A 57141-nucleotide genomic window follows, 5' to 3' on the forward strand; every position below is an offset into this window, starting at 1 on the left:
TATGGAACGCTAGCGCAGCTTACGAAAAGTTGCGCGACGTTTCTCCATCCGGAGCTGCGGAAAATCATCGAGATAGGGCGGTCGGGAATCTGGATTTTCTTGCTTTACCCGCGCCTAGAGGGTGCGCAATGTCCAATCGACGAGTTCTACCGTCACGCCTGCAAACGCAGCATCGAGTGCACGGACGAAATCGGGATTGCTGCCGCCGCTGATGGGCACAACCTTGCGGAAGACGTTCTGCGCCTTCACCGTGCCCGTACGATCGTTCAGGATCTTTTCCGAGATTTCCACCGTTGCCGTCTTCTGGCCGCCGGACGCATTGATCTCGAAAGCGCGGATATCGGTGACGATCTGATAGTCGATCGCAAGCCCCTGTCCCGGCACGCCGACGCCGCCGAGCTTGCCGGTATTCTCGAAGGCTTCGACCAGCTTCGATTGCACCATGCGGCTCAGCTTGTCACTCCATTGCGATTTGCCGAGATACTGGATTTCCGAAGGTGAAACGCGGATGACGATCTGGTTGCTGTCCAGCGCCTGCAGCGCCGTCGGCGGCGGAATGAGGATCTGGCGGCTCTTGACGGAGGGCCCGTTCGCCTTCACCGACCCGGAAAGATCGTAGGTATCGTTGTTGGCTGATGTTCCACAACCTCCAAGCAGGGCCGCAAGCAGCGGCAATGCGATCACGGCTTTCCACATCTGATGACGCTCACTCGACACGCAACCCACCATATTCAGCTTATCCTCCGGAGACCAGATATCGCTATTCATCAATGCCGCGCGCGGCCATCATATGTCTTGACCGTATCGCCACCGAAGATCAGTCGCTGCGGATTACGGTCGAAATTAGTGATTGTACTGTTCAGATTGTCAACCGTGCCACGCATATCGTTGATGAGGGTCTGGGCGTCGCGCAGACCGCTGCTGGAGAATCGCTGCAGATTGTCGGCGATCGGGCCGATGCGGGAATTGAGGTTGTCGGCCATCTTCTTGAAGGATTCGAGCGTGTCCTTGGCCTGGGCAAACAGCGATTGCGTGCTGTCATTGCCAAGCAGCGAATCGACCTTCGTCAGAATTCCATCGACCTTGCCGGATGCCGCATTGAGCTTGGTGGAAATGTCGCGGGCATTGGCAATCGTCTGGTCGATATCCTGCTGATGGGCAGCAACGGAATTCGCCACATCGCGGATCGAAGCCACCGCCGTGCGAGCCTGCTTCGTCACATCGGCGATGTCATCGACCGATCCCTTGATCTTCGCAGGGTCGATCTGCGCGACGATCGCGTCGACACGATCAAGCGTCTGCTGCGCCTTCTGGCCGAAAGCGTTGTAGGTGTCGGCGGTCTGCTTGAAGCTTGCCACCGTCGCCTTCAAATCGGTCGTGGCATCCGCCACATTCGCGGTGATCTTGTCCGCATTGGCGATGACGTCGTTGACCTTCTGGGCATCGACCGCCCGCACCAGCTTCTCGATCGCGTCGAGCGTCGAATCCACCCGGACCGAGACCGTCTTGAAGGTGTCGGAAAGCTGCCCGACGCTTGCCAGGAATTTGTCGATATTGTCGGAATTGTCGGCGATTGCCTTCGAGAATTTCTGCGCGTTGCGCACCGTATCGGTCAAGGGTCCGCGCGAATCCGAAACAAATCCCTGAATGTCCCCGATCGTGTCGTTGGCGCGGTTCAGGATCTTGTCCGCCGTCGTCAGCAGGTTCGTCACGCTTGACTGATCGGCGAGCAGCACCGCTCTCTTGCCGGTGTCTATGGAGCGCTTCAGGATGTTCTCGTCGCCGTTGCGCCCGCCGGAAAGCTCGATATAGGCCGCGCCCGTAAGACCCTGGATTTCAAGGATGGCCTTGGTCGAGGTATAGACCGGCGCATCCGCGCGCACCTGCGTAAAGGCCAGCGAATAGTTGGGATCATCCGCATCGATGGAGAGACTCTGGACCGATCCGACCTGGATGCCGTTGAAGCGAACCGGCGAGCCGACGCTCAGCCCGTTCGCCGATCCGGGAATACGCACGACCAGTTCGACCATCGGACCGCCCCGGCCGTACTCTGCCATCCAGTAGACGAAACCGAAGGCAGCCGCGATGACAAGCAGCGTAAAGAACCCGACGATCGTATAATTGGCTTTGGTTTCCATTGTCTCCAGTCACTTCTCGCGGCTGTGGGCGCTTGCGCCTTTGTCGTCGTTGCGTTCCATGATGTCTTCCCGCGGCACGATCGAGCGTGCGCGCTTTCCCCTGAAGTAGGATTGCACCCAGGGGTCGTCACAGACGAGCATGTCCTCAATCGTGCCTTCCACCAATACCCGCTTCTGTCCGAGAACAGCAATACGGTCACAGACGGAAAACAAGCTGTCGAGATCGTGAGTCACCATATAAACGGTCAGGCCGAGCGTGTCGCGCAGTCTGGCGATCAGCTCGTCGAACTCCGAAGCGCCGATTGGATCCAGACCCGATGTCGGCTCGTCGAGAAAAACGAGATCCGGATCGAGCGCCAGGGCTCTCGCCAGCGCCGCACGCTTGATCATGCCGCCGGAAAGCTCGGATGGATACTTGTCGGCGGCATCGGCGGCAAGACCCACCATGCGGATCTTCATCATCGCCAGCTCGTCCATCATTTCCTTGGGCAGATCCAGATATTCCCGCATCGGCACCTGGATGTTTTCCTTCACCGTCAGCGAGGAAAACAGCGCTCCCTGCTGGAAGAGCACGCCGAGGCGCATGTCCAGCCGGTTGCGTTCCTGCTCGTCAAGCTTGTCGTAATCCTCTCCGAGGATTTCGATCTTGCCGGAACGGCGCGGCAGCAGCCGCAAGACCGTGCGCAGCAGCACGGACTTGCCCGCGCCGGAAGCGCCGACGAAGCCCAGGATTTCGCCGCGATAGATATTCAGGTTCAGCTTGTCGAGGACGACTTTCGACCCGAAGGCAACCGTAACGTCCTGCGCCGACAGTACGATATCCCTGCCATGCTCGTTTTTGTCCAACGGGGTTTCCGAGTGATGCGCGCTCATCGTTGATATCCTCAGAAATCGATCGCTGCGTAGAACATGGCAAACAGCCCGTCCATCAGGATAACGACGAAAATCGATTTCACCACGGATGAGGTCACATGCTGACCCAGCGACTCGGCACTGCCCCCGACCTTCAATCCCTCGACCGCCGCGACGATACCGATGACCAGCGCCATGAACGGCGCCTTGATCATGCCCGAAATGACCGTCGAAAGGCTGATCGCCTCATGCAGGCGTGAAATGAAGGTCGCAACGGTGATTCCGGAATAGCCCCATGCGACCATCGCCGCGCCAAACAGCGAGGCAAAGTTCGCAATGACGGTCAGCAGGGGCAAGGCGACTGTCAGGGCCACGAGTCGCGGAAAAATAAGCACGCCGATCGGGTTGAGTCCCATGACCTTCAGCGCATCCACTTCCTCGCGCATCTTCATCGAGCCGATTTCCGCGGTAATCGCGCTGCCGGAGCGGCCGGCGATCATGATCGCCGTCAGCAGCACGCCGATTTCGCGCAATTGCAGGATACCGACCAGATCGACGACGAAGACCTCGGCACCGAAATAGCGCAGCTGGAAAGCACCCTGCTGCGCGATGATCGCGCCGATCAGAGACGACATCAGCAGGATGATCGGAACGGCGCGCACCGCCATATGGTCGATCTGATTAACGATCGAGGCCGGGGAAACGCCGCTGCCGCGCCCGAATTTGAGCTGAGCTCCGCGCACGGCCGAGCCCAGGATATACATGGCGGCGACAAGGTTGTCCCATAAGTCGTAGACGCTCTTGCCGATAGGCGCGAAGAGCCGCTCCGGCAAGGACTTGCCCGCCTTAGGTGCTGCGGATTGATCGTCCGGATGCGTGTCGAAAGCCGTCAGCAGTTCATCGATATGCGAATCGGACCCTTCGATCGTAACGTGGGCCTGATGCGCTTCCTGGCTTTCCTTGAGGCGGCGAATCAGCAGCGCGCCGGCGGTGTCGACGTCGGAAAGGCCGGAAAGATCGATCACCACATCGCCGCCGGAACTGCGCTTCGACAATTGCTCGATCTGCCGCAAAACGCCATGGACATTGGCGCTGCGCCAACTGCCCTCCAGCCGATAGCGATGGCCCGCGCCTTCAGGCGCATCATCGATCTTCGGTGCATCGGACTTCTGTTCGGCTGGTTTCAAACTCATGCGTCTTTCAAATCTGGCACACATATGACCGACTCGGAGAGCCCGCAGCGATCAATGCTTAATACACCGGCCGAATAGGAAATTTCCATCTCACGGCGGCGCCAACATATGTCACCGCTTTTTGATATCCAAATGAATTTGCTGGATCGCCCTAGGATACGCCGTGAGCGCCCCCGCCGATAGCCGGCCTCCCGGACCGCAACCCATAAGCGAAAACGACCATGGCAAGGCCCAGAGCGGCAATGCCGGCCATGACGTAGTAACTCGACAGGTCGAGCCAGGCATAGAGATAGCCGGATGCCAATGTCATGAGACCGAGGAACATGCCGTTATAGAAATAATAGGCGCCCTGAGCGGACGATTCCTGCGTTTCCTGGACCGATGCGACGATGCGGCGCTGGATGCCCGTATGGACGCAGGCATAGGTGCAGGAGTGAAAACACTGTAACACGAAATAGCCGATGAAACCGAAATTGACCGGGAACAGGATCCAGCGCAGGATACACATGGTCGAGCCGAAGAAGATCAGCGTCCATGCGCTGAACCGCCGGCTCAGCTTCTTCGACAAAAAGAAGACCATGACCTCGGCCGCGACACCGATGCTCCATAAGATGGCGATCTCGGCGCCGGAGAAGCCCAGCTTGCGCCAATAGATCGACGCAAACGTATAAAGCATCGCATGGCTCGACTGCTGTACCGAAACCCCGATCATGGTGATGAGCAGTTGCGGGGAACGCAAATTTCCGGTCGGCGACTGCAGGTTGATCGGCTGGTTGCGCCGCCGCGTCGGCCCGATGCGCGGCGCAAACAGGCCCATCAGCATCGTGAGAATGAAGCCTGCCACCATGACGGGCAAGACGGTGGTTCCACCCCAGATGCTGATCAGCTGACCGCCGAGAAGCGTCGACAGGATAAACGTGATCGATCCCCACACCCGCATGGAGCCATAGTCGAATCCCCAGCGGCGCACGCCCGACATGGCGATCGATTCCACCACCGGCACGTAGGGCGCATAGGTCGCGCCCTGGATGCCGTAGACCAGAAGCACCGACCAGAAGTCGCTTGTCCAGTAGAGCGCGATTGCCGTCAGAAGCGACAGGGCGCCGGACCACAGCAATACGTCGGCGCGCTCCGTCATATGATCGGCCAGCACGGCGATGACGGGCGTCACCAGAACGCGCACCACCATGGGGATGGCGATCACCAGACCGATTTCATGATCGTTGAAATTCAGCCCCGCCAGCCATACGGGAAAGAACGGCAAGGCAATGCCGTTGACGAACAACGGCGCGCAATAGGACAAGGCGGTGCGCAAGCGGAAATACGGCGGCGCACCCTCGCCCTGGAAGGACTTGATCGCGGGAATCATGACAGACCTGAAGGGGAACTGATTTGTCCCTATCACGCTATCGATAGTACGACTATGGCGAGAAATGGCCAAGACCGTAACGTTTCGGAAAAATCCGGGGCCAAGGCGGTTCCGCGACGATCAATAATTATGACATGCTATTATTAAGGCCGTGAAGCGGCGTAAAAGCTACGCCGCCTGGGCGCCCAGAGGCCGCGGCAGCCCTTCCACGGGCGAACCGGCCGGCTGCGTCTCCAGGATCGATCGCCAGGTGATGAGCTCGAAGGTGCCGTCCTGGTGCTCGGCGATCGCCGTGCAGCTTTCCACCCAGTCGCCGGTATTGATGTAGCGCACGCCGTCCAGATCTTCGATGACGGCATGGTGGATATGGCCGCAGATCACGCCGTCGGCATCGTTGCGCCTGGCCTCTTCGGCCACGACGCGCTGAAATTCGCCGATGAAATTTACGGCGTGCTTTACCTGCTGCTTCGCCCAGGCCGAGAAAGACCAGTAAGGCATGTTCAAGCGGCGGCGTATCGCCGCAAGGCCGATATTGATCAGAATGGCCATGTCGTATGCCCAGTCGCCGAGATAGGCGAGCAGGCGTGCGTTGCGGACGACCACGTCGAATTCGTCGCCATGCAGGACCAGATAGGTCTTGCCGTCTGCCGTTTCATGAATGGCCCGCTGGGCCACCTCGATACCGCCGAAGTGCATGCCGGGGAAATCCCGCAGGAATTCATCGTGGTTGCCGGGGATATAGACGATGCGCGTACCTTTGCGCGCCTTGCGCAGAAGCTTCTGCACGACGTCGTTGCAATCCTGCGGCCAGTACCAGTTTCGCTTCAGGCGCCAGCCATCGACGATATCGCCGACCAGAAAGATGGTATCGGCATCATGATAACGGAGAAAGTCGAGCAGGAAGTCTGCCTTGGCAGCTTTCGAGCCCAGGTGCACGTCAGAAATGAACAGCGTCCGAAATCGCCTGGTGTCCATGTTTTCATTCACGAACTTTATGTCCGTGCCCTATCCTACCTTGGCTATTCCAAAACCAGACTCGTGTTTCAGGAAGATGACAAATCCTGTGTCTGGCGGCTTATCGGCGGGTTCGGCCGCCTCTTGCCGCGATGCAAGGTCCGGACGGTCGCCTGCAAAACGGGCGACACCAAGGCAAAACATCGCCTGCGCCGGCTCCCCCTCATGCGCAATCCCATGCCGTCTTCGCGGCGGCCATCGGGTGATCGTTGCGGAAAAGGCAATTCAGTTATGCCACGGCAAAAACGCCTTGCGACGTCGATTGCATACTGTGAAGGCGAAGCGATTGATGTATGGAGGACTCTAGCGCAGGCAGGAATGGAGACGCGAGTTGGATACGAACGACACTTCGAAAGCAGCCAAGAATATGGCGAGCGGAAATTTCGACGAACAGGCGCTTTATTTCCATCGCTATCCTCGCCCCGGCAAGCTGGAAATTCAGGCGACAAAGCCGCTGGGCAACCAGCGCGATCTGGCGCTCGCTTACTCTCCCGGCGTCGCCGCTCCCTGCATCGCGATCCGCGACAATCCCGAAATGGCTGCGGACTACACGTCCCGCGCCAATCTCGTTGCGGTGATTTCGAACGGTTCGGCCGTGCTCGGCCTCGGCAATATCGGCCCGCTCGCCTCCAAGCCGGTCATGGAAGGCAAGGCCGTCCTCTTCAAGAAGTTTGCCGGCATCGATGTCTTCGACATCGAAGTCGCAGCGCCCACCGTCGATGAGATGGTCAACACGATTTCGGCGCTCGAGCCGACCTTCGGCGGCATCAATCTGGAAGACATCAAGGCGCCGGAATGCTTCGATGTCGAACGCCGCCTGCGCGAAAAAATGGAAATTCCGGTCTTCCACGACGATCAGCACGGCACTGCCATCATCGTCGCCGCCGCCGTCCTCAACGGGCTGGAACTGGCGGGCAAGAAAATCGAGGACGTCAAGATCGTCGCCTCCGGCGCGGGCGCGGCTGCGCTCGCCTGCCTCAATCTGCTCGTGATCCTCGGCGCCAGGCGCGAAAACATCTGGGTCCACGATATCGAAGGCCTGGTCTACAAGGACCGCAACGTCCTGATGGACGAATGGAAGTCCATCTACGCCCAGGATAGCGACAAGCGCGTGCTTGCCGAATCCATCCCGGGCGCCGATGTCTTCCTCGGCCTGTCCGCCGCCGGCGTGCTGAAACCCGAACTTCTCGCGCAGATGGCGGAAAAGCCGCTGATCATGGCGCTCGCCAACCCGACGCCGGAAATCATGCCGGACCTCGCCCGGGCCGCACGCCCCGACGCCATGATCTGTACCGGGCGCTCGGATTTTCCGAACCAGGTGAACAACGTCCTCTGCTTCCCCTATATCTTCCGCGGCGCGCTCGACTGCGGTGCAAAGACGATCAATGAGGAAATGAAGATGGCCGCCGTGCGCGCCATCGCCGCTCTCGCCCGCGAGGAGCCTTCCGATGTCGCCGCCCGCGCCTACACTGGCGAGACGCCGGTCTTCGGCCCCAACTACCTGATCCCCTCGCCCTTCGATCCGCGCCTCATCCTGCGCATTGCGCCGGCCGTGGCGAAAGCCGCCGCCGACAGCGGCGTGGCGCTGCGTCCGATCAAGGATTTCGACGCCTACATGGACGAGCTCAACCGCTTCGTCTTCCGCTCGGGCTTCATCATGAAGCCGATCTTCGCTGCCGCGAAAATCGCCGAACGCAAGCGCGTCGTCTTCTCCGAAGGCGAGGACGAACGCGTGCTGCGCGCCGCCCAGGTTCTGCTTGAGGAAGGAACCGCATCCCCGATCCTGATCGGCCGTCCCTCCGTCATCGAAAGCCGCCTGAAGCGCTACGGCCTGAAGATCCGTCCGAATACCGATTTCGCCGTCATCAACCCGGAAGACGATCCGCGCTTCCGCGAATATGTCGAGCTGTATTTCTCGCTCGTCGGCCGGGCCGGGGTAATTCCCGAGGCCGCGCGCACGATCGTCCGCACCAACGCAACGGTCATCGGCGCGCTCGCCTTGAAGCGCGGCGAAGCCGATGCCCTCATCTGCGGCCTCGAAGGCCGATATGAGCGCCATCTGCGCGTCGTTCGACAGGTCATCGGCAAGCGGCCGGACGTTCGCGATTTTTCCGCGCTCAGCCTGCTTATCTCGCAGCGCGGCGCTACCTTCTACACCGATACCTACGTGACGTTTAACCCGAGCGCCGAGGAAATTGCCGAATCGGCGGTCCTCGCGGCGCAGGAGATCAAGCGTTTCGGCATCGAGCCACGCGCGGCTCTGGTCTCGCACTCCAACTTCGGCTCCCGGGAATCCGAGAGCGCAACGAAAATGCGTGACGCGCTCGCGCTCGTGCGCGAAGCCGCGCCGGATCTGGAAGTCGATGGCGAAATGCATGGCGACAGCGCCATTTCCGAAAGCCTGCGTCGCCACGTCATGCCGGATAGCGCGCTTTCCGGCGAAGCGAACCTGCTCGTGTTCCCCAACCTCGATGCCGCCAACATCACGCTCGGCGTGGTCAAGACCATGACCGATGGCCTGCATGTCGGCCCGATCCTGCTCGGCACGGCGCTTCCAGCCCATATTCTCTCGCCTTCCGTCACGTCCCGCGGCGTGGTCAATATGGCGGCTCTGGCCGTGGTCGAGGCATCGCAGCTCGCCTGAGCGAAATCCTCGCAGCCGCCATGCGGTGGCTGCGAGCCGCGATTTCATGAAAATCCTCTCGAAATCCATGCATTTTGATGGATACGTTGTTAAGCTCGAAGATATAGGCTTCAGCGAAATCGAACCGCTTTCGAGAGCAGAACCGTGAACCGCGGCACAAAACACGTTTCCATAGCCCTGCTGTCCGTATTGACGGCCACACCGAGCCTGGCGCAGGCCGATCTTTGCAACGAGTTGCGCGGCCGCTACGTGGATATTACCCAGGTGATCGGCGCGAGCCAGGAAACACGCCAGCTGTCACGCTCCATCGTGCAACAGAATCTGGCGATCCGCCGGACGATGAGCGATCTGCGCAACCAGGGCTGCGTCGAAGACAGCAGCATGGTGATCATCGGGCAGGACAATCAAGTCGTCTGCGACGACATGAGAACCTCGCTCGACAGGATGCGGCACGACCTCACCATCCTGATGGACCAGCGCGAGCAAAGTGTCGGGCGCGTCGATGCCGTTGCCATGCAGCGCCGTCAATTGCTGGATACGATGCAGCGCAACGGCTGCAGCCTTCCGGCCTCGTCCACACCCGATATCGTCATCGACACTCGCACGAAGCTGGACGCCTATGCGCCGGAGCAGCAGTCCCTGGCGCAACCCGAAAGCTCCATTACCGTCATCGAGACATCGAAGCCGCGGGACAATGCCAGCCTGCAGCAGAAGCTGACGCCCGCAGCGAAGGCTCCCGCGGTAACGCAGGCCGAGCCGCAGCAGTTTCCGCCGGATCGCCCCTACGATCCCGCCGCCCATAAGGTTCGCCAGGTCGGACCGCAATTCCTAGCGACCGACCAGGGCAGCATCGACCTCAAGCATCCCAAGGCCGGCGGACCGCAGCCGACGCAATAGAGCCTTTCCGCTTTTCTTCAAGTCGCGAAAACGCTCTATCCCTTTGTTCTTTCGCAATTCCCGACGGAAAACCGCTGCGTACTTTTCCTGGAATTGCTTTCGACCGGCCAGACGTCCGTCATCCCGCCTGACCGCACCATCTCATTGTTTTCAGGCAGAGCCACGCTGGCGCAACAGCGACATGACGACCTCGTCACCCGCCTCTTCGGCAAGATCGCGATACGACCGCCCCGATGCATCCCGGACGGAGCGATCCGCGCCCTGCTCCAGCAGGAGGCGAACCGCGTCTGCACGCCCATTGCCGATAGCAAAGCCAAGCGGCGTCATCCAGTCGCGATCGGTGGGGTGCCCATGCGGTCGGAATTCGCCGAAACGGATGTTCATCTGCTCCGGGTGCCGATCGAGAAGATCGGCCAGCCGATCCACCAGCCCGAAGGCTGCCGCGGCGAAGATATCCAACGGGTGGGCCGCGAGAAACGCGACCATATCCTGCTTGCCATTATATTCGGCCCAGCCGATCGGCGGAGCATAGAAATAGGGATCGCGGATGGTAGTGTCGGCACCGTGCCGGATCAGCAGTCGCGCCATCTCGATATGGCCGTGAAGCGCTGCCTCATGCAGCGGCGTGCGGCTGGTCATGGCGTTGACCTCAAGCCCCAGTGCCAGCATCCGCCGAGCGGATTCCAGATCGTTTTCACCGGCGGCGTCATGGAGCATCGCGGGATGAGCCCGCTGCATCGCAGACATGATGTCACCGCCCGGCTTCATCTTCAGCAGTTCAGCGAGCGATATCTCCTTGTTCATGGCGGCGATGTAGAATTCGTCTTCCGCTTTCAGCTGAACGGCCGTGGCGCCCTTGAGCACCAGATACCCGGCCAGATCCGCGTCACCGCCAACACGCGCCCATTCGAACGGCGTTCTGCCATTGACGGCCTTGTGGACGTCGGCACCGTGCTCGACCAGCAAACGCACACGGTCCGCCATGCGATGCTCCAGCGCCCAGGCCAGTTGATAATCGAAGACGGTTTGGGAATTCGCAACGAACCCGCCATCCTCACGCACCAGCCAATTGTTGGTATCTTTCGCCGACAGGCCATATTGCAGCAATACCTTCAGGCATGTGTCGTCCGGTTCGAACATACGGTTATAAAGTGCCTGGCTGTCGTTGGCTTCGGCGCCCGCATCAAGCAGCAGACGTGCGAATTCCACGCAATCCGGATGCGACGGCTGACGCATTTTTCCCGCCTCGCCTTCGCCGAAAACGCCGGTCAGGACCGTGAACCGATATTGGCCGCCATCAAGGAAAAAGGCGTCGACATCAGCGCCGCGCCTGACGAGCTCGCGGGCAGCCGGCAGGCTCGAGCGGCCCGGCAGCCGGGCATAAGCGGCATACATCAGAGGAGACCAGTCGTATGGCCCGCCCCTGCGGTCGAGGAGTTGAGGTTGCCGATCGAGCCAGCGCCCTATGGCATCGGCATCCCCGATTGCCGCGGCAACGTGGATATTCTCGCCGGCGAGCCCCGGATTCTCGTCCAATAGCTGCCGTGCCTCGTCGAACCGTGCGGGATCGGCCGGAACGTTGCTAAAATACGAGACCGTGGCGAGCGACAGGAAGCGGTTGGCGAGTTGATCCGGCGGAACGCGCGTGCGTTCGCCGCTTTCCAGATGCGCCTTGAGCTTCGTCCAGCTGGAGAAACCGAATTCGCGGGCGAGAACCAGCTGGACGTCCTGCAATCCGACATGGGCCATATCGGCAAAATACGGCGCGACACGGCTGCGCGCCGAAGCATCGCCTGCTTGAACGGCCTTGAGGAAAGACTTGGCCTGCTTTTTCAGGGAATCGAGTGTGGCGGTGCTCGCCAGAGAGCGCGTGGTCACGATAGACCTCCTTCCATTTACGTCCGGTATCCGCGCCCACAGACTGAAAAGAGGTGTGGCAGTCTCATTCTACATGCATCAGGTGGGCCTTGCCCTTCCCGCGGATCGGATGCGCCCTGCGAACGCATCCAGATCTATAGCGCCGGTTACGCTCTGTCCAGCGGTCAGGCCGGCTCGTAACGCACATAGGCAAACGCATCGCCTTCCGGCGACCAGTTCGGCACGTTGATGCTGCCCTGGCCGCCGAAGAATTCGAACAGGGTGACAAGATTGCCGCCATCCAGATCCATCAAGCGCATCCGCACATTCAGGTCGCGCGGATGGTCGAAGACATCCGGGTCGTAGGAGATCAGCACGACCTTGTCGTTCTTCGGCGACGGATGCGCGAACCAGTTGCCGTAGTCGTCATGGGTCACTTGCTGCAGGCCGGTGCCGTCGGGATGGATGCGCCAGATCTGCATAAGGCCGGTGCGGCTCGAATTGAAATAAATCCACTGCCCGTCGGCGGAAAAATCCGGGCCGTCGTTGCGGCCCTCGCCATGGGTCAGCCGCGTCTCCTCGCCGCCGTCGATCGAGATCGTGTAGATATCGAAAACGTCATTGCGGATGCCGCAATAAGAGAAGCGCTGTCCGTCCGGTGACCAGCCATGCCAGTAGGATGGCAGATTGCTCGTAACCTGCCTCGGTGTGCCCCCCTCCGCCGGCAAGACATAGATGCAGGCCTTTCCATGCTCGGTCTTGTCGGAAATCGCAATCAGCGAGCCATCGGGCGAGATGCCGTGATCGTTGTTGCATCGCGTCGCGAAGCCGGTATCGACGCGCACAGCCTCGCCGCGACCGTCCAGAGGCAGCCGATATAGCAACCCGTCGCTATTCAGCAGCAGATAGCGCCCATCCGGCGAATAGTTCGGCGCTTCGACAAGCCGGTCGGTTTGCCAGACCACACGGTTCGCGCCCGTGCGGATATTATAGATCTCGACCGAGCTGCGCATTCGTCCTCTTCCTGCGTCGAAGGCACGATCAGCGATCGCGGAACCGATTGGTGATCGGATAGCGGCGGTCGCGACCGAAATTCTTCTTGGTGATCTTTACGCCCGGAGCAGACTGGCGGCGCTTGTACTCCGCCAGATAGAGCAGATGCTCGACGCGGTGCACCGTCGCGATGTCGTGGCCGCGCGCCACGATCTCCTCGACGGACATTTCCTTTTCCACCAGACATTCGAGAATGTCGTCGAGCACCGGATAGGGCGGCAGCGAATCCTGGTCCGTCTGGTTCGGCCTGAGTTCAGCCGAGGGCGCCTTGTCGATAATGTTATAGGGGATCACTTCTCCCGAAGGACCAAGCGCGCCCGGCGGCACATGCAGGTTGCGCCAGCGCGACAGCGCATAGACCTGCATCTTGTAGAGATCCTTGATCGGGTTGAAGCCGCCGTTCATGTCGCCGTAGAGCGTGGCATAACCAACCGACATTTCCGACTTGTTGCCGGTCGTTACCACCATCGAGCCGAACTTGTTGGAGATCGCCATCAGGATGGTGCCGCGGGCACGGCTCTGCAGGTTTTCCTCGGTGATGCCGCTTTCCGTTCCCTCGAACAGATCGGACAATGCCGAGGTGAAGCCCGTGACGGGATCCTCGATCGGCACGATATCGTAGCGGCAGCCGAGCGCCTTGGCGCAATCGGCCGCATCTTTCAGCGAATCCTGCGACGTATAGCGATAGGGCAGCATGACGGTACGCACGCGCTCCTCGCCGAGCGCGTCGACGGCGATCGCAGCGCAGATCGCGGAATCGATGCCGCCCGAAAGGCCAAGCACGACCGACTTGAAGCCGTTCTTGTTGACATAGTCGCGGAAGCCCAGCAGGCAGGCGCGGTAATCCGCCTCCTCGCCGTCCGGAATATGCGCCATCGGCCCTTCGGCGCAGTGCCAGCCATCGCCGTTCTTCTTCCAGGTGGTAACTGCCAGCACGGTTTCGAACTGGCTCATCTGGAAGGCCAGCGTCTTGTCGGCATTGAAGCCGAAGCTTGCGCCGTCGAAAACCAGCTCGTCCTGGCCGCCGACCTGCGCGGCGAAGATGAGCGGCAGGCCCGACTCGATCACCTGCCGCAGTGCGACCTGATGACGGACATCGACCTTGCCGCGATAGTAAGGAGAGCCATTCGGAACCAGAAGGATTTCCGCGCCGCTTTCGGCCAGCGTCTCGCAGATCCCGAGATCGTTCCAGATTTCCTCGCAAATCGGAATGCCGATACGAACGCCCCGGAAATTGACGGGGCCGGCGATCGTCCCCTCATCGAAAACCCGCTTCTCGTCGAACTCGCCGTAATTCGGCAGGTCGACCTTGTCCCTGATGAAGATGACCTTGCCGCCGTCCAGCACGGCTACGGAATTGTAGCGGCCCGTGTCGTCCTGCCGTGGAAAGCCGATGACAACGCCGGGGCCGCCATCGGCGGTATCCGCAGCCAGGCTCTCCACCGCCTTCCAGCAAGCACGGATGAAGGCGGGCTTCAGCACCAGATCCTCCGGCGGATAGCCGGAAATGAACAGCTCCGTCAGCAATACGAGCTGAGCGCCCTCGCGCGCGGCCTCGGCGCGTGCTTCGCGCGCCTTGGCGAGATTGCCTGAGACGTCGCCGACCGTCGGGTTAAGCTGCGCGACGGCGATGCGGATGGTGTGGGTAATCTGGCTTTGCTCTGTCATGCCATACATTTAGCGAGGGCATCTTTCTTCCGCAACCGCCTTCCTTCTGCGGCAGGCGATCAAAGAGCGCGCTACCCGCATAGGCGGTATTTTTACCCGGAAAATTACTAAGCCTGCCTTGCGGTTCATCCGCCGTTCATGACAGAAACGTGACAATTATATGAATATTTTGCAGCATTGTGGAGAAATCCTTGGTCGCATTGGTCATCGAGTCCGCCCTGGCGGGCAGGCTTGCATTTTTCCGGAAGCTCGGCGCGGCGAGAGAGAAGTCCGCCATCCTCCGCCTGCTTCTGAGCCTTGCGCTGACCCTGCTTTTCTCCCTGTCGATCGTCATCGCCGTCGAATGGATTGCACGCGGAGAGTTCACGCCGATCGTACCCTATCTGCTTTCGCCATCCCGCCCCGGCCTTGCAACGATCGGTATCGTCATGCTGGCGATGCTGATACTGGATGCATTGATCGGTCGCGCGCATTTGTCAGCTATGATCGTTGCGCCGCTGCTCGTCGTCCCGGCCTTCATTTCCAGCCAGAAGCAGCACTTCCTTTCCGATCCGCTCTATCCTTCCGACCTGCTGTTCGCGCGGCAGATCGTGGAACTGATGCCGGTCATGGTCAGGGATCGCCCGTGGACGGCGGTCGCACTCGTCGCGGGCATCGCCGTGTGCCTGGCCGCCCTGACACTGCTCTGGCGCTATATCCGGCGTCATGCCGCGGCGCTCTCGCGCAAGGAGCGCGTCGGCCGGCTTTCGGTGTGCCTGCCGCTGGCGGCACTTTTCGTCTCGCAGATGGACCCGACGCAATATTCCTTCATCCGCGAAAAGCTGGGCATCATTCCGATCGTCTGGGATCAAAAGGAAAACTATAGCCACAACGGTTTCATCATCGCCTTTTCGCTCAACCTGCCCATGGCCGACGTCAAGTCGCCGGCCGGCTACGGATCGAACGCGATCGACGCCATACCGGCGCGGAACTACGGCTATCTCTCCGGTCCGCGCCAAAAGCCCGACGTCATCATGCTGATGAGCGAATCCCTGTGGGATCCGACACGGCTTTCCAACGTCGCCTTCACGCCCGATCCGATGCCGACGATCCGCGCCAGGCAATCGGGGTATGTCTTCTCGCCGGAATTCGGCGGCATGACCGCCAATGTCGAATTCGAGGCGCTGACAGGTTTCTCCAATGCCTTCCTGCCCTATGGCAGCATTCCCTATCAGCAATATGTGCGCCGGCCGATCCCGTCGCTTGCCACCTTCTTTCGCGGCGAAGGCTATCTGGCGCGCGCCCTCCATCCCTTCAGCGGCTGGTTCTGGAACCGCAATGAAGTCTACAAGGCATTCGGTTTCGAAGAATTCCATACCCAGGAAACCCTGCCGGCCATGGACAAGCGCGGCATGTTCGCGGCCGACGACTCCCTCATGAAGGAAATCATGCGCGAAGGCGACGCGGCCGAGCGCCCGTTTTTCTTCTTCGCCGTCACCCTTCAGGGACATGGCCCCTACGAAGCCAACCGCTATGCCGAGAATACCGTCGATATCGGCGGCAATCTGAACGGCGACGACCGCGCAACGCTCGCGACCTATGCGCAGGGCGTGCGCGAAGCCGATGCCAGCCTGAAAATGCTGATGGACTGGGCCGAGAAGCGCGACCGCGAAACCATCATCGTCCTCTGGGGCGATCACCTGCCGCCCCTCGGCAACGTCTATCCGGACACCGGCTATATGCCGCAGCAGGTCGCGACCCGCAAAGCCCCGCTCGACGTCATGAAGAAGGAGCACGAGACACCGCTCGTCATCTGGTCGAGCAGGAAGGGCGTTCGCAAGGACATCGGCACCATCAGCCCGTCTCAACTGCCCTATCATCTATTGAAAACCGCCGGCTACGAGCATCCCTTCTACACGGGCTTCCTGGGCCGCGTGCAGAAGAAATACAGCATCGTCGATCGCTATCAGCTTGCGACGCGAGACAATAACGCGTTTCCGGACTGGGCGCGCAAGGAGCAGGACATCGACCCGATGGTGCGCGATTATCGCTATCTGCAGCACGACATGATGTTCGGACAGCAATATGGTCTGGAGCGCTTCTTTCCCTATCATGCGCAAATCGTCAGCCAGGAGGGCAGCTAGAGCGTTTCCGCTTTTATCTGAATCGGAAGGGATTCCGTTTTTGGCTATTTTGTGATTCAAGATTCTGGCTGGAGTGGAGGCCAGCATCGGATGGCTCGACCTATTTCAAATGATCTTCGCAAGCGTGTTGTTGATGCGATCGAGGCCGGCGAGAGCTGCCGGTCGGTGGCGGCGCGGTTCGCTATTGCGGCCTCTTCAGCGGTGAAGTGGTCTCAGCGTTATCGTTCGAGCGGATCTGTTGGGCCGGGGAAGATGGGTGGTCATCGTAAGCGTGCTCTGGAGCCGTACCGGGCGTTTATCGTGGAACGGGTCAACCAGACGCCGCATCTGTCACTGCATGCGTTGAAGGAAGAGTTGGCCGTACGAGGGGTGAAGGTATCCCACGATACCGTATGGCAGTTCCTGCGGCGCGAGGGGTTACGGTTCAAAAAAAACACTGTTCGCCCGTGAGCAGGCGCGCGCCGACATTGCGCGGCGACGACAGCGGTGGCGGTCCTGGCAGACCGGTCTCGATCCAAGGCGATTGGTCTTCATTGATGAAACCTGGATCAAGACCAACATGGCGCCGCTTCGAGGCTGGGGGCCGAAGGGCAAACGCCTACGTAGCTTCGCCCCGCATGGTCATTGGCGCACTCTGACTTTCCTTGGCGCGCTGCGCTGCGATCGGCTCGTGGCACCTTGTGTCTTCGATGGGCCGATCAACGGCCAGTGCTTCCGAGCCTATGTCGAGCAGCTACTCTTACCGATCCTCGAACCCGGAGACATCGTCGTCATGGATAACCTCGGTTCCCACAAGTCGGTCGCCATCCGTCAGATAATCCGCAACGCTGGTGCACGGCTCTGGTATCTGCCGCCCTATTCACCCGACCTCAATCCGATCGAACAGGCCTTCGCCAAAATCAAACACTGGATGCGCCTGGCACAGAAGCGAACCGTCGATGACACCTGGCGTTACATCGGCAATCTCGTCAAAACCATCGAGCCAAGCGAATGCGGCAACTACTTCGCTAATGCTGGATACGCTTCCGTTAAAACCTGAAACGCTCTAGATGCCCGGGCCATGTCCCCATGACCAGTTGGCGGGCGCTCCGAACGCGTCATGATGCAGGATCGATCCGATCCTCGGATATTCTCCTGAATGATGCAAACGACCGGATACCTCTCTCGACCGGTCTGGTCGTCCGCCCGGCGAATTCGTTGGCTGCGCGGGAGCAGTACAAGGCTTTCCGGAAATGGTCCTTGATCGCGATATCGACCTTTGTGCCCCATAGCGGCCGCAAGCGATCCGGGACACGGAGACGCCTTATCCGAACAGACGCTATTCCGAAGGTCCCGCGGTCAACAGCCCCGGCCGGCCCTGCCTGTATTGCGGCAACCCATCCGTGATTTCGTAATAGTCGCCCTTGTCGGCGCAATAGATGTGATAGGCGAGCTTCAACTCACTTGGCTGGTCGAACAGCCCGGCCATGATCGATATCTCGTCGGCGCCATCGGCCGCCCAGAATAGCGCCGAACCGCAGGTCCTGCAGAAGCCGCGGCGCGCGAATGTGCTGGCGCGATACCATGTGACCGCCTCTTCGCCTTCGATGGAGAGCTTGTCGATCGCCACATTGGTCGCAGCGTAATAGAGGCCGGTCTGCTTGCGGCACTGCGAGCAATGGCACGCGACCACCTCACGCAATTTGCCGCTGGTCTTGAAACGCACGCTGCCGCAAAGGCAGCTCCCGCTATGTTCACCCGTCATGGCCGCTCCCGTTTTGCAAGGAGACTTCCCGAGAATGGCATTGCGGTCAATTTCAAAGAAATGAACCGCTTTTCAGCGGGATTGATCTGCCCGCCGCAAAAGCAGACGGGCCGGCAGCGAGCCGACCCGTTTCGCCGTTTTCATATCCGCACCGGCTCAGCCGTGAGCACGCATGCGTTTCTCGTCGCGGCCGCCCTTCATCCGCTCGGCGAGCAGGAAGGCAAGTTCCAGCGCCTGGTCGGCGTTGAGGCGCGGGTCGCAATGCGTGTGGTAGCGGTCCTGCAGATCCTCGGCACCGACGGCGCGAGCGCCGCCCGTGCATTCGGTCACGTCCTTGCCGGTCATCTCGATATGAATGCCGCCCGGATGCGTGCCTTCGGCGCGATGAATCTGGAAGAAGCTTTCCACTTCCGACAGGATACGCTCGAACGGACGCGTCTTGTAATTGTTGAGCGTGATCGTGTTGCCGTGCATCGGATCGCAGGACCAGACGACCTTGCGGCCTTCGCGCTCGACGGCGCGAATGAGACGAGGCAGATTGTCGGCTACCTTGTCGTGGCCGAAGCGGCAGATCAACGTCAGACGGCCGGCTTCGTTCGCCGGATTGAGGATGTCGATCAGGTTGATGAGATCGTCCGCCTGTAGCGAAGGACCGCATTTCAGGCCGATCGGGTTGTTGATGCCGCGGAAATATTCCACATGGGCGTGATCCGCCTGGCGCGTGCGGTCGCCAATCCACAGCATGTGGCCCGAGGTCGCGTACCAGTCGCCGGTCGTAGAGTCGACGCGGGTGAACGCTTCTTCATAGCCGAGCAGCAGTGCCTCGTGGCTGGTGAAGAAATCGGTCTCGCGCAGGTTCGGATTGGTCTCGGCGGTGATGCCGATCGCGCGCATGAAATCCATGGTCTCGCCGATACGATCGGCAAGCTTGCGGTAGCGCTCGCCCTGCGGGCTGTCCTTGACGAAGCCGAGCATCCACTTCTGCACGTTTTCAAGGTTGGCATAACCACCCATGGCGAAGGCGCGCAGCAGGTTCAGCGTCGCGGCAGACTGGCGGTAAGCCATCATCTGACGTTCCGGATTGGGAATGCGAGCGTCTTCGGTGAAGTCGATGCCGTTGATGATGTCGCCGCGATAGCTCGGCAGCGAGAGGCCGTTCTGCGTCTCGATGTTCGAGGAGCGCGGCTTGGCGAACTGGCCGGCAATACGGCCGACCTTAACGACCGGCAGCTGCGCGCCGAACGTCAGCACGACAGCCATCTGCAAGAAGGCGCGGAAGAAGTCGCGGATCGTGTCGGCACCGTGCTCGGCGAAGCTTTCGGCGCAATCGCCGCCCTGCAGCAGAAAACCGTTGCCTTCGGCGACGTTGGCGAGGTGCGCCTTCAGACGGCGGGCTTCACCGGCAAAAACCAGCGGCGGATAGCTTGCCAGCTGCGCTTCGGTCTCTGCGAGCGCCGCCTTGTCCGGAAAGTCCGGCACCTGCTGGATCGGTTTCTGCCGCCAACTGCTCGGTGTCCAATTCTGTGCCATTTCACTCACCTGCTTGTGCGCCCGGTCTTCGCCGGGCGTCCCGTCGTCCTAAATAACGCGCGCTTATAAACCTTTGCCACTCGCTTGCAAAGGCGTGCGAACTACTATGCGAATCTTTTGTGGCGCCGATATTGCCGGCGCCAATCGGGCGCTTTACACGCGCTCGCCGTTGCGAATGCGATAGCTCGGCGAATACATCGTCACCAATTCTTCCGCAGCCGTCGGATGCACCGCCATTGTACGGTCGAAATCGTCCTTGGTGCAGCCGGCTTTCAGCGGAATGCCGAGAAGCTGCGCCATCTCGCCGGCATCGTGGCCGAGAATATGCGCGCCGATCACCTTGCGGTCGGCGGCATTGACGATCAGCTTCATGATCGTCTTCTCGCTGCGGCCGGAAAGCGTCGCCTTCATCGGCCGGAACTGCGCGCGATAGACTTCCAGCTCCGGATAGCGCTTGGCCGCCTCTTCCTCGGTCAGGCCCACCGTGCCGATCTCCGGCTGAGAGAAGACCGCCGTCGCAATGAGCTCATGATCCGGCCGCGTCGGGTTGTCTTTGTAGACCGTTTCGATGAAGCACATGGCTTCATGGATCGCGACGGGCGTCAGCTGCACCCGGTCGGTGACGTCGCCGAGCGCATAGATGTTCGGCGCGGACGTACGCGAATATTCGTCGACGACGATCGCACCCTGCTCGTTGATCGCGACACCCGCAGCTTCCAGCCCGAGGTTTTCCGTATTTGGCGCGCGGCCCAGCGCCAGCATGACGGTATCGACAGTCAACACCTTGTCGTTCTTCGTCCGGACACTGAGACCATTCGCCACTTTCTCGACGCTCGATATGATGTCGTGGCAGAGAATGCGGATACCCTTCTCCTCCATCGCCTCATGAAGACCCTTGCGCAGGTCCTGGTCGAAGCGCGACAGGATTTCGGCACCGCGGTAGATCAGCGTCGTCTCGACGCCGAGACCGTGGAAGATATTGGCGAATTCGACGGCGATGTAGCCGCCGCCGGCAATCAGGATCGATTTCGGAAGCTCCTCCAGATGGAAAGCTTCATTCGAGGAAATGCAAAGCTCATGTCCGGGCAACGCCGGATGCAGATTCGGCCTGCCGCCGGTCGCAATGACGATGGTTTCCGCCGTGACGGTCTGGCCGGTCTTCAGCAGCCTGACCGTGTGGGCATCCACCAGCTCGGCGCGCGTATCGAAGATATCTGCCTTGGCGTTGTCGAGCCCCTTGCGATACAGGCCCTCCAGCCGGGCGATTTCCTTGTCCTTCGCCTCGATCAGCTTCTTCCAGTCGAAGCTGCTTTCGCCGACCGTCCAGCCGAAGCCGGCCGCATCCTCGAAATGCTCGCTATACTGCGAGGCATAGACGAACAGCTTCTTCGGCACGCAGCCGCGGATGACGCAGGTGCCGCCATATCGATATTCTTCCGCGATGCCGACCTTCTTGCCGAGCGATGCAGCCACGCGCGCGCTGCGCACACCACCGGAGCCGCCGCCAATCACGAAAAGGTCGAAATCAAACGAGGGCATCGATGGCTCCTATAGACATGAACTTGCGCGCGAAGCGCCATTGGGGGTCGGCCTTCATATAGGGAGCCGCGTCACAAAAAGAAAAGCCCGGAATCGATCCGGGCTTCGAATTTGCAGCTGCCTGCCGCCGATAGCGAAAACCTGAAACCAGGCGTCCGGAACGACGCGGCGGCAAGCCGTCGATTACTGCTTCGGCGCAGGCTGGGCGGCGGCGTCAGGCGTAACGACCGGCTGCTTGACGACCTTCTGCAGAGCATCGTTGCTCTGGTTTGCAAGGTCGCGCGAAATGCCCTGGCTCCAGATGTCGGCAGCCTTGTAGAGCTCGCGCGTGGCAAGAGGGCCATCCTTGAGGAGCTTCTTGCCGGCCGGCGAATTGTAGAAATCGGCGATCGCCTTGAGCTCATCCGAGGAGAAGGCCTTGGCGTAGGTGATGGCGGCTTCGCGCTCGAGGTCGGCACGGCGCGGTGCAAGTGCCAGAGCGGTGGCATCGACCGTCGAGTTGATCGCATCGCCGAAGTTCGGGTTGGCCTGGATCATCGTGCTCTTCAGCTGCTCCGCCAGGTTCGGCAGGATGTTGTCGAACTGGTTGGTGATACCGAGAGCGTTGATCGCGGCGCGCGCAGCCTTGATCTGGTCCTCGGAGACTTCCTGTGCATTCACAGAGCCGAAGGCAATGCCAGAAAGAAGAACGGTTGCAGCGGCAAGACGGCCAAGACCCGCAAATTTGATCATGAGATGAGTGCTCCTATGTATTGTTCGCCTGCAACGTACGCGCACCGGCGGGGCCGGCAATAATCGCTAATGTCGCCATATGGATAAAGAGCCCGTGTTCGACAACGCCGGGAATCGAATTGAGCTCGCTCGACAGCGCCTCTGCATCAGGAATGCGGCCGAAAGATGCATCGACGATGAAATGCCCTCCATCGGTGACGAAGGCGCTATCGCCGGAGCGGCGCAAGTTGAGCGCGCCCGAAAGGCCAAGCCGCGATGCCGCCTTCTCGATGAGGATACGGGTGGAAGCCAGACCGAACGGATTGACCTCGATCGGCAACGGGAAAGCGCCGAGGGTCTCGACGACCTTGCTCTGATCGGCGATGACGATCATGCGCGCTGACGAGGCTGCAACGATCTTCTCGCGCAGCAGCGCGCCGCCACCGCCCTTGATCAGGGTCAGCGCGCCGTCCACTTCGTCGGCGCCGTCGATGGTGAGATCGAGTTCGGGAAGCTCGTCGAGAGTCCTCAGCGGCACACCGAGCTCCTTGCACAGTTTCGCCGTTCTCTCGGACGTCGGGACACCTTGAATCGAAAGCCCCGCCGAGACCTTCACGGCAAGCAGCCGAACGAACTCCTCCGCGGTACTGCCAGTGCCGATCCCGAGCCGCATGCCGCTTTCGACATGCGCCAGGGCCGCCCTTGCAGCCTCGATTTTCATCTGGCGGGCGTCCATGCGCCACCTGCTCCCATTGTTGCGTTGGTCTGCTGTTTACACGGCTCTCCAGCCAAACGAAAGCCAAAATAACGGCACGATATAGAAATCCGGCCCCCTCTTTCTCAAGGCTTCCGGGCTCCCTTGGTTGCAATTGCCCGCGTGATCTTCTAACTCCGAAAGACGCTCTCTTTTCTATGCAAAGGCCGATTCCTCGTGAAATCTCCCCTTGTCGTCTTCGATCTCGATGGCACGCTGCTGGACACGCATGCGGACCTCATCGTCAGCCTGAACTATACGATCGCCGCCCTCAAGCTTCCGCCCGTCAGCTACGACGACGTGACGCATCTCGTCGGCAGCGGCGCGCAGGTGATGATCGAGCGGGCCTGCAAGCTGCACGGCTATACGCTGACACCGGAAGAATTACCTGCCCTGCTTCAGCGCTTCATAACCCATTATTCCGAGGCGATGCCGGGCGCCACGCAACCCTATCCGGGACTGCTGGCAGCGCTCGCCACGCTTAAGAACCAGGGCTACAAGCTGGCCGTCTGCACCAACAAGATGGAATCGCTCGCGCGCACGCTGCTCGACCGGCTGAACCTGACCCATTATTTCGAGGCCATAACCGGCGGAGACACCTTCACCGTGCGCAAGCCGAATGCCGAACACCTGATCGGCACCGTCGAACGTGCCGGCGGCGACATCGCCCGCACCGTCATGATCGGCGACAGCGTCAACGATATCCTCGTTGCCCGCAACGCCGGCGTTCCCTCCATCGCGGTCCCCTTCGGCTATTCGGACGTCGGCGTGGAAACGCTCGGACCGAGCCGCATCATCTACCACTATGCCGAATTGACTCCGGAACTGGTCGAGGGACTGCTCGCCGCTTGAGACCGCTGAAATCCCGTTGGTTCAGCGGGCTGCTTGACCGTTCCTTTCTCTCACGCTCCGATGTCACCTTCGGTAGCCGTGAGTGGCGGATCGCGGCGAAGAACTGAGCGGATTGCCGGCCGACGCCGCGCGTCGTACCATACAGCCAGATACAAGTCATGACCTCCACCAAAGGTGGAGGTTTGAAACGCTGCGCTTGAACCGCTAGAGCGTTTCCGCTTTTATCTGAATCGGAAGGGATTCCGTTTTTGGCTATTTTGTGATTCAAGATTCTGGCTGGAGTGGAGGCCAGCATCGATGGCTCGACCTATTTCAAATGATCTTCGCAAGCGTGTTGTTGATGCGATCGAGGCCGGCGAGAGCTGCCGGTCGGTGGCGGCGCGGTTCGCTATTGCGGCCTCTTCAGCGGTGAAGTGGTCTCAGCGTTATCGTTCGAGCGGATCTGTTGGGCCGGGGAAGATGGGTGGTCATCGTAAGCGTGCTCTGGAGCCGTACCGGGCGTTTATCGTGGAACGGGTCAACCAGACGCCGCATCTGTCACTGCATGCGTTGAAGGAAGAGTTGGCCGTACGAGGGGTGAAGGTATCCCACGATACCGTATGGCAGTTCCTGCGGCGCGAGGGGTTACGGTTCAAAAAAAACACTGTTCGCCCGTGAGCAGGCGCGCGCCGACATTGCGCGGCGACGACAGCGGTGGCGGTCCTGGCAGACCGGTCTCGATCCAAGGCGATTGGTCTTCATTGATGAAACCTGGATCAAGACCAACATGGCGCCGCTTCGAGGCTGGGGGCCGAAGGGCAAACGCCTACGTAGCTTCGCCCCGCATGGTCATTGGCGCACTCTGACTTTCCTTGGCGCGCTGCGCTGCGATCGGCTCGTGGCACCTTGTGTCTTCGATGGGCCGATCAACGGCCAGTGCTTCCGAGCCTATGTCGAGCAGCTACTCTTACCGATCCTCGAACCCGGAGACATCGTCGTCATGGATAACCTCGGTTCCCACAAGTCGGTCGCCATCCGTCAGATAATCCGCAACGCTGGTGCACGGCTCTGGTATCTGCCGCCCTATTCACCCGACCTCAATCCGATCGAACAGGCCTTCGCCAAAATCAAACACTGGATGCGCCTGGCACAGAAGCGAACCGTCGATGACACCTGGCGTTACATCGGCAATCTCGTCAAAACCATCGAGCCAAGCGAATGCGGCAACTACTTCGCTAATGCTGGATACGCTTCCGTTAAAACCTGAAACGCTCTAGAAGTGGTTTTGTTAGCGCTTAGTAGCTACGATTAAAGAGGTCGGCAAAGTCGGAAGCTTTGTCGGCCTTTTCTTGGTTCCGGATATATTGTCTGACGACCTGCTCGTTATAGCCCGTCGTCGACACGAAATACCCACGTGCCCAAAAGTGATACCCTTTGTAGCGGCGCTTACGCGCGTACTTGTTGGCAATGTAAAGAGCCGTCTTGCCCTTCAAAAATCCAACTATATGCGCGACCGAGTATTTCGGCGGGATCGATATCAACATGTGGACATGATCGGGCATCAAATGACCCTCTTCGATCTGGCAGCCCTTTTGCTGAGCCAGACGACGTAAGAGTTCACCCAACTCTCGACGCACATCCCCGTAGAGTCTTTTCGTTCGGTATTTGCTGCCAAAAACAACGTGATATTTGCAGTCCCACGTCGCATGCGAGAGCGATTGCTCGTCCATATAACCTCCTTGTTTGAAGTCTGGGCCACACCAGAGGTTCAAGCAGGAGGTCTCTCAACTACCGTGTAAAACTCGTCCAGTCCTCCACCGTAGGTGGAGGTTTATTCTTGATATAAAAAAGGGCGGCCGAAGGGCCGCCCTTTCGCATTTTCCTGATCGACCGAACTCAGATCTGAGCCGTGCGTGCCTTGGAGGTCGCATCGAGCGCCTTCAGCGTGGCCGCGTCGCGATCGTAAACGTCGTTGAAATACTGGATGACGCCGTCCTTGTTCGGCCAAGCGGTGAAGTACGCGATATAGATCGGGAACTTCTGCGGCACCGAGACACCCTTGTTCTGGCCGGTCGCGATCTGCTTGGCAACGTCGTCGACCGTCGTGTCGAGCACGGCGGCAGCCATCGCGCGCGGATCGGCAAGGCGGACGCAGCCGTGGCTGAGCGCGCGCATGTCCTTCTTGAAGAAGCTCTTCTGCGGCGTGTCGTGCATGTAGATCGCATGCGAATTCGGGAAGAGGATCTTCAGCTCGCCCAATGCGTTGTCGCTGCTCGGCGGCTGGCGAACCGAGATGCTCTTGGTCGAACCGTACCAGTCGACGCTGGACGATGCCACGGCATGGCCGCCGACTTCGACCTGATAGCCCATGCGGTCGAGATAGTTCGGATCGGCACGCAGCTTCGGCAGCATCTCGTTGATGATGATCGACTGCGGAACGCCCCAGAAGGGGTTGAATTCGACCGTCTGCACCTGGTTTTCGAAGAAGAAGGTCTGGTGCTGCTTGCTGCCGACGACGACACGCATCGACAGCTGTTCCTGGTTGTTGTTGTAGTAGTAAACCATGAACGCGGGCTGATTGATGAAGACATAGCGCGGGCCGAGTTCGGCCGGCAGCCAGCGCAGCTGCTCCATCGCGATGATCAGCTTCTGGATCTTCACGTCATTGTTCTCGCCCACCATGGCGCGAACCGAGGAGGGGCCGATGACGCCATCGGCCGTCAGACCCTTTTCCCGCTGGAAGTCCTCGACCAGGGAGACGAGCTCAGGCGTATAATCCGGCGTCCCCAGATAAGCGTCGAAAAGATCGGCATGAGCCGTCTTCAGCGCCTCGGAGCCGCGATGCTGGATCGCCTTGATGATATTGGCCATCTCCGGCGAGCTGCCGCCCGGCTTGAGAATGCCGGTCAGGGAAATGGAGATGTGGTTGCCGTCCGATCCCGATTCGGCGCGCAGCTTCGCGAGTTCCGCCTTCAGCTGCATGAACTGCTGGTTGGACGGGTTGCGGCTGTTGAGATAGGCGGCAACATCCGGGCTCGCCCGCAATACGTCGAGCATCGCCGTCAGGTTGACGTCCTTGCGCTTGAAATCGTGGTAGCCCGAGATCTTGTTGGGGTCGAGGCGGCCGCGGATCGTATCCTGGACGAACATCAGCACCTTGCCGGACAGCGCCAGCTCGAACTGCATCAGCGCGCGGTCACGCATCACCGGATCGGCGTCCGCAGCATCGGCGCTCGGCGGCGTCACCGCATAATCGGCGGGGTCGAGACCGACGGAGCCGGCGTCTGCGAGGACGCTCATGGCAGCCTTGGCCTTTTCGCTGACGGCATGGTCGGCGACCCAGAGAAGCGGTTTGCCCTGATCGGCGTAATAAGCCTCGATGGCCTTGGCGATGTCATTGGTCGCCATGACACGCGCATCCGCCAGATAGCGGCGCTGGGAAGATTCCGTATCGACCGCGACCGGTGCCGGCGAGGCGTCGGCCACGGCGCCGGTCACAACCGGATCGGCGAAATGCGCCGTCGACACCAGACGCATCTGGTCGGCCTTGTAGGTATAGTATTTCGGAGCGCTGACGGTCGGCAGCGGCTGCTTGGCCTGCGGCGGCTGATCGGGGTTCAGCATCGCCTGCCCAGGGTTGACGGGAACCGGAGCCGAAACCTGCGTGCTCTGCTGACGCCCCTGACCGCCGCGAATAAAGTCCATGAGGGTCATGGCATTTGCGGAGGTTGCGCCGATGGAGGAAAGGCAACAGGAAAGAGCCAGGACGGATGCTGTGGCTTTAATGGCAAGTTTCATTCTCTAATCAGTCCCTGTATCGTGCGGTAACTTCGAGCTCGACGGTGCTGTTTTCAACTCGGCCGCGATGTCTTAGACATCGTATACCCACTATGATGAAAACGGCGAGACCCCGCCTTTCGTTCAATGCCTCAACTTCATGTGACGAAGCAGTGGCGTCTTCCGCGGTTCAGTCCACACAAAATTATGAAATTATTGGTTAATCTTTTATTGAAATTTCCAAGGCTTTTTAAGCGAGGCCGAATGCGCCTCCGCGAATATATGGGGAGCGTGTCAAAAAGGGCACGCCGCGCCCGGGTGCCGGAAACATGATTATTATAATCATGAAATAGCGCTTAGATGTTTTCATGAGCCCCGTTCGGGCCTATATGGCTGCTATCTGTCTCAATGGAAAGCAGGACCAGGAACATGACGTCCACCCGCACCGAAACCGATACCTTTGGCCCGATCGAGGTTGCCAGCGACCGCTATTGGGGCGCGCAGGCGCAGCGCTCGCTCGGCAACTTCAAGATCGGTTGGGAAAAGCAGCCGCTATCGGTCGTCCGCGCCCTCGGCATTGTCAAGCAGGCGGCCGCGCGGGCCAATATGGATCTCGGCCAGCTCGATCCGGCGCTCGGAAAAGCCATCGAGGCGGCTGCGCAGGAGGTCATCGACGGCAAGCTCAACGATCACTTCCCGCTGGTTGTCTGGCAGACCGGCTCCGGCACGCAGTCCAACATGAATGCCAACGAAGTGATCTCGAACCGCGCGATCGAAATGCTCGGCGGCGTCATGGGCTCGAAGAAGCCGGTGCATCCGAACGATCATGTCAACATGAGCCAATCGTCCAACGACACCTATCCCACGGCGATGCACATCGCCTGCGCCGAGCAGATCGTCCATCATCTGCTGCCTGCCCTGCGGCACCTGCACGCGGCGCTGGAAAAGAAGGTCGCCGACTTCGCCCATATCATCAAGATCGGCCGCACCCATACGCAGGATGCAACGCCGCTGACGCTTGGCCAGGAATTTTCCGGCTATGCCGCGCAGGTCGCCTCATCGATCAAGCGTATCGAGTTGACCCTGCCGGGCCTCTGCGAACTTGCCCAGGGCGGCACGGCCGTCGGAACCGGCCTCAATGCGCCCATCGGCTTTGCCGAAAAAGTCGCGGATGAGATCGCCAGAATCACCGGCCTGCCCTTCGTCACCGCTCCGAACAAGTTCGAGGCGCTTGCCGCGCACGATTCGATGGTCTTCAGCCACGGCGCCATCAATGCGGCAGCCGCGGCACTCTTCAAGATCGCCAACGACATCCGCCTGCTCGGCTCCGGTCCGCGCTCCGGCCTCGGCGAACTGGCACTGCCGGAAAACGAGCCGGGCTCGTCGATCATGCCGGGCAAGGTCAACCCGACCCAGTGCGAGGCGCTGACGCAGGTCTGCATTCACATCTTCGGCAATAACGCCGCCCTCACTTTTGCCGACAGCCAGGGTCATTTCGAGCTCAACGTCTACAATCCGATGATGGCCTACAATTTCCTGCAGTCGGTACAGCTGCTCGGCGATGCCGCCGTGTCCTTCACCGACAATTGCGTCGTCGGCATCGAGGCCCGCGAGGACAATATCAAGGCCGGGCTGGAGCGATCGCTGATGCTGGTGACGGCGCTCGCGCCGAAGATCGGCTACGACAATGCCGCCAAGATCGCCAAGACGGCGCACAAGAACGGTACGACGCTGAAGGAAGAGGCGCTGGCGAGCGGCCTGGTATCTTCGGAAGACTATGACGCCATCGTCCGGCCGGAAACGATGATCGGCCCGAAATAAGATCGAGAAAAGGGCAGACGATCGACAGCCATCCGAACGCCTGCCCCATTCCCCGCCCAACGCTCGCCGGGACCTGCCTTTCCGCCTACGGTAAATCGCCGCTCCTGCGGGATCGATCCTTGCCAGTATTCTTTATGCCTCTGCTTCGAGGTGACAGCTCTTCCTTCACTGTTCTTGAAAGCGGCCGATTTCAGCGCCGATTGTCTACGCCTCGTTGACAATGATGCTTTTGACGTTCCGTGCTGATTTTCAGCCGATTGCTTTTGCCTCAAGCCGGATTTAGATCGTTTCCAAACATCCTCCTCCGCCATCCGGCTTGAAAGGTTTCCCACATGGCTGACGATCTATTTCCCCTCGGCGACGACACGACCCCCTATCGCAAGATTTCAGGCGATTATGTTTCCGTCGACACGTTCAAGGGCCAGGAAATCCTGACCGTCGATCCCGAAGGCATCCGCCTGCTTGCCGAAACAGCCTTTGCCGACATCAATCACCTGCTGCGCCCCGGCCACCTGAAACAGCTCGCTTCGATCCTCGAGGACCCCGAAGCCACCGACAACGACCGCTTCGTGGCCTACGATCTGCTGAAGAACGCCAATATCGCCGCCGGCGGCGTGCTTCCCATGTGCCAGGACACCGGCACCGCCATCATCATGGGCAAGAAGGGCCGCCGCGTCTGGACCGAAGGCGGCGACAGCGGTGCGCTGGCCAAGGGCGTGCTCGACGCCTACGAAAAGAAGAACCTGCGCTACTCGCAGCTCGCGCCGATCAAGATGTTCGAGGAAAAGAACACCAGGAACAATCTCCCCGCCCAGATCGATATCTACGAGGAAGGCACCGACGCCTACGAATTCCTCTTCGTCGCCAAGGGCGGCGGCTCGGCCAACAAGACTTTCCTTTATCAGGGAACGCCCTCGCTCCTCACGCACGATCGCATGCTGGACTTCCTGAAAGAGAAGATCCTGACGCTCGGTACGGCAGCCTGTCCTCCCTATCATCTCGCCATCGTCATCGGCGGCACGTCGGCGGAGATGAACCTCAAGACGGTCAAGCTCGCCTCGACGCGGTATCTGGACTGTCTTCCCACGGAAGGCTCCGAAAGCGGGCATGCCTTCCGGGATATCGAAATGGAAAAGGAAATCCACAAGCTGACGCAGAGCCTCGGCGTCGGCGCCCAGTTCGGCGGCAAGTATTTCTGTCATGACGTGCGCGTCATTCGCCTGCCCCGCCACGGCGCCTCGCTGCCGATCGGTCTCGGCGTCTCCTGTTCCGCCGACCGCCAGGCCAAGGGCAAGATCACCCGCGACGGCATCTTCATCGAGCAGCTCGAGACCGATCCGTCCAAATACATGCCCGAAATCGACGAAGCGAAGCTTTCCGAATCGATGGTCCGCATTGACCTCAACCGGCCGATGGCGGATATCCTCGCCGAGCTGTCGCAGCATCCGGTCAAGACGCGGCTGTCGCTGACCGGCACCATCATCGTCGCGCGCGATCTGGCGCATGCCAAGATCCGTGAACGTCTGGAGAAGGGCGAAGGCATGCCGGAATACCTGAAAAACCATCCGGTCTATTATGCCGGTCCGGCAAAGACGCCGGCCGGATATGCCTCGGGCTCATTCGGCCCGACGACGGCCGGCCGCATGGACAGCTATGTCGACCAGTTCCAGTCCTTCGGCGGCTCCATGGTCATGCTTGCCAAGGGCAACCGCTCGCGCGCCGTGCGCGAAGCCTGCAAGACATATGGCGGCTTCTATCTCGGCTCGATCGGCGGTCCGGCGGCCCGCCTTGCGCAGGACTGCATCAGGAAGGTCGAGGTGCTGGAATATCCCGAGCTCGGCATGGAGGCCGTCTGGAAAATCGAGGTCGAGGACTTCCCGGCCTTCATCGTCATCGACGACAAGGGCAACGACTTCTTCCAGGAGCTCAATCTGGGGTAAAGTCAACGCCTGGTATCTGACGATCAAAAAGAGGACGCCGACGGCGTCCTTTTCTGTAAAACGCACTTCAACTGTAGTTATTTCGAATAAAAACCGAATGACAGAGGATTTCTCATAACCATCTTCTTAATATTTTTTCAAAGAATCTCTGCATAAGTAGAAATGGGAATTAACCAATACATGTACGGAGCTCACCGATGAGTACGGCGATTGCGCCCAAGGCGCAAATTCCCGACGTGGCAGGGCAGATTACCTACGCCATGCGATCCATGGGGGTCGCACCCATTCCGCGCAATTACGAACTTTTTTACGAAGCCTATATCGGCTCGAATCCCGCCCTCACCCGCGAATTGGCCGCCCTTGGCAAAAGCGCCACGCAGGAGGAACTGGACGCCATCGGGGCCAAGTATTTTCCTCATCATGCCGGCCGCATCTTCGATGACGCGCACACCCGCCTGACCACCGAACTGGACGCCGTACTGCGCGCGCTACGCCAGGAGCAGACGACGCTCCTGACTTACAATCGCCTGCTCGGCGAGACCTGCCAAAGCATAAGCTCCAGAAACCATAACAGCGCCGAACTGCTGCGCAGCGCCATCGATATGCTCGCCACCGCGACCGGCGATACCATGGCCCACGGAGAAAAGACCGTCGAGAACGTCGTTCAGCGCAGCCAGGAAATGGAGCTGGTCCGAAAGGAGCTGGATGAATACAAGCGCATCGCCAATACGGATGCCCTTACCCGGCTTTCCAATCGCCGCGCTTTCGAGGATCGCCTGATCGCCATCTTCGACAATCAGCTGACCCGGCCGACGACGGCGCTGGTGCTTGCCGACATCGACCACTTCAAGAGAATCAACGACACGTACGGCCATCCGGTCGGCGACAAGATCCTTGCGACCGTCGCCTCCATCATCCGCGCCAACGTACGGCGCGATGTCTTCGTGGCCCGTGTCGGCGGCGAGGAGTTCGCCCTCATTCTGGAAGCCACCAGCATCGAAGAAGTCACCGTGGTCTGCGAACGGATACGCCGCACGCTGGAGATGACGCCGTTCAAAAATTCCCGCACGAGGGTCGACTACGGTCCGATCACCTTGTCGCTGGGCATCTGCATGGCTTCGGAAGCCACCGATTCGGGAGAGCTGTACAATAAGGCCGATCTTGCGCTCTATTGCGCCAAGAATGCCGGCCGCAACTGCTCCAGCGTCTATCAGGAAGGCATGCAGAAGGACTTCACCAAAAGTTGGCTCATCTACAAGAACTAGAAGCAAAGCCAACCAACCGCCGGCGCTGCTTTCCCAGGCATGCCGGCGGCTTGTCCTCCGGAGCATCCCGGCTACCCGCACCGGCCATTCGCTATCACATGCTTCCCGACTGAAATCGCCCTTCGCCGCCTCGATCGCGACGGCACGGAACGGATGCCCGCCGTCGATCCCGGGACTATGACGAGCGACGCAGCGAGGCCCGATAGAACGGCAACACCGTCCCCTCACCGTTTTCGAGCGGATTTTCCGCCGTCGCCACCTCCGACAGAAAAGCGTCGATTGCCTCGAACACCGGCGCGGCGCTGACGATGCGCCGATGCCCGAAGCCGTTGGCCCAGACGAGGCGAACATGCGGCCCCTCGGCAGCGTAGGCGCGTGCGTGATCGGCACCCACCTCCTTGTCGTCCGCGGCATGGATGACAAGCACCGGCCGCTTCGGATCGAGCACACCGCGCTTCTGATCGTAGGCGGCGAGCGTCCTGCCCGTCACGCGACGAACCTCGTCCTCCAGAGCCGCCTGTGTCGCTGGCCCGAGGCCCATCGACCGGCCGAAATCCCGGAACAGCCAGCCCATGGCGCTCGGAGCGCCGATCAGCACCAGCTTACCCGGATGAAATGGATCGATGTCAGGCAGAAAGCCCGCACTCGCCAGCGCCAGGGACGCCCCGCCGAAGGAATGCCCGATCGCGGCATCGAAAGCGCCAAATCGGGCCGAGGCGGCGGCGATGGTGGAAACGGCCAAGCGAACATTCAAGAACCGCCCGCCCGAGCGTCCGTGCCCCGGAAGGTCGAGCGAAATCACTTCGGCGCCATCTCTCGCCAGGAAAGTCGCCAGTTCGGACATATATTCGCTGCTGGAGCCCCAGCCATGCACGACGAGATAGCGTCTCCTCGCTCCCTTCGCTCCGCCGTTGAAGCGGTAGGCCATTGCGCGGCCGCCCTTGAACGGCAGCACCACCTGTTCCGCCACAAGAAGACGCTCCCTGCCCTCCATATGGGCCGCCTTGGCCTTGGAGCCATGCGGCCGGCGCGAGGGCGTCAGACAGAAAAGACGGAACGCTGCCTTGCCGGCAAGGCGTGGGGACAGCCTTCCGAGGCCGGACAATCCCGACCGGGTGACCTTGAGCGCAAAGGGTGGCATAGTGGGAATCCGATAATGTTCAACTATGAACAATAAAGTACAACGATGAACAAAAATCAATCCCTGCCCTGGGACCATCCGCGTTTTCGAAGCTGGATCGCCGTGGCGCGCGCCTGCCAGCTGATGCAGCAATCGCTGGCGCGGGCATTGGCGCATCTCGATCTCAAGCCGCCGCATCTCGACATTCTGGTCAACCTGTTTCGCTTCGAGGGAATTTCCCAGCAGGAACTGGCCCGCAAACTGCTGGTCGGCCGATCCAACATGAGCATGCTGCTTCCGCAGATGGAAAAGCGCGGACTGATCGAGCGCCGCGGCGACAGGCAGGACAAGCGCGTGCTGCGTCTCTATCTGACCGAAGAGGGCCGGCGCATCACGCAAGACGCCATGACCATCCAGACCGCCCTCATCGACCGGATGCTATCGGACGCGCCGATCGAGGAATGTGAGGCGATTGCGGTGCACATGGAGCGCATCGTCGGCCTGCTGATGCAGGAAGAACGGGAACCGCAGGAAGCCACCGGCGATCAGTGATCCCCGGCGGAGCGCGCAGACGGAACGACTCGGTTCAAGGACGCGAACTCCCAGATGGCGACGACGACGAGGACGGCAGTGGCGAGAATGCCGAGCTGATAGACCACGACCATCGGCAGGGTAAGGAGCAGCAGCGCCAGCCCGGCAAGCCCGATCATATGCGACAGCGGCGGCCGGCCGGTGGTTACTCCCTTGAACCACAGGTTTCCAAGCAGGAAGACCGCCGGGCCGCCGAGAATCGCGGCAGCAGCATGCATGTCGGCCGCATCGTGGGTATGCGCGAACAGGAATTCATCGCCGACGACACTCAGGATGATGCCGGCAAGAATCGGGATATGCGCGTAGGTGAACGCCTGCCGCGCCAGACTGCCCGGCGCGTCGTCGTGCTCGATGCGATGGGCCGCCCTTTCATGGCCGAACTGAAAATAGATCCACCACAAGGCGACCGTGCCGATGAACGCGGTGATGAAAACCGCCACGATCAAAGGCGTCACCGGCTGTTCGGCAAAGGTCTTGCCGGCTTGAAGCACGGCCTCGCCGAGGCAGATGATGATGAAGAGCGCACAACGCTCCGCCAGATGCGCGCCCGATACGTCCCAGTCCGCCGTCGTCGACTTGCCGAGACCGGGCACCCGGAAGCCGAGCGCGGGCGCCGCATATTCGATGACGAGCGCGATCAGCCAAAGCATGACCCGCGCTTCGCTCTCCATCAGCGCGCCCGCGATCCAGAAGATGCCGGACAAGACGAGCCAGCTGGTGATGCGAAGGAAATTGCGGTGATTGGCCGGGCTGGCATGCTTCAGGGCATAGACCGTAAAGAGCGAACGCCCGACCTGCATGAAGACATAGGCGCCGGCAAAATAGATCGCTTTCTCGCCAAAAGCCTCGGGGATCGAGGCGGAAAGGATAAGTCCCGCAAACATCAGCGTGAACAGCATGATACGCACCGGCATGCGATCCGGATCGAGCCAGTTCGTGACCCATGCGGTGAAAACCCACACCCACCACACCGCAAAGATCAGCATGATGGATTCGAGCGCTCCCAACGGCGTGAAATGCTCCGCCAGCGCATGCGCAAGCTGCGAAATCGAGAAAACAAACACCAGATCGAAAAACAGCTCGACGAAAGAGACCTTGCTCTCGTTCTTGCCGCCCTTGGCGCGAAGCCAGTTTTCCCTACCCCCAAGGATCATGCCGACGCCCTTCTTTTCGTTGCTGGAGACTGTGCTAGTGCGGCCTTCCGCCCAGGTCGCGGCTGAGACCCTTTTCCTTCAACTCGGCCTCATAGGCCGCGAAAAGCTCATGCCCCTTCTCGCCCAGTTCGCGCAGATAGGACCATGTGAAGATGCCCGTGTCATGCATGTCGTCAAAGCCGATGCGCACGGCGTAGTTGCCGGTCGGCGTCATGGACATGATGCCGACGTTGCGCTTGCCCGGCACGGTGACTTTCTGTCCCGGCCCGTGCCCCTGCACCTCGGCCGATGGCGACAGCACGCGCAGCATTTCCGCCGGCAGATCGAAGCTCGCGCCATTGTCGAATGTCACCTTGAGGTGGCGGCGGTCCTTCGATACCCGCAATTCGGTCGGCCAAACGTCGCTCATCGGTTTTCCCATGCCTTTCAGTGTCTTTCCGAGAATTATGCCGCCGCCTCTTCACGCGCAAGTGTAATCGAAAAGCATTTTCCTTGACGCAACAATCGCCTATGCCCACATTAGAAGTGTAACGGAGGCATGAGTGAACAGCATCGTCGGCAGCATAGGCAACGCATCGCCGCTTCAGGCGGATGCGGCCCCCATGATCGACCCTTTCGGGCGCGCTGTCACCTATTTGCGTGTTTCGGTCACGGATCGCTGCGATTTCCGCTGCACCTACTGCATGGCCGAGAATATGACCTTCCTGCCCAAGAAGGATCTGTTGACGCTCGAAGAGCTCAACCGGCTCTGTTCCGCCTTCATCGCCAAGGGCGTGCGCAAGATCAGGCTCACCGGCGGCGAGCCGCTGGTGCGCAAGAACATCATGTTCCTGGTCCGTGAACTTGGCCGGCATGTCCGGAACGGCCAGCTTGACGAACTGACCCTGACGACCAACGGATCGCAGCTCGCGCGCCACGCCGACGAACTTTACGATTGCGGCGTCCGGCGCATCAATGTGTCCCTGGACACCCTCGATCTCGACAGGTTCCGTGCCATTACCCGCTGGGGCGACTTCTCCAAGGTGATGGAAGGCATCGATGCCGCACAGAGGGCGGGCCTGAAGATCAAGCTGAATGCCGTCGCGCTCAAAGGTTTCAACGAGGCCGAAATTCCAGAGCTGCTGCGCTTTGCCCATGGTCGCGGCATGGACCTGACCGTTATCGAGACGATGCCCATGGGCGAGATCGATGAGGACCGCACCGACCGGTATCTGCCGCTCTCCGAGCTACGCGCCGATCTCGAGCGTCAGTTCACGCTGACGGATATTCCCTACAAGACGGGTGGCCCTGCCCGCTATGTCGAGGTCGCCGAAACCGGCGGACGGCTCGGCTTCATCACGCCGATGACACATAATTTCTGCGAGAGCTGCAATCGCGTGCGGCTCACCTGCACAGGCACGCTCTACATGTGTCTTGGCCAGAACGACGCCGCCGACTTGCGCACGGCGCTGCGTGCAAGCGAAAACGACGCCTTGCTGCATACCGCGATCGACGAAGCGATTACCCGAAAGCCGAAAGGCCACGATTTCATCATCGACCGCACGCACAATCGACCGGCGGTCGCGCGCCATATGAGCGTCACCGGCGGCTGATGCGGCCCGAGCCATGAAAGAAAGGGCGCGAGATGAAGAATCCCGCGCCCTTTCTTTCGGCTATCTGATCGAAGCGATCTCTCAGGCTGCGCGATAACGTGCGTCCGTGTCGCCGTAAGGCTCATAGCCGGCGTCGCCCTCGCCGGTCCGGAAGCGATCGATTTTTTCGGACAGCGTGTCGACACGCTGGCGCAGGCCGTGAATCTCGGCATTGTTCTCCTCGACCATCGCCGCATTGCGCTGGGTGATCAGCTCCACTTCGGCAACGGCGCGTGTCACCTCCTCGATACCGGTCGACTGCTCGGTGGTCGCTGACGAAATGTCGGCAACGAGCCTCTGGACGCCGGTGACGTGGCTGATGATCTCCGCCAGCGCCGCCCCCGTCTGCTCGACCAGATGAACGCCGTTCTGTACCTGGGAGGAACTTGCCGAAATCAGCCCCTTGATCTCCTTCGCCGCATTGGCGCAGCGCTGCGCCAGATCGCGCACTTCCTGCGCCACCACGGCAAAGCCGCGGCCCGCCTCGCCGGCGCGGGCGGCCTCGACGCCGGCATTCAGCGCCAGAAGGTTGGTCTGGAAGGCGATTTCGTCGATGACGCCGATGATCGTGGCGATCTTCTCCGACGAGCGGTTGATCTCGCTCATGGCGCCCACAGCCTTGGCGACCACCTCGCCAGATTGTGTGGCATAGGCCTGCGTTTCGTTGACGGAGCTTGCCGTCTGCCGCGCGCGATCGGCGGTCGAGCGCACGACGTCGCTCAGGCGATGCAGCGCGCGCGAGCTTTCTTCAAGCGCCGCCGCCTGCTGTTCGGTGCGCCGCGCGAGATCGTCGGCCGACATGGCGAGGTTACCGGTGCCGCCCTTGATCTCTTCCGCGGTATACCGGACGTCCGTCAGGGTTTCGCGCAATGCCTCGATCGCATGATTGTAGGTGAAGGCCATCTCCACGAAGTCTGCGGAGAGATCCTCGCGCATGCTCTCTTCCAGATTGCCGTCGGCAAGCTTGGCGAGAACGTCGGCCAGCGCATTGAGCGCCTGCTTCTGCTCGGCCTCGATACGCGCGCGCTCGGCGGCACGGCGCGATGCCTCCTCCGCCGACAAGGCGCGGGCACTCTCGGCCTCCCGCTCCAAACGAACATTTTCCAGCGCCGCATCGCGGAAGACGCTGACGGAGCGCACCATGTCTCCGATCTCATCGCCGCGATTGCGGCCGTCGATCGCCACTTCCAGGTCGCCGCTTGCAAGGCGCGTCATGATTTCGGTGACGCGCTTCAGCGGGCCGCGCAGCGTCTCCACCAGCATCAGGCCGCCGACGATGGCAAGCAGCGTGCCGACGATCATGGCGATGACCGAGACATTGGCCGAGCGTTCGCTGTCTTCCTTGCCAAGCTCCTGTGCCTGGGCGACGAAGCTGCGCAGCGAGGTCATGGCATCGGCAAGCAGACCGTTGGATTGAACGCGCGTCGTCTTCCAGTCGGCTGCGGTCTGCAGCAGATCGGCCGATCCACTGGTGAGGCTGCCGATCAACGGCTTCATGTGGGCGGCAAAATCGCGCATGGTGGCGTTGGTCTGCCCAAGCTCCGAAATGCGGGCGGCTGTGGCCTGCAGATCCTTGATATCCGCCAGCACGAGGTCTCGCGATGCGGCGTCGCGGACGTTTTCCATGCGCGAAGCATGCAGCGTCAGACGATCGACCAGGCCGAGAGCCTGATCGACATGATCCAGAAGCTCCTTCTGGCCATCGATGACCTTGTCGAGGCTGACGAAGCGATCGGCAGCGGTATCGCTGTTCTTGGCCGACTGCAGGGTCATCTCGCCCTCGATCTTCACGAAGCTCTGCAGGATCGGTCCCATCGCCTCGACCTTCTGGTCCGGCGTGCCGGAGCCCTTCAGCACCGTATCGAGCTTGTCGGCGGCATCGGAAGCGTTCGCAACGAGAGCGGCGCCTCGCTTGGAAATCAGCGCCTTGGAAACCGTCACCTGCTTGAGAATGGCGTCGGCATAGGTGCGCGCGTCCGAAATCTCCTCGGTGGAATCGGCCGCCATCTGCACCTGAATGCGCAGGTTGCTCATTTTCTCCGACAGGCCCTTGTAGGCAGCGGCATCGTACAGCAGCTCCTTGGCGAAGGTCTCCTTGTCGCTGAAATCCTTGCGGATGATGTCGATCTGCTTGCCCGCCGCGTTGGCGGTCGCCGCTATGTTCTGCACCGCTTTCTGGATGGCCTCGACGTCGCTGTCCTGCTTCTGACGGATCGACCAGAGCGTCGCCTCCTGCGCACGCATCTTGGCGGCAAGCTCGCTGACCGGCACGATCCTGGCGCGCTGGTCGTCGCTCAACAGCCCGCTCAGCCGATGCACGCCTTGCTCCTGCGCGTCGATCTTGTCCGCCAATCCCTGGCGCGTCTCTTCCGACGGCGAGGCGGTGAACTCCTGCAAAGCGGCCTGCAGGTTTTCGAAATCGCTGATATTTTCGATCGTGGCGCGTGTGACGGTCATATGGCCGTTCAGAATATTGGCCGTATGGTAGCCGACGAGGCCGACACCGGCGATCAGCACCACCAGCGGCACCACGAAAATTAGAACCTTGGTGACAATCCTGCGGCTTTGCAAAAGACGATCAATGAAAAACATGCGGCGCCTCAACTGGATTATTAAAATCTCCAGCGAAGGCGGGATCGTCATTCCTGCTGCGCTGCGGTAGGGCTTCTGCCTCATGCAAAACCGCAGCGAGCCTCCGGAAATAAGATTGAATAAGAATTAATCGGCCCTCCAAAAGCCTGCGGCATAGGCAAAAAACTTACAACCTTCCTATATTTTCACTACCGAAGCGCGAAAATCCATTCGTTCGCAACGATCCGCCGCAGCGCACAATCGAATTCATATGCCGAGAAGGGACAATCGATTCCAATTTACGGAAAACGGCGCTAATCCAGATGAATATCTCGGGGGACTCATCTTTCTCATGCGACTGACCAAGAACACGCAGGGCGCGCTCTTCATGGCCGCATCCATGGCCGGCTTTTCCTGTAGCGACGCCTTGTCCAAGGCGGTCATCGCTTCGATGAACGCGGGAGAAATCATCTTCATCCGCGGCTTGTTCACGAGCTTCTTCGTCTATCTCCTCGCGCGCAGAATGGGCGCGCTGCGCTCCTGGAGGGTCATTCTGCAGCCGATGATAGCGCTGCGGATCGCATGTGAGGCAATAGCCGCCGCGACCTATATCACCGCACTCGGGATGATGCCCATCGCCAATGCATCCGCCATCCAGCAGGCCGTGCCGCTTGCCGTGACGCTCGGCGCGATGATCTTCCTGAAAGAGCCGGTCGGATGGCGACGGTGGACGGCGATTGCCGTCGGTTTCGTCGGCGTGCTCATCATCATCAGGCCCGGCCGCGAGGGGTTCAACACCGCGGCCCTGCTGGTCATCACCTGCATGTTTGCGACCGCCGCGCGCGACCTGGCGACACGCTGCATCGACAGGCAGGTGCCTTCGCTGATGGTGACGCTCTGCACCGCCATTTCCATATCCGTCTTCGGAGCATTGTGCATCGCTCCCTTCGGCGGCTGGCAGCCGGTAAGCACGACATCGCTTTTCCAGATCATGCTTGCCTCCGTTCTGGTGCTCATCGGCTATCAGACGGTCATCCTGGCAATGCGTATGGGGGAAATCTCCTTCGTCGCGCCATTCCGCTATCTGAGCCTCATATGGTCCGCCCTGCTCGGCTTCCTCGCTTTCGGGGAAATGCCCGACGGCTGGTCTATCGTCGGCGCGGCCATTGTCATCGCCTCCGGCATCTATACCTTCTGTCGGGAAAGCAGGCGGCGAAGCGCCGAACCTGTCGCACAGGAATCAGAGCCCCGCGTTCCCGCCTGAGATCGTGACCATGCCCGGCTTCATCACCAACACGAAAGATATTCCCGCCGTTCTTCTCGCGGGAGGACGTTCGAGCCGGATGGGCGCGAACAAGGCGTTTTCCTTGCTCGGCGGCGAAAGCCTGCTCTCCCGCATCGCCAAGCGTATCGCGCGGCAACAGACAAAACCGATCGCCCTCAACGCGGATCCCGATTGGCCAGACCCTTTGGGAATGACGCTTGTTCCGGACCGGATACCGGGAAAGCTGGGGCCGCTCGCAGGCGTGCTTGCCGCCGTGCAGGACGCGGCATTGCGCTATCCCCAGGTCTCGCACATCGCCACGCTCCCCATAGACAGCCCCTTCTTTCCGCTCAATCTCGTTCAACGGCTGGCATACGCGATTGAAGGTCCCGACGAGATTGCGATCGCCGCATCGCTCGGTCGGGATCATCCCGTTTTCGGCCTATGGCCGGTCTCCATCGGCGACGATCTCGAGGCATGGATCGCCTCCGACGAAAAGCGCCGCGTCAGGGATTTCCTTGGCCGCCATCGCGTCCGGCGAGTGGATTTTCCCGCAGTCGCAACGGCGACCGGCCCCCTCGACCCATTCTTCAACATCAATACGCCTGCCGATCTTGTCGAAGCGGAAACATGGCTGGCGGTACTGGAAAACATCCCATGACGACATCCCGGCCAAAAATCTTCGGCATCGCCGGCTGGAAGAACTCCGGCAAGACCGGGCTCGCCGTGCGTCTGGTGACGGAATTCACGGCACGCGGCTATCGGATTTCGACGATCAAGCATGCGCATCATGATTTCGATATCGACAAGGTCGGCGCCGACAGCTTCCGTCACCGCCAGGCCGGGGCGCATGAAGTCACCATCGTTTCCGGCACGCGCTACGCTATCATGCACGAGCTCAGAGACGAGCCGGAACCGAGTTTCGATGAGATATTGGCGCGTCTGGCCCCTTGCGACCTTGTCCTGATCGAAGGCTACAAGCGCGAACCCATACCGAAGATCGAGGCCCGCCGCCTGGAGGCAGCCAAGCGCGAGCCGCTCGCCGCGCACGATCCGCATATCGCCGCCATCGCCGCCGATCATCCGGTAGAGGATGCCGGCTCGCTTCCTGTCTTCGATCTCGACGACACCCTCGCCATTGCCGATTTCATCGCCTCGGCGATCGGTCTCGGCAAACCGGCAAAATGAAAAAGCCGCCGGTTTCCCGGCGGCCCTGATGGTTTTGATGCAATCCAAGATTACTGATTGGAAGCGACCGGACGCACCAGCGGCGTGATGCGGCGGATCGTGACGCGCCGATTTTCCTGCGACGGGCCGAGCGTATTCACCTTGAGATACTGCTCGCCATACCCCTGGGTCACAAGGTTTTCGGCCGGGATGCCGTAAACGTCGGTAAGCAAGTTTGCGACCGATTCCGCACGGCGATCCGACAGGATCAGGTTGCTCTCAGCCGAACCCACCGCGTCCGTGTGACCTTCGATCAGGAAGGTTTCGGTCGGGTCGCTCTTCACAATGCGCGATATGCCGTCGGCAACACCGCGCAGCGTGCTGGCCTGAGACATCGGGATATCGGCGCTGCCAGTCGCGAAGGTGATGGTGTCGAGGTCGATGCGGCGGATCTTGTCGCGGATACGGGCCGAATAACGGACTTCGTTGACCGAATAGATACGCTCGACCGGCTCGACCGGCGGTTCGCGCAGGAAGTCGTAATAGTCCGCATTGCGGTTGGAAGCCGTATCGATGATGTACTTGCTCAGCGGAATGAGCAGCCGCATCGGCGGCAGATCCTCGCCGGGATCGCGGAAATAATCGTCATTGTCGGGCCGGTTTTCCAATTCCGGCGAGTAGAACAGCACATATTCGTGCCCTCGGGCATCGATGCGCGAGCGCTGGATGATATCGCCGTAACGGTTGCGGATCGTTACGACGCGATCGCCGTCGGGCTGATCGATCGTCTCGCGATAGCGGTCGCGCGGCAGCTGTTCGTAGATCGGCCGCTCGCCGCCCCGGATGAAGCGATCGCTGTCGTCGTGACGTACGACATAAGTATTATCGACGTTTACGACCGTGCGATTGTCCTGGTTGATGATGGTCTGAACAGCCGTTCCCTGCGGCGGGGCAAAATCCGGCCGGCGATCGATCCGGCGACCCTGCTCGCTTGTCACGGCTTCCATCTTCACGGGCGGTTGCGCCTGACCGCCGGCGGCGGCGCGCTGCGCCTCGGCATCGGATGTCGGCGGCTTGCTGTAGGCCGGCGGCGGAAGCCGGCCGGGATTGTTCTGCGCCTGCCCATTCTGGCCCTGGCCGGCTTGACCGCGTCCGCCCTGGGTGCCTGGCGCACCGGGATTCTGTCCGTTGTTCAGATGATCGCCCCGACGAACGGCACCCTTCTGGCTGTCCAGAACCGCGCTGCCGTTTTCGACCGGCAGGATGACCGGACCGTTGGCCGAAGCCGGGTTTTCCGCGATCTTCTTGCGGCGCTCCAGTTCCTGCGGCGAGACCTGTTCGGCTGGAGGCAGCTGAATTTCACCGGCCTGCTGACCGTTGCCGTTGGCCGGCGCGGGCGCCGCATTGCCCTGAGTCGGGGCTTCGGTGCCGTTGTTCGGCTGCTTGCCGGGTTGCTGCGGTGTCGCCTGATTGCCGGTTTGAGCCGGCGCTGTCTGCGGCTCGCCCTTCTGGGCCGGCTGTTGCGGATTGGCGCCGGGCTGCTCGCCCTGCTGCTGATTCTGCGGCTGCTTGCCGTGGGTCTTGCCCGCGCCCGGCTTCTGCCCCTGCTGAGCACCCGGCGTTCCCGGTTGAGCTTCAGGCTGGGCTTGGGTGCCAGGCTGCGCCTCCGTTCCCGGCTGAGCCTTATGCCCCTGCGACGGCTCGCCGGCAGGCGCCTGCGGCTGTTCTGCAGGCTGCTGAGCCGGATTGCCGGGCTGTCCCTGCTGCTTGGGATGAGCGTTCTGTTCGGGCTGAGCCTGCTTTCCGGGTTGGGTCTCCTGAGCGGCCGGCGCTTCCTTCTGGCCCTGAACAGGCTGCTGCGCCTTCGGCTTCGGCTTGGTCTCCGGCTGCGTTTCCGCGGCAGGCTGTTGCTGTTCTACCTTCGGCTGGGGTGCTTCCGCAGGCTGTTTCGCCTCCGGTTGCTTGGCCTTGGGCTGAGGTGCTTCAGGAGCGGCCGCCTTCGGTTGCGGTTTGGCTTCAGGCTGGGCCTGCGGCTCTTCTGCCGGCTGCTGGTGTTGTTTCTTCGGTTCCGGCTGAGCCTCTGCCGCCGGTTGCTGGCGCTGAGGCTTCGGCTGCTCCTGCTCGGCCGGCTGCTGGCGCTCCGCCTTCGGGGGCTGGGCTTCCGGCTGCTGTTTCCCGGGCGCCTGCTTCGGCTCGCCTTCCGGCGCCGCCTGCTTCATCTGATGCTGTTGTTCCCCACCCTCATGGGCGGGTTCGCCCTGATGCTTCTGGCCCTGCGGCTCGCCTTCGCCGCCGGCACCCTTCTTGTGCTTGCGCAGCTCTTCTTCCGACTGGGTTGCCGGCGCATCCTGCTGGGCGACCTCGAAACTTGCATCGGCGGCCGTTCCCGCCGCGCTGGCGGTTTCGTTGTTTAGCGGTGCGATAAGCTGTTCACGAAGCGCCGCCGCTGCTGCCGGCTCGAATGCGAGCGATAGCGAAAGCAGCGGAAACGCGGCGCTGGCAAATAGTCTGGATCGCTTTCCCATATGGGTCTCCTCTTTTGATCTTTGTCCGCCGAATTGCGAATCTCAGCGAGCAAGGCGATTGCCCCAAGATACCGGCCGATTTTCGGTTCTCATGAGGCTGAATCGCGGCAAGCCGCTATATGTTCCCGAACTATTAGGTCGCCGCAATTAACCCTGGCTGAATGCGGCAGATGGCTTTCGTTCAGATTTCACCGCGGCGCATCCGCATCGCAACGACGCCGGGCAATGGAGATAAGCCTCGTAATTCCAGTTGCTTTTTGTGAAAAAAAAGTACGAATATCGCCGCAAGGCAGGCCACCGGCCCGCTCCACTCGAACCGGCTGCGAACCAACAATAATGAGCTGCCGGCCACCAACAGAGAGGATCAAAATGCGCATCTCCACTCGTCTTTTTGCCGCTGCGTCACTCGCCGCGATGTCGCTTTTCGCCGGCGCGGCGCTTGCCGACGGCGACACGCTCGTCTTTGGCACGGACGCGACCTACCCGCCTTTCGAATCGCTTGACGCCGGCGGCAAGTTCATTGGCTTCGACATCGATATAACCAATGCGCTTTGCGATCAGATGAAGGTCAAGTGCACTTTCGTGAACCAGGATTTCGACGGCATCATTCCGGCGCTGCAGGCCAAGAAGTTCGATGCCATCATCTCGTCCATGTCGATCACGCCGGAACGCCAGAAGATCGTCGATTTCACCAACAAGATCTACAACACGCCGCCGGCAATCGCCGTTCCGAAGGACTCCCCTCTCAAGGAAGCGACCGACGAAGCCCTGAAGGGCAAGACGATCGGCGCCCAGTCCTCCACGACGCACGCCAACTACGCCTCCGCCCATCTGAAGGACGCCGAACTCAAGCTTTATCCGTCGGCTGACGAATACAAGCTCGACCTCAGCAACGGCCGCATCGACGCTGCCATCGACGACGTCGTCGTGCTGTCGGAATGGGTGAAGTCGGATGCCGGCAGCTGCTGCAAGATGCTCGGCACGCTGAAGATCGATCCGGTCGTCAACGGCGAAGGCGCAGGCATCGCCATCCGCAAGGGCGATACCGCTCTCAAGGACAAGCTGAATGCCGCGATCGCCGCGATCCGCGCTGACGGCACCTACAAGAAGATCCAGGACAAGTATTTCGATTTCGACGTCTACGGCGATTGATCGCCCGTCGATTCCCTTGGAAAAGACGACGGCGGAAGCTTGCTCTTCCGCCGTTTTTGTTTGACAACAAGAAGAATATAAGCAGAAACGCGGCAAAAGCCGCTAGGGGAAATACAGCATGAGCGGATTGTTTTCCGCCCTCGGTTCCTTGTGGACCTGGTTGAGTACGATTTTCGATCCATTGTGTGGTCCGGCTGGACTGTTCACCGTGTTCAGCCTGTTCAAGCCGAACACGATGCTCGCCTGCGGCGACACGGGTTGGGGCGACGAGCTGGCGGGTGGCTTGAAGATCACGATTGCCGTCTCGGTCCTGACGTTGCCGCTTGGCCTCATCATCGGCTTCTTCGTCGCACTCGCGCAACAATCGGAAGAAAAGTCATTGCGGCTTGCCGCAGGCGTCTTCACCACGATTTTCCGCGGTCTGCCGGAGCTGCTGACGCTTTTCATCATTTACTACGGCTTGCAGATCCTGCTGCAATCGTTGCTCGCCAAGTTCGGCTATGACGGTCCGATCGAGATCAATGCCTTTGCCGCGGGCATGGTCGCGCTGGCGATCGTCTTTTCAGCCTATTGCTCGGAAGTGCTTCTTTCGGCCTTCAAGGCGATTCCGAAGGGCCAGTACGAAGCGGGCGATGCCCTCGGCTTCCATCGCGCGCGCACCATGCGGCTGATCATCGTGCCGCAGCTCGTGCGTATCTCGCTGCCGAACCTCGGAAATCTCTGGATGAACCTGCTGAAGGACACGTCCTACGTGTCGATCATCGGCCTTGCCGATATCATCAGGCAGACGGGGATCGCCGTGCGCGCCACCAAGGCGCCGTTCACCTTCTATTCGATCGCCTGCCTGTTCTATCTGACGCTGGCCGTCATTTCTTCGATCGGCCTCTTCTATCTCGACCGATGGGCCAAACGTGCGGAGGTTCATCGATGAGCCATGCCGAAGTTCTGATCGCGGCGCAGCCGGCGCCGCCCAAGACCGCCAGGAAACTGTCCAGGTCGTCCATTGCAGGCTATTTCTTCCTCATCCTGTGGGCGATTCTCGGCATCGCGTTGCTGTGGATGATCGTCACAGGCTGGGATGTCGACAAACTCGAAACCTACGGGCCGCGGCTTCTCCACGGCCTTTGGATCACCGTAAAGCTCGTCGCCCTGTCCTTCATCCTTGGCGCGATCCTGTCGATACCGCTGGCCTTCGCCCGCATGTCGAGCAACCGGATCCTGAGCACGTTGACCTATTGCTATGTCTACCTGTTCCGCGGCACGCCGCTGCTGGCGCAGATATTCATGGTCTATTACGGCTTTCCAAGCTTCCGCTGGTTCTTCGAGGATATCGGCCTCTGGTGGTTCTTCAAGGATCCCTTCTATTGCGGCGTTTTCGCCATGACGCTGAACACGGCGGCCTATCAGACGGAAATCGTCCGCGGCGCCATCCAGAGCGTGCCGAAGGGACAGACGGAAGCGGCAAGCGCCCTCGGCATCCATACCTGGATCGCTTTCCGCAAGATCATCATCCCGCAAGCGCTGATCGTCGCGTTGCGCCCCTACGGCAACGAAATCATCCTGCTGATCAAGAGTTCGGCAACCGTCTCCATCATCACGGTTTTTGATCTCATGGGCGAGACGCGCTACGCTTTCTCGCGCACCTACGACTATCAGATCTATCTCTGGGCGGCGATCTTCTACCTGGTGATCGTCGAGCTGATGCGAAATGGCTGGGCGCGGATGGAAGGTCGGCTGACCCGGCATCTCAAGCGCTGATCCATCGAAAGCGGCGTCGCTGCCGCCCGATTTTGGCAGCACTCCGGCAATGCTGCTGCCAACATATTGATTACGCAAAGAAAATTGTCTTCATGACGGTTTTGTAAAGCTTGAGTTTACCATGAGCTGTTTCCATATCCATGTGACCATGAGTCACGAAAAATGGGAACGGAAAGTGAAAGCTCATGCATCAGGACATGCAAAAGCAGTTGCAGGGTTATGGGTTGACGACCGCGCAAATCTTCTACCACCTGCCGGATCATCCCCAGTTTCTCCAGACCTACATCTGGCAGGATTATGATCTCGCCCCGAACTTCCCGGAAATGCGCGGTTTCCTGAAATTCTGGCAGGAGAAACTGGACGGGCCGCTTCATTCCGTGCGCTATGTGCACCGCAAGCTGATTTCGGCAAGCGAGTGGCGTGCGCTGAAGGGGGAATTCATCCTTCACTAGCCGCTTCCCAAGTGTACCATGCCGTGGGTGCCACGGATGTCATGACTGCCGATAGTCGCAGCATACCCGCCTGTCCGCACCGCAAGCATTGCAAAAGGCGATCAGTCGTCCTAATGCCTGCTTGACACAAGGAAGGGCTGCTCATCCATGGCAAAGAAGAAGATCGATGAAGACGCGCTTGCGGAAGCCTATAACCGCGCATTGGCGTTGGAGAAGGCCGGCGATATCGACGCGGCTGTAAAGGCCTACCAGGAAGTGCTGGCCCTCGATCCGGAAGACCATGGCGGCGCAGCCGTGCGCATCGCCTCCATGGGGCACGGGGAAACGCCGGTAAAAGCGCCGGATGCCTATGTCGAGACCCTGTTCGATCAGCATGCCGAGGTTTTCGAGGACGTGCTGGTGGAGCAACTCGGCTACCACGTCCCGGTTCTCGTACGCCAGCGCCTGCAGGCGCTTGGTCTCGGCCCCTTCAAGCGCATGCTCGACCTCGGCTGCGGCACGGGTCTTACGGGCGGCACGCTACGCGATATCGTCGAGGATATCACCGGCATCGACATTTCCGAGAACATGGTCGAAGTCGCCCATGAAAAGGATATCTACGAAACGCTCTTCGTCGCCGAGGTCGAGGATTTCCTCGACGATAATGATGAAGACGCCTTCGACCTGATCACCGCAACCGATGTCCTGCCCTATCTCGGTGCGCTGGAACCACTCTTCTTCGGCGCGGCTGAAAACATGACGCCGGGCGGGCTCTTCATCTTTTCGTCCGAGACGCTGCCGGAAGCGACGCTGGCCGGCCGGCCCTACATGGTCGGTCCTCACCAGCGCTTCGCCCATTCCGAAGCCTATGTGCGCGAACGGCTGACCGCGACCGGCTTCGAACTCGTCGAAATCACCGACATCAACGTCCGCATGGAAGACGGCCAGCCGACGCCGGGCCACCTGGTCGTCGCGCGCCTGATCGCCGACTAGGTCTATCGAATGCCAGCAAGCGAATAGTTTCCCATTTGGATAACTATTCGCTTGCGCGACGCCCGTCGAGCTGATACTTAGCCATTCAGATAAGTATCAGCTCGAACCTTGATCTCGGAAAGGTCGTCGCGTGTCCCTTATTCTCTACCAGCACCCCCTCGCCTCGTTCTGCCATAAGGTGCTGATGGCGCTCTATGAAAATGGCACGCCATTCGAAAGCCAGGTCATCGATCTCGGCAACGAAGAATCCCGTGCTTCGCTGGTCCGCCTCTGGCCCCTCGCCAAGTTTCCTGTCCTGCGCGACGAAGCGCTTGATAGCACCGTTCCCGAAACCAGCATCATCATCGAATATCTCGACCGGCATTATCCCGGTGCGGTGCCGCTGTTGCCGACAGATCCGTCCGATGCCCTATGCGTCCGGCTCTGGGATCGGTTCTTCGACCAATATGTTCAAGACCCGATGCAAAAGATCGTCGCCGACGTGCGTCGGGCGGAGAATGACAAGAGCCCTCAAGGCGTGTCCGAAGCCCGGGCGTTGCTACGCACGGCCTATGGGATGATCGAGAGACAGCTGGATGGAAAGATCTGGATCACCGGCGACAGCCTGACCATGGCCGATTGCGCCGCGGCACCGGCACTCTTCTACGCCGAAACGCTGGTTTCCTTCGATGAAGGGCATGGCCGGCTGAAAGCCTATTATCAGCGCCTGCTTGACCGCCCGTCCTTCGCCCGCGTTCTCAAGGAAGCCATGCCCTACTTCCACATGTATCCCTACCACGAGAGGCTGCCGGCACAGTTCCGGCCGGCAACGCCGAATGCTTGACGAACCACAGGCGCTCGACCGCATGTTCCAGGCCCTGTCCGATCAGACCCGGCGCGGCATGATCGACCGGCTGGGACGTGGACCTGCTTCCGTCACAGAGCTGGCGCAGCCGCTCGACATGGCGCTGCCGACCGTGATGAAACATCTGCAGGTGCTGGAGACAAGCGGGCTGGTGCTGTCGGAGAAAGCCGGCCGGGTCCGCACCTACCATCTTCGCAAGGAGGCACTGGCAGCCGTCGAGCGCTGGATTGCCGAACGCCGGGCATCCTGGAACAAGATGTTCGACCGGCTCGACCTGTTCCTGGAAGAGACATCGACGGAGGCGACAGGCGAATGAGCGAACGTTCGACCGAGCATGCGACCATCACCATAGAGCGCCATTTCAAGGCGCCGCTCCCACGCGTTTTCAGCGCCTGGGCAATGCCGGAACAGAAGCGGCAATGGTTTGCCTGTCATGGCGACTGGAAGCTGCTGGAATTCCAGCTCGATTTCCGCACTGGCGGCAGCGAAAGCAACCGTGTCGCCTCCACGGATGGCGTCGTGCATGCCTATCAGGCGCGTTACATCGACATCATCCAGAATGAGCGCTTCATCTACGCCTTCGACATGATGCTCGACGACAAGCGCATCTCCGTGTCGCTGGCAACGGTCAGCTTCGCCGAGGAGCCTGGCGGCACGAGGATGACCTTCGTCGAACAGGTCGTGTTCCTCGACGGCTACGGCGACAATGGCTCGCGGCTGATGGGCACCGAGATCGGCTTCGATAACCTTCGGCTCTATGTCGAGATTGATGACGCCAAGCCGAACTAGCTCCGGATTTCACCGAGGATCGCCGCCAGAAGCTGCCCTTCGAGCTCGGCCAGAGCCGGATTGCCGTGGCGACGGGGATGCGGATGGGGAATGTCGAGATCGAGCACGATCCGGCCCTCGTCCAGCACGACGACCCGATCCGCCAGATGCACGGCTTCGCTGACGTCGTGCGTGACGAGGACCGCGGTAAAGCCAAGCTCGCGCCAGACGCGGTTCAGCAGCTCCTGCATGCCGATGCGGGTCAGCGCATCCAGCGCGCCCAGCGGCTCATCGAGCGCGAGCACGTCGGGCTTGCTGACGAGCGCCCGCGCAAGCGCAACGCGCTGTTTCTGTCCGCCGGACAGGTTGGAGGGCCATTCGCCGGCTTTTTCGGCCAGTTGCACCTCGGAAAGAACGGAGACAGTCTCTTGCCGCGACACATCCTGCGGCACGCCCTCGCCCAGACCGACCGCGACATTGTCGGCAACGGAAAACCAGGGCAGCAGGCGCGGCTCCTGAAAGACGATGCGCGTATTCGGCTGCGCCTGGCTGCCATCGGCGGTCTCGAACCGCAGATGACCAGCGCTTGGCTCTTCCAGCCCTAACAGGATGCGCAGCAGCGTGCTCTTGCCGCAGCCGCTCTTGCCGATGATCGCGACGAACTGGCCGGCGGGAATATCGAGATCGATGCCGCGCAGCACGCGGTTGCTTCCGAAACTCTTCTCCAGGCCCTTGATATGAATAGCCGCCGCGCCAGCCGCCGGCGACATGGCATTCTGGGCTTCCGCCCGCGGACGATCCATGGCGAGAATGCTCATGACAGGCTCCTCAATTCTGATAGGCCGGGTTCCAGCGCAAGGCTCGGCGCTCGATCGTACGCGCGACGACATCGGCAAGCTTGCCGAGGATGGCATAGATGACCAGCGTCAGGACGACGACATCGGTCATGCCGAACTCGCGGGCATTGTTGGCCATGTAGCCGATGCCCGACGATGCCCGACGATGCCGCGATCGATTCCGCCACGATCAGCGTCAACCACATGATGCCGAGCGCAAAGCGCAACCCGACGAGGATGGACGGAAGCGCGCCGGGAAAGATGACCTTCCGGAACAGCGTCCAGTTGCTCATGCCATAGACCCGCCCCATCTCGATCAGCCCGCGATCGACATTCCGTACGCCGTGATAGGTATTCAGATAGATCGGGAAGAGCACGCCGAGCGCCGTCAGGAACAGCTTGGATTCCTCGCCGATCCCGAACCAGAGGATGACGAGCGGCACCATGGCGAGGTGCGGAATGGTGCGCAGCATCTGCAGCGTCGTATCGGTCAATTGCTCCGACAGCCGCGAGACGCCGTTGGCGATGCCGAGGAGAAAGCCGATCGAGCCGCCGACCAGCAGCCCCGCGAAGGCTCGGCCGGCGCTGACGAGGATGTTGTTCGGCAGTTGCCCGGAAATCGAGGTCTGCCAGAAGGCGACCACGACCGCCGCCGGCGACGGCATGATGCGCGTGGAAATCCATCCGGACGACGAACCGAGCTGCCATGCGGCAATGACGACGACGGGAAGCAGGAACGGCAGAAACCTCGCCAAAGAGATAGCCTGTCGCGCAGTCCCGGTCGGGCGCGTGCGGCTTTGCAAGCCTACGCGCACAAAGGACGTGTCGAATGCCGACATAAGATCTTCCTCTCAAAAGTGGCGTTACGAGCCGGAAACGACTTTCAGATTGCCGCCATGGCTGCCGCCCGCGAAGATCTGCTTGGCACCGAACTCATTGCGGAACCCGGCGCGCTGCTGCTCCTGGTTCAGACCGAGTTCGGGGAACAGCAGTTCGGCCACGCGATAGGCCTCCTCCAGATGCGGGTAGCCGGAGCCGATCACCGTTTCGATGCCGATCTCCTGATATTCCCGCAATCTCGCCGCCACCGTCTTTGGCGAGCCGACGAGCGCCGTTCCGGCTCCGGCGCGCACCAGTCCGACGCCGGCCCAGAGATTCGGCGAAACCTCGAGCTTGTCGCGGCGGCCGCCATGCAACGCCGCCATGCGCTTCTGGCCCACGGAATCGGACTGCGTGACGAACTGTTCCTGCGCTTCGCGGATCGTCTCGTCATCGAGCTTGGAAATCAGCTTCTCCGCCGCAGCCCACGCCTCATCGTCCGTCTCGCGGACGATGAAATGCAGACGGATGCCGAAGCTGACCTCACGTCCGCGCTTGGCCGCCGCCGCCCGCACCTTCTCGATCTTCTCGGCGACCTGCGCCGGCGGCTCGCCCCATGTCAGATACTTGTCGACGCGACCGACGGAAAATTCGATGCCGGCATCGGAAGAGCCGCCAAAATAGAGCGGCGGGCGCGGCGATTGCACCGGCGGCAGGCCCAGCCGTGCGTTGGTCGCCTTGATATACTTGCCCTCGAAGGTGGAGGAGCCCTTCTCCAGCAATTCCTCCCAGACGTGGAAGAATTCGTCCGCATGGGCATAGCGCTCGTCATGCTCCAGGTGAATGCCGTCGCCCGCCAGCTCTGCGGGACTGCCGCCGACGACGATATTGAGCAGGACGCGACCATTCGAGACACGATCGAGGGTCGAGGCAAGACGGGCATAATAGGCCGGCGACGCCGTGCCGGGACGGATCGCGACCAGAAACTTCAGCTTCTGGGTATGCGCCGAAAGCGCTGCGGCGGTGACGAAGGATTCTTCGCAGGACACGCCGGTCGGCAGCAATACGCCCGAATAGCCCAGCCGGTCGACGGCCTGGGCGATCTGCTGGAGATAGCCGATCTCCGGTCCGCGATTGAGTTCGGTCGTGCCGAGATAGGTGCCGTCGCCGGAGGTCGGGATGAACCAGAGGAAGTCGATGGGTTTTGCGGTCGCGGTCATGAAGCTTTCCTGCCTTCTGGATGCGCGTTGTCGGGAGCCACTCCCGATGCTCGATCCGGATAGTGACATAGACTATTTATTATATCGACAATATAGATTTTCTATTGCTACGCGTGTGTTGGAATATTTTTGCCGATGCGGCCCCCACGCGTGGTGTTTCGAGCGCGAGCCGCATTGCCCCGTGTCGATGCAAGCCGCCTCAGCTTGCCTTCGGTCGCCAGACGATATCGGTTACGGTCAGTTTTCTGGGAACGATCCCGAGATTGTAGAACTCGTCTGCCAACCCCTGCTGGTAAGCGATCGCGGCATCCGTGATGGTCGAGACGCCGCCGAGATCCGCGCCCGGACGCGTCAGCGTCACCCGCGTCACCTCGGCCGGAACGCCGGTGATTTCGGACAATGCCGCAACGGTATCGTCGAGATTGGATTGCGCTGCGGCTCCGACCTTGGCCAGTTCATCGATGACGTCGACGATGACCTGGGGATTGTCCTTGGTGAAATCGCTGTTCGCCAGGAAATAGCTGAAGGAGTCGACGATGCCGCGAGCCGTGGCGAGAATGCGCGTATCGGGATCGGCTTCGGCAATGGCAAGATAGGGATCCCAGATCGACCAGGCGTCGATGGCGCCCGTCTTGAAGGCGGCAGAGGCATCCGGCGGCGCGAGATCGAGTGCCTGGATATCGTCGAGCGTCAGACCGCCCTTGCGCAGCGCCTTGACGGTGACGTTGTGGGCGCTGGAACCGCGCTTGAAAGCCACCTTCTTTCCTTTGAGATCGGCCAGCGTCTGGATGGGCGAATCCTTGCGCACGAGAATGGCCGAGCTTTCGGGACTGCCGGTGTAGAGACCGACATAGAGCAGATTGCCGTTGGCGGCCTGTGCGAAAATCGGCGGCACGTCGCCGGTCGCGCCGAAATCGAGTGCGCCGGCGCCGAGCGCTTCAAGCAGCGGCGGTCCTGATGTGAATTCCGACCATTCGACCGAGATGCCGCGGTCGGAAAGCCGCTTCTCCAGCGAACCCTTGCGTTTTGCCAAGGCCAATACGCCGTTCTTCTGCCAGCCGATGCGAAGGGTCGTCGCTGCGGCCGCCCGCGCCGGTCGCAAGGAGGGCAACGCGAAAGCAGCTGCCGTGGCGCCAAGGAGGCCGAGTGTCTGTCTGCGCGAAATCATCGAGGATCCTTTTCATCACGCCTTGGCGCTTCCGCCGCCACCGGCCTGTTATCGATGCCCGAGGATCGCAAATCTATAAATTATATCGACAAAGGATATTATGAAGTTTCACGCCAATATCGAAATTTCATTCCGAAAAATATCAAAATTCGGAATGAAATTTCAATTGCCATGCCACGGTGACAAGTTGCCCGACAAATCGGTCTTCCGTCCCCCTGGCCTTTCCGCTAAGCCTTCGAGTCAAATTCGGTCAGGGAGTTATGAAATGGCAAAGGTTTCGTTCATCGGCATGGGCGTCATGGGCTATCCCATGGCCGGGCATCTTAAGGTCAAGGGCGGGCATGACGTCACCGTCTATAACCGGACCGCCGCCAAGGCCGAGGCATGGGCCAAGCAATATGACGGCAAGTTCGCCCCTACGCCGGCCGAGGCCGCCGAGGGTGCCGACTTCGTCTTTACCTGTGTGGGCAATGACGACGACCTGCGCTCCGTGACCATAGGCGAGAATGGCGTGCTGTCGAAGATGAAGGCCGGTTCCATCCTCATCGACAATACGACTGCAAGCGCCGAAGTCGCCCGTGAACTCTACGCCGCCGCCAGGGAAAAGGGTGTCGAGTTCATCGACGCGCCGGTGTCCGGCGGTCAGGCAGGCGCGGAAAACGGCATTCTGACCGTGATGTGCGGCGGCGATGAGGCCGTATTTGAAAAAGCCCGCCCGATCATCGACGCCTACGCCCGGATGATCGGCCTCATGGGTCCGGTCGGCGCGGGTCAGCTGACCAAGATGATCAATCAGATCTGCATCGCCGGCATCGTCCAGGGCCTCGCCGAAGGCATTCATTTCGGCAAGCAGGCCGGGCTGGACATAGAGAAGGTTGTGGATGTCATCTCCAAGGGTGCCGCAGGCTCCTGGCAAATGGAAAACCGCCATAAGACGATGAATGCCGGCAAATACGATTTCGGCTTCGCGGTCGACTGGATGCGCAAGGATCTCGGCATTGTGCTTGAAGAAGCCCGCCGCAATCAGGCCAAACTACCGCTGACGGCCCTCGTCGACCAGTTCTACGGCGATGTCCAGGCGATGGGAGGCAACCGCTGGGATACCTCCTCGCTGCTTGCGCGCCTGGACAGGAAATAACGCCCGGCCAGCGCCGGGATACGATATCGGCTGAGCGCCCTCGCGGCGCTCAATCCTCGTTCGACTTGGCATTCTCCAGCAACATGTAGTCGAGCGGCAGTTCCGTCGAATATTTGATCTGCTCCATGGCAAACGCCGAGGAGACATCGCGGATTTCGATCTTGGCGATCATCCGCTTGTAGAAGGCATCGTAGGCGGCAATATCCGGAACGACGACGCGCAGCAGATAGTCGACATCGCCGCTCATGCGATAGAATTCCACCACTTCCGGAAAATCGGCAATCACTTCGGAAAAGCGCTTCAGCCATTCGATGGAGTGGCTGTTGGTGCGGATGGACACGAAAACCGTGACCTTGGTGTTGACCTTTTCGGGATCGAGCAGCGCCACGCGGCGGCGAATGACGCCATCCTCCTCCATCTTCTGGATACGGCGCCAGCATGGCGTCGTCGACAATCCGACCTTCTTGGCAAGATCGGCCACGGCCAGAGTGGAATCCTCCTGCAAGAGGCGGAGAATTTTGCGGTCAAGACGGTCCATTTAAGCATCCCTTCGAATTATATTCTCTCTATAGCCTATTTTAAGGGAGAGAAAAGAAACTTTTTCTCAAGGAAGCAGAGTTTTCACACGTTGCTGTAACACAGGAAGCAGCTCGGACTCGAACCAGGGGTTACGTTTCAACCAGCCGCTGTTGCGCCAGCTCGGATGCGGCAATGGCAAGATCGCCGGCGACCGGTTGGTCAGGAGATAGCGCCGCCACTCCGCGACGGTCTCCGTCATCGAGGCCATGCGCTGCGCCCCGAGGTGCCATGCCTGCGCATATTGACCGATCGTCAGGATCAATTCGATCTGCGACATGGCATCCATGACCCGCTGCCTCCACAATGGCGCGCACTCCCGGCGCGGCGGCAGATCGCTGCCGGCGGCATCGTAGCCGGGAAAACAGAAGCCCATCGGCACGATGGCGAAGTGATCCGGATTGTAGAAGCTCTCGCGATCCACCGCGAGCCATTGCCGCAGACGGTCGCCCGAGGCATCGTTGAACGGCAATCCGCTCTCGTGAACGCGCAATCCCGGCGCCTGCCCCGCGATGAGGATCCGCGCGGTCGACGACAGGGTGACAACCGGCCGTGGTTCGTGCGGCAAGCGATCCGCCTCGCCCTTGGCCGGCATGTCCCGACAGAGGCGGCAGGCGGCAATCGCCGAACGCAGGACCTGCAATTCGTCTTCCCGCGTCATGGCGCACTCCATCCGACGATCTCTCGCAGATATC

52 protein-coding genes and 1 pseudogene (2 of these 53 running past the window's edge) are annotated in these 57141 nt (G+C 60.6%); 24 read left to right on the forward strand and 29 right to left on the reverse strand.

Features of this window, described 5'->3' with window-relative positions:
• Positions 1–13 carry the end of an SRPBCC family protein gene (locus ACJJVH_RS07400; RefSeq protein ID WP_113503434.1) on the forward strand. It extends 386 nt beyond the left edge of the window, so only the last 13 of its 399 coding nucleotides appear in the window; its start codon lies off the left edge, out of view; the stop codon is at positions 11–13.
• 101 nt (positions 14–114) lie between these two features.
• Here the strand turns inward: ACJJVH_RS07400 and ACJJVH_RS07405 are convergent, their stop codons facing one another.
• The 6 genes from ACJJVH_RS07405 to ACJJVH_RS07430 all read right to left on the reverse strand — a co-directional run bounded on the left by ACJJVH_RS07405 (position 115) and on the right by ACJJVH_RS07430 (position 6527).
• Positions 115–729, reverse strand: coding sequence for an ABC-type transport auxiliary lipoprotein family protein (locus ACJJVH_RS07405; RefSeq protein WP_113503589.1), 615 nt, complete (start codon positions 727–729; stop codon positions 115–117).
• 38 nt (positions 730–767) lie between these two features.
• Positions 768–2138: an MlaD family protein gene (locus ACJJVH_RS07410; RefSeq protein WP_112797620.1), complete on the reverse strand. Its 1371-nt coding sequence runs from the start codon at positions 2136–2138 to the stop codon at positions 768–770.
• 9 nt (positions 2139–2147) lie between these two features.
• On the reverse strand, positions 2148–3011 hold the full coding sequence (locus tag ACJJVH_RS07415) for an ATP-binding cassette domain-containing protein (protein WP_112797622.1): 864 nt from the start codon (positions 3009–3011) through the stop codon (positions 2148–2150).
• A gap of 11 nt (positions 3012–3022) precedes the next feature.
• The gene (locus ACJJVH_RS07420; RefSeq protein WP_113356782.1) at positions 3023–4183 is read right to left on the reverse strand and encodes an ABC transporter permease; all 1161 of its coding nucleotides are present in this window, start codon (positions 4181–4183) and stop codon (positions 3023–3025) included.
• Positions 4184–4334: 151 nt separating this feature from the next.
• Positions 4335–5552 carry an MFS transporter gene (locus ACJJVH_RS07425; protein ID WP_112797624.1) on the reverse strand — a complete coding sequence of 406 codons (1218 nt, stop codon included), beginning with the start codon at positions 5550–5552 and terminating at the stop codon, positions 4335–4337.
• A 168-nt stretch (positions 5553–5720) separates the two neighbouring features.
• Entirely contained in the window at positions 5721–6527 is an 807-nt protein-coding gene (locus tag ACJJVH_RS07430; protein WP_112797626.1) for a UDP-2,3-diacylglucosamine diphosphatase, read from the reverse strand.
• A gap of 406 nt (positions 6528–6933) precedes the next feature.
• Between ACJJVH_RS07430 and ACJJVH_RS07435 the strand changes: the two genes are divergently transcribed.
• Together ACJJVH_RS07435 and ACJJVH_RS07440 are read left to right on the forward strand one after the other, a co-directional pair.
• A complete protein-coding gene (locus ACJJVH_RS07435; protein WP_112798136.1) occupies positions 6934–9210 on the forward strand; it encodes an NADP-dependent malic enzyme in 2277 nt (758 codons plus the stop codon).
• Positions 9211–9354: 144 nt separating this feature from the next.
• On the forward strand, positions 9355–10107 hold the full coding sequence (locus ACJJVH_RS07440; protein WP_113356780.1) for a hypothetical protein: 753 nt from the start codon (positions 9355–9357) through the stop codon (positions 10105–10107).
• A gap of 150 nt (positions 10108–10257) precedes the next feature.
• Here the strand turns inward: ACJJVH_RS07440 and ACJJVH_RS07445 are convergent, their stop codons facing one another.
• From ACJJVH_RS07445 to ACJJVH_RS07455, 3 genes are all read right to left on the reverse strand, one after another.
• Positions 10258–11985: an ankyrin repeat domain-containing protein gene (locus ACJJVH_RS07445; protein WP_412065008.1), complete on the reverse strand. Its 1728-nt coding sequence runs from the start codon at positions 11983–11985 to the stop codon at positions 10258–10260.
• Between the two features lie 164 nt (positions 11986–12149).
• Positions 12150–12977 carry a TolB family protein gene (locus ACJJVH_RS07450; protein ID WP_113356778.1) on the reverse strand — a complete coding sequence of 276 codons (828 nt, stop codon included), beginning with the start codon at positions 12975–12977 and terminating at the stop codon, positions 12150–12152.
• Between the two features lie 28 nt (positions 12978–13005).
• Positions 13006–14685, reverse strand: coding sequence for an NAD+ synthase (locus ACJJVH_RS07455; RefSeq protein ID WP_412065009.1), 1680 nt, complete (start codon positions 14683–14685; stop codon positions 13006–13008).
• Positions 14686–14876: 191 nt separating this feature from the next.
• On the opposite strand from ACJJVH_RS07455, the gene ACJJVH_RS07460 reads away from it, so the two are divergent.
• The gene (locus tag ACJJVH_RS07460) at positions 14877–16808 is read left to right on the forward strand and encodes an LTA synthase family protein (protein WP_412065010.1); all 1932 of its coding nucleotides are present in this window, start codon (positions 14877–14879) and stop codon (positions 16806–16808) included.
• A gap of 90 nt (positions 16809–16898) precedes the next feature.
• Positions 16899–17847 (forward strand): IS630 family transposase gene (locus ACJJVH_RS07465; RefSeq protein WP_412064054.1). Its coding sequence is split into 2 segments (ribosomal slippage): positions 16899–17234 and positions 17236–17847, totalling 948 coding nucleotides; the frame shifts between segments, so codons are not numbered across the junction.
• A 279-nt stretch (positions 17848–18126) separates the two neighbouring features.
• Here the strand turns inward: ACJJVH_RS07465 and ACJJVH_RS07470 are convergent.
• The 5 genes from ACJJVH_RS07470 to rpiA form a co-directional block, all read right to left on the reverse strand.
• Positions 18127–18552, reverse strand: a complete 426-nt coding sequence (locus ACJJVH_RS07470) for a GFA family protein (protein ID WP_113356776.1) — start codon at positions 18550–18552, stop codon at positions 18127–18129.
• A 156-nt stretch (positions 18553–18708) separates the two neighbouring features.
• On the reverse strand, positions 18709–20082 hold the full coding sequence (locus ACJJVH_RS07475; RefSeq protein WP_112797637.1) for a class II 3-deoxy-7-phosphoheptulonate synthase: 1374 nt from the start codon (positions 20080–20082) through the stop codon (positions 18709–18711).
• A 153-nt stretch (positions 20083–20235) separates the two neighbouring features.
• The gene (gene gor, locus ACJJVH_RS07480) at positions 20236–21621 is read right to left on the reverse strand and encodes a glutathione-disulfide reductase (RefSeq protein WP_113404717.1); all 1386 of its coding nucleotides are present in this window, start codon (positions 21619–21621) and stop codon (positions 20236–20238) included.
• Between the two features lie 183 nt (positions 21622–21804).
• A complete protein-coding gene (locus tag ACJJVH_RS07485; RefSeq protein WP_112797641.1) occupies positions 21805–22353 on the reverse strand; it encodes a DUF2059 domain-containing protein in 549 nt (182 codons plus the stop codon).
• 13 nt (positions 22354–22366) lie between these two features.
• The gene (gene rpiA / locus ACJJVH_RS07490; protein WP_412065011.1) at positions 22367–23068 is read right to left on the reverse strand and encodes a ribose-5-phosphate isomerase RpiA; all 702 of its coding nucleotides are present in this window, start codon (positions 23066–23068) and stop codon (positions 22367–22369) included.
• 195 nt (positions 23069–23263) lie between these two features.
• On the opposite strand from rpiA, the gene ACJJVH_RS07495 reads away from it, so the two are divergent.
• Both ACJJVH_RS07495 and ACJJVH_RS07500 read left to right on the forward strand, forming a co-directional pair.
• The gene (locus ACJJVH_RS07495) at positions 23264–23938 is read left to right on the forward strand and encodes an HAD family hydrolase (RefSeq protein WP_412065012.1); all 675 of its coding nucleotides are present in this window, start codon (positions 23264–23266) and stop codon (positions 23936–23938) included.
• 297 nt (positions 23939–24235) lie between these two features.
• Positions 24236–25184 (forward strand): IS630 family transposase gene (locus ACJJVH_RS07500; protein ID WP_412064054.1). Its coding sequence is split into 2 segments (ribosomal slippage): positions 24236–24571 and positions 24573–25184, totalling 948 coding nucleotides; the frame shifts between segments, so codons are not numbered across the junction.
• Between the two features lie 28 nt (positions 25185–25212).
• Here the strand turns inward: ACJJVH_RS07500 and tnpA are convergent.
• Both tnpA and ACJJVH_RS07510 read right to left on the reverse strand, forming a co-directional pair.
• Positions 25213–25647, reverse strand: coding sequence for an IS200/IS605 family transposase (tnpA, locus tag ACJJVH_RS07505; RefSeq protein ID WP_113356627.1), 435 nt, complete (start codon positions 25645–25647; stop codon positions 25213–25215).
• A gap of 166 nt (positions 25648–25813) precedes the next feature.
• Positions 25814–27715 carry a L,D-transpeptidase family protein gene (locus tag ACJJVH_RS07510; RefSeq protein ID WP_412065013.1) on the reverse strand — a complete coding sequence of 634 codons (1902 nt, stop codon included), beginning with the start codon at positions 27713–27715 and terminating at the stop codon, positions 25814–25816.
• 408 nt (positions 27716–28123) lie between these two features.
• On the opposite strand from ACJJVH_RS07510, the gene fumC reads away from it, so the two are divergent.
• From fumC to ACJJVH_RS07525, 3 genes are all read left to right on the forward strand, one after another.
• Positions 28124–29515: a class II fumarate hydratase gene (gene fumC / locus ACJJVH_RS07515; protein WP_112797649.1), complete on the forward strand. Its 1392-nt coding sequence runs from the start codon at positions 28124–28126 to the stop codon at positions 29513–29515.
• A 332-nt stretch (positions 29516–29847) separates the two neighbouring features.
• Positions 29848–31455, forward strand: a complete 1608-nt coding sequence (locus ACJJVH_RS07520; protein ID WP_112797651.1) for a fumarate hydratase — start codon at positions 29848–29850, stop codon at positions 31453–31455.
• Between the two features lie 197 nt (positions 31456–31652).
• A complete protein-coding gene (locus tag ACJJVH_RS07525; protein ID WP_112797653.1) occupies positions 31653–32720 on the forward strand; it encodes a GGDEF domain-containing protein in 1068 nt (355 codons plus the stop codon).
• A gap of 175 nt (positions 32721–32895) precedes the next feature.
• Here ACJJVH_RS07525 and ACJJVH_RS07530 read toward each other — a convergent pair whose 3' ends face one another.
• Complete coding sequence (locus tag ACJJVH_RS07530) at positions 32896–33861, reverse strand: alpha/beta hydrolase (protein WP_412065014.1); 966 nt, start codon at positions 33859–33861, stop codon at positions 32896–32898.
• A gap of 45 nt (positions 33862–33906) precedes the next feature.
• On the opposite strand from ACJJVH_RS07530, the gene ACJJVH_RS07535 reads away from it, so the two are divergent.
• Entirely contained in the window at positions 33907–34392 is a 486-nt protein-coding gene (locus tag ACJJVH_RS07535) for a MarR family transcriptional regulator (RefSeq protein ID WP_112797656.1), read from the forward strand.
• On the opposite strand, the gene ACJJVH_RS07540 is transcribed toward ACJJVH_RS07535, so the two are convergent.
• Positions 34386–35585 carry a low temperature requirement protein A gene (locus ACJJVH_RS07540; protein ID WP_113385596.1) on the reverse strand — a complete coding sequence of 400 codons (1200 nt, stop codon included), beginning with the start codon at positions 35583–35585 and terminating at the stop codon, positions 34386–34388. The two genes, ACJJVH_RS07535 and ACJJVH_RS07540, sit on opposite strands and share 7 nt — an antisense overlap.
• 34 nt (positions 35586–35619) lie before the next feature.
• Positions 35620–35994 (reverse strand): gamma-butyrobetaine hydroxylase-like domain-containing protein, encoded by a 375-nt coding sequence (locus ACJJVH_RS07545; protein WP_112797659.1) that lies wholly within the window; start codon positions 35992–35994, stop codon positions 35620–35622.
• Positions 35995–36187: 193 nt separating this feature from the next.
• Here ACJJVH_RS07545 and moaA point away from each other — a divergent pair, with 193 nt between their 5' ends.
• Positions 36188–37177, forward strand: coding sequence for a GTP 3',8-cyclase MoaA (gene moaA / locus ACJJVH_RS07550; RefSeq protein WP_412065146.1), 990 nt, complete (start codon positions 36188–36190; stop codon positions 37175–37177).
• An 81-nt stretch (positions 37178–37258) separates the two neighbouring features.
• Here the strand turns inward: moaA and ACJJVH_RS07555 are convergent, their stop codons facing one another.
• Positions 37259–39808 carry a methyl-accepting chemotaxis protein gene (locus tag ACJJVH_RS07555; protein ID WP_412065015.1) on the reverse strand — a complete coding sequence of 850 codons (2550 nt, stop codon included), beginning with the start codon at positions 39806–39808 and terminating at the stop codon, positions 37259–37261.
• Between the two features lie 331 nt (positions 39809–40139).
• Here ACJJVH_RS07555 and ACJJVH_RS07560 point away from each other — a divergent pair, with 331 nt between their 5' ends.
• Genes ACJJVH_RS07560 through mobB form a run of 3 tightly spaced genes read left to right on the forward strand, consistent with a single transcriptional unit; the run spans position 40140 to position 42239 of the window.
• Positions 40140–41051 (forward strand): DMT family transporter, encoded by a 912-nt coding sequence (locus tag ACJJVH_RS07560; protein ID WP_412065016.1) that lies wholly within the window; start codon positions 40140–40142, stop codon positions 41049–41051.
• Between the two features lie 10 nt (positions 41052–41061).
• Positions 41062–41712: a molybdenum cofactor guanylyltransferase MobA gene (mobA, locus tag ACJJVH_RS07565; protein ID WP_412065017.1), complete on the forward strand. Its 651-nt coding sequence runs from the start codon at positions 41062–41064 to the stop codon at positions 41710–41712.
• Entirely contained in the window at positions 41709–42239 is a 531-nt protein-coding gene (gene mobB / locus ACJJVH_RS07570) for a molybdopterin-guanine dinucleotide biosynthesis protein B (RefSeq protein ID WP_113371257.1), read from the forward strand. The genes mobA and mobB overlap by 4 nt, the downstream gene beginning before the upstream one ends.
• Positions 42240–42289: 50 nt before the next feature.
• Here mobB and ACJJVH_RS07575 read toward each other — a convergent pair whose 3' ends face one another.
• Both ACJJVH_RS07575 and ACJJVH_RS07580 read right to left on the reverse strand, forming a co-directional pair.
• Positions 42290–44743, reverse strand: coding sequence for an OmpA family protein (locus ACJJVH_RS07575; RefSeq protein ID WP_412065018.1), 2454 nt, complete (start codon positions 44741–44743; stop codon positions 42290–42292).
• A gap of 188 nt (positions 44744–44931) precedes the next feature.
• Positions 44932–45120, reverse strand: coding sequence for a hypothetical protein (locus tag ACJJVH_RS07580; RefSeq protein ID WP_162703967.1), 189 nt, complete (start codon positions 45118–45120; stop codon positions 44932–44934).
• Between ACJJVH_RS07580 and ACJJVH_RS07585 the strand changes: the two genes are divergently transcribed.
• The 8 genes from ACJJVH_RS07585 (at position 45113) to ACJJVH_RS07620 (ending at position 50710) form a co-directional block, all read left to right on the forward strand.
• Positions 45113–45895: a lysine/arginine/ornithine ABC transporter substrate-binding protein gene (locus ACJJVH_RS07585; RefSeq protein WP_112797668.1), complete on the forward strand. Its 783-nt coding sequence runs from the start codon at positions 45113–45115 to the stop codon at positions 45893–45895. The two genes, ACJJVH_RS07580 and ACJJVH_RS07585, sit on opposite strands and share 8 nt — an antisense overlap.
• 118 nt (positions 45896–46013) lie before the next feature.
• The gene (locus tag ACJJVH_RS07590) at positions 46014–46826 is read left to right on the forward strand and encodes an ABC transporter permease (RefSeq protein ID WP_112797670.1); all 813 of its coding nucleotides are present in this window, start codon (positions 46014–46016) and stop codon (positions 46824–46826) included.
• Positions 46823–47653: an ABC transporter permease gene (locus ACJJVH_RS07595; RefSeq protein ID WP_113385591.1), complete on the forward strand. Its 831-nt coding sequence runs from the start codon at positions 46823–46825 to the stop codon at positions 47651–47653. Before ACJJVH_RS07590 ends, ACJJVH_RS07595 begins: the two co-directional genes overlap by 4 nt.
• A 185-nt stretch (positions 47654–47838) precedes the next feature.
• A complete protein-coding gene (locus ACJJVH_RS07600) occupies positions 47839–48105 on the forward strand; it encodes an aspartate-semialdehyde dehydrogenase (RefSeq protein WP_112797674.1) in 267 nt (88 codons plus the stop codon).
• Positions 48106–48252: 147 nt separating this feature from the next.
• Complete coding sequence (locus tag ACJJVH_RS07605) at positions 48253–49077, forward strand: methyltransferase domain-containing protein (protein WP_113434858.1); 825 nt, start codon at positions 48253–48255, stop codon at positions 49075–49077.
• A 130-nt stretch (positions 49078–49207) separates the two neighbouring features.
• Positions 49208–49900: a glutathione S-transferase family protein gene (locus ACJJVH_RS07610; protein WP_412065019.1), complete on the forward strand. Its 693-nt coding sequence runs from the start codon at positions 49208–49210 to the stop codon at positions 49898–49900.
• Complete coding sequence (locus ACJJVH_RS07615) at positions 49893–50237, forward strand: metalloregulator ArsR/SmtB family transcription factor (protein WP_112797679.1); 345 nt, start codon at positions 49893–49895, stop codon at positions 50235–50237. The genes ACJJVH_RS07610 and ACJJVH_RS07615 overlap by 8 nt, the downstream gene beginning before the upstream one ends.
• Positions 50234–50710, forward strand: coding sequence for an SRPBCC family protein (locus tag ACJJVH_RS07620; RefSeq protein WP_412065020.1), 477 nt, complete (start codon positions 50234–50236; stop codon positions 50708–50710). Before ACJJVH_RS07615 ends, ACJJVH_RS07620 begins: the two co-directional genes overlap by 4 nt.
• Here ACJJVH_RS07620 and ACJJVH_RS07625 read toward each other — a convergent pair.
• From ACJJVH_RS07625 to ACJJVH_RS07640, 4 genes and pseudogenes are all read right to left on the reverse strand, one after another.
• Positions 50707–51507 carry an ABC transporter ATP-binding protein gene (locus ACJJVH_RS07625; protein WP_412065021.1) on the reverse strand — a complete coding sequence of 267 codons (801 nt, stop codon included), beginning with the start codon at positions 51505–51507 and terminating at the stop codon, positions 50707–50709. The genes ACJJVH_RS07620 and ACJJVH_RS07625 overlap by 4 nt on opposite strands.
• A gap of 10 nt (positions 51508–51517) precedes the next feature.
• Positions 51518–52364: pseudogene (gene ssuC, locus ACJJVH_RS07630) on the reverse strand (aliphatic sulfonate ABC transporter permease SsuC).
• Between the two features lie 24 nt (positions 52365–52388).
• Entirely contained in the window at positions 52389–53564 is a 1176-nt protein-coding gene (gene ssuD / locus ACJJVH_RS07635; RefSeq protein WP_112797687.1) for an FMNH2-dependent alkanesulfonate monooxygenase, read from the reverse strand.
• A gap of 199 nt (positions 53565–53763) precedes the next feature.
• Positions 53764–54732, reverse strand: coding sequence for an aliphatic sulfonate ABC transporter substrate-binding protein (locus ACJJVH_RS07640; RefSeq protein ID WP_412065022.1), 969 nt, complete (start codon positions 54730–54732; stop codon positions 53764–53766).
• A gap of 154 nt (positions 54733–54886) precedes the next feature.
• Here ACJJVH_RS07640 and ACJJVH_RS07645 point away from each other — a divergent pair, with 154 nt between their 5' ends.
• Complete coding sequence (locus tag ACJJVH_RS07645) at positions 54887–55870, forward strand: NAD(P)-dependent oxidoreductase (protein WP_412065023.1); 984 nt, start codon at positions 54887–54889, stop codon at positions 55868–55870.
• 49 nt (positions 55871–55919) lie between these two features.
• Here the strand turns inward: ACJJVH_RS07645 and ACJJVH_RS07650 are convergent, their stop codons facing one another.
• The 3 genes from ACJJVH_RS07650 to ACJJVH_RS07660 form a co-directional block, all read right to left on the reverse strand.
• Complete coding sequence (locus ACJJVH_RS07650) at positions 55920–56408, reverse strand: Lrp/AsnC family transcriptional regulator (protein ID WP_069613098.1); 489 nt, start codon at positions 56406–56408, stop codon at positions 55920–55922.
• Positions 56409–56474: 66 nt separating this feature from the next.
• On the reverse strand, positions 56475–57107 hold the full coding sequence (locus ACJJVH_RS07655) for a uracil-DNA glycosylase family protein (protein WP_412065024.1): 633 nt from the start codon (positions 57105–57107) through the stop codon (positions 56475–56477).
• A protein-coding gene (locus tag ACJJVH_RS07660; protein ID WP_412065025.1) for a thermonuclease family protein crosses the window boundary here: on the reverse strand, positions 57104–57141 show its 3' end. The gene runs 538 nt beyond the window's last position; 38 of the gene's 576 nt are visible here — the last part of the coding sequence; its start codon lies beyond the right edge, outside the window — the gene reads right to left on this strand; its stop codon occupies positions 57104–57106. The genes ACJJVH_RS07655 and ACJJVH_RS07660 overlap by 4 nt, the downstream gene beginning before the upstream one ends.

Origin of the sequence: Rhizobium sp. SYY.PMSO (genome assembly GCF_046840415.1) — a bacterium.
GTDB lineage: Bacteria > Pseudomonadota > Alphaproteobacteria > Rhizobiales > Rhizobiaceae > Rhizobium.

Bases quoted from the DNA above. Each gene is read 5' to 3' on its own strand.
- ACJJVH_RS07405 (WP_113503589.1), bottom strand. From the start codon at position 729: ATGGTGGGTTGCGTGTCGAGTGAGCGTCATCAGATGTGGAAAGCCGTG.
- ACJJVH_RS07410 (WP_112797620.1), bottom strand. From the start codon at position 2,138: ATGGAAACCAAAGCCAATTATACGATCGTCGGGTTCTTTACGCTGCTT.
- ACJJVH_RS07415 (WP_112797622.1), bottom strand. From the start codon at position 3,011: ATGAGCGCGCATCACTCGGAAACCCCGTTGGACAAAAACGAGCATGGC.
- ACJJVH_RS07420 (WP_113356782.1), bottom strand. From the start codon at position 4,183: ATGAGTTTGAAACCAGCCGAACAGAAGTCCGATGCACCGAAGATCGAT.
- ACJJVH_RS07425 (WP_112797624.1), bottom strand. From the start codon at position 5,552: ATGATTCCCGCGATCAAGTCCTTCCAGGGCGAGGGTGCGCCGCCGTAT.
- ACJJVH_RS07430 (WP_112797626.1), bottom strand. From the start codon at position 6,527: ATGGACACCAGGCGATTTCGGACGCTGTTCATTTCTGACGTGCACCTG.
- ACJJVH_RS07435 (WP_112798136.1), top strand. From the start codon at position 6,934: ATGGCGAGCGGAAATTTCGACGAACAGGCGCTTTATTTCCATCGCTAT.
- ACJJVH_RS07450 (WP_113356778.1), bottom strand. From the start codon at position 12,977: ATGCGCAGCTCGGTCGAGATCTATAATATCCGCACGGGCGCGAACCGT.
- ACJJVH_RS07455 (WP_412065009.1), bottom strand. From the start codon at position 14,685: ATGACAGAGCAAAGCCAGATTACCCACACCATCCGCATCGCCGTCGCG.
- ACJJVH_RS07470 (WP_113356776.1), bottom strand. From the start codon at position 18,552: ATGACGGGTGAACATAGCGGGAGCTGCCTTTGCGGCAGCGTGCGTTTC.
- ACJJVH_RS07475 (WP_112797637.1), bottom strand. From the start codon at position 20,082: ATGGCACAGAATTGGACACCGAGCAGTTGGCGGCAGAAACCGATCCAG.
- gor (WP_113404717.1), bottom strand. From the start codon at position 21,621: ATGCCCTCGTTTGATTTCGACCTTTTCGTGATTGGCGGCGGCTCCGGT.
- ACJJVH_RS07485 (WP_112797641.1), bottom strand. From the start codon at position 22,353: ATGATCAAATTTGCGGGTCTTGGCCGTCTTGCCGCTGCAACCGTTCTT.
- rpiA (WP_412065011.1), bottom strand. From the start codon at position 23,068: ATGGACGCCCGCCAGATGAAAATCGAGGCTGCAAGGGCGGCCCTGGCG.
- tnpA (WP_113356627.1), bottom strand. From the start codon at position 25,647: ATGGACGAGCAATCGCTCTCGCATGCGACGTGGGACTGCAAATATCAC.
- ACJJVH_RS07510 (WP_412065013.1), bottom strand. From the start codon at position 27,715: ATGAAACTTGCCATTAAAGCCACAGCATCCGTCCTGGCTCTTTCCTGT.
- fumC (WP_112797649.1), top strand. From the start codon at position 28,124: ATGACGTCCACCCGCACCGAAACCGATACCTTTGGCCCGATCGAGGTT.
- ACJJVH_RS07520 (WP_112797651.1), top strand. From the start codon at position 29,848: ATGGCTGACGATCTATTTCCCCTCGGCGACGACACGACCCCCTATCGC.
- ACJJVH_RS07525 (WP_112797653.1), top strand. From the start codon at position 31,653: ATGAGTACGGCGATTGCGCCCAAGGCGCAAATTCCCGACGTGGCAGGG.
- ACJJVH_RS07530 (WP_412065014.1), bottom strand. From the start codon at position 33,861: ATGCCACCCTTTGCGCTCAAGGTCACCCGGTCGGGATTGTCCGGCCTC.
- ACJJVH_RS07535 (WP_112797656.1), top strand. From the start codon at position 33,907: ATGAACAAAAATCAATCCCTGCCCTGGGACCATCCGCGTTTTCGAAGC.
- ACJJVH_RS07540 (WP_113385596.1), bottom strand. From the start codon at position 35,585: ATGATCCTTGGGGGTAGGGAAAACTGGCTTCGCGCCAAGGGCGGCAAG.
- ACJJVH_RS07545 (WP_112797659.1), bottom strand. From the start codon at position 35,994: ATGAGCGACGTTTGGCCGACCGAATTGCGGGTATCGAAGGACCGCCGC.
- moaA (WP_412065146.1), top strand. From the start codon at position 36,188: ATGATCGACCCTTTCGGGCGCGCTGTCACCTATTTGCGTGTTTCGGTC.
- ACJJVH_RS07555 (WP_412065015.1), bottom strand. From the start codon at position 39,808: ATGTTTTTCATTGATCGTCTTTTGCAAAGCCGCAGGATTGTCACCAAG.
- ACJJVH_RS07560 (WP_412065016.1), top strand. From the start codon at position 40,140: ATGCGACTGACCAAGAACACGCAGGGCGCGCTCTTCATGGCCGCATCC.
- mobA (WP_412065017.1), top strand. From the start codon at position 41,062: ATGCCCGGCTTCATCACCAACACGAAAGATATTCCCGCCGTTCTTCTC.
- mobB (WP_113371257.1), top strand. From the start codon at position 41,709: ATGACGACATCCCGGCCAAAAATCTTCGGCATCGCCGGCTGGAAGAAC.
- ACJJVH_RS07575 (WP_412065018.1), bottom strand. From the start codon at position 44,743: ATGGGAAAGCGATCCAGACTATTTGCCAGCGCCGCGTTTCCGCTGCTT.
- ACJJVH_RS07585 (WP_112797668.1), top strand. From the start codon at position 45,113: ATGCGCATCTCCACTCGTCTTTTTGCCGCTGCGTCACTCGCCGCGATG.
- ACJJVH_RS07580 (WP_162703967.1), bottom strand. From the start codon at position 45,120: ATGCGCATTTTGATCCTCTCTGTTGGTGGCCGGCAGCTCATTATTGTT.
- ACJJVH_RS07590 (WP_112797670.1), top strand. From the start codon at position 46,014: ATGAGCGGATTGTTTTCCGCCCTCGGTTCCTTGTGGACCTGGTTGAGT.
- ACJJVH_RS07595 (WP_113385591.1), top strand. From the start codon at position 46,823: ATGAGCCATGCCGAAGTTCTGATCGCGGCGCAGCCGGCGCCGCCCAAG.
- ACJJVH_RS07600 (WP_112797674.1), top strand. From the start codon at position 47,839: ATGCATCAGGACATGCAAAAGCAGTTGCAGGGTTATGGGTTGACGACC.
- ACJJVH_RS07605 (WP_113434858.1), top strand. From the start codon at position 48,253: ATGGCAAAGAAGAAGATCGATGAAGACGCGCTTGCGGAAGCCTATAAC.
- ACJJVH_RS07615 (WP_112797679.1), top strand. From the start codon at position 49,893: ATGCTTGACGAACCACAGGCGCTCGACCGCATGTTCCAGGCCCTGTCC.
- ACJJVH_RS07620 (WP_412065020.1), top strand. From the start codon at position 50,234: ATGAGCGAACGTTCGACCGAGCATGCGACCATCACCATAGAGCGCCAT.
- ACJJVH_RS07625 (WP_412065021.1), bottom strand. From the start codon at position 51,507: ATGAGCATTCTCGCCATGGATCGTCCGCGGGCGGAAGCCCAGAATGCC.
- ssuD (WP_112797687.1), bottom strand. From the start codon at position 53,564: ATGACCGCGACCGCAAAACCCATCGACTTCCTCTGGTTCATCCCGACC.
- ACJJVH_RS07640 (WP_412065022.1), bottom strand. From the start codon at position 54,732: ATGATTTCGCGCAGACAGACACTCGGCCTCCTTGGCGCCACGGCAGCT.
- ACJJVH_RS07645 (WP_412065023.1), top strand. From the start codon at position 54,887: ATGAAATTTCAATTGCCATGCCACGGTGACAAGTTGCCCGACAAATCG.
- ACJJVH_RS07650 (WP_069613098.1), bottom strand. From the start codon at position 56,408: ATGGACCGTCTTGACCGCAAAATTCTCCGCCTCTTGCAGGAGGATTCC.
- ACJJVH_RS07655 (WP_412065024.1), bottom strand. From the start codon at position 57,107: ATGACGCGGGAAGACGAATTGCAGGTCCTGCGTTCGGCGATTGCCGCC.